We start from the raw sequence: 56,292 nt of genomic DNA, 5'->3' as shown, positions 1-56,292 counted from the left end.
GAGTGCTGTCCACCGTGTGCCGCTCCGGTCGGATAGCCCGGGTGCAGGTGCTCGAGCGCACCGTCCCGGACTCCGGATCGGGGCTGTCGCAGTGGTGGACCGAGCACGGCCGTGATGACGGGTCCTGGGTGGCGCAGACCTACGCCGAGCTCATCGAACGCGCCGGCCCCGCCGGCGAACGCCACATCACCACCCTGTCGCTCGCGCTGGACATGAAGGCCGCCGGCCGGCAGATCCGCTCCGCCGGCGGCGGCATCAAGGGCGCCGCCGAAGTGCTGCGGCAGGAGATGCACACCCTCGTCACCGCGCTGCGCGCCGCCGACCTGAAGCCCTCCGACTGGTACACCCCCGGCGACCTCGCGGTGATCCTCCGCACCGCCTACGACCCCCAAGTCGCCGCCACGCTCGATCGGGCCGGGGACATCGGCCGCGACCTTGCCGCCGCCGGCCCGGTCGCAGTCGAGGAGACCTGGACCCGGCTCCGGTCGGACTCCGCCCACCACGCGGTGCTGTGGGTCTCCCAGTGGCCCCGGTCTCAGGTCTACCCGGGATTCCTCGCCCCGATCCTGCTCTCCAGCGGTATCCGTCGGGCGGTGACGCTGCTGTACGACCCGGTGCGCTCCGACCAGGCGGCCCGCGACATCCGCAAGAAGAAGACCGAGTACGTCTCGGACGCCGCGCAGCGGCAACGGATCGGGCAGATTGAGGACGCCTCCCAGTCTGCGGAGTACCAGGACGTGTTGCAGCAGGAAGCCGACCTGACGGCGGGGCATGGAGTGCTGCGCTACACCGGATTGATCGCGATTTCCGCACCGAGCGTCGACGAGCTCGACGCCGCGGTCGCCGCGATCGAGCAGGCCGCGATCCAAGCCTCCTGCGAAACCCGGCTGCTGGTCGGCCAGCAGGCCCAGGCGTTCGTCGCCGCCGCGCTGCCGCTAGGCCGCGGCCTCTGACCCGCACCTCACCACCGCAAGCACAGGCAGCAGAAGGGAACGGTGTGCGCATGGGCACGGATGACACCCGCAGGAAGCTGTACTCGACCGTCCTGGTCGAAAACGGCAAAGGCGACCGCAAAGCACGGCGTCAGCTGCAACGAGCGGCCCGGCAAGTGCTCACGCAAGACCAGGCGACCACCCGCGCGGAGACCAGGGCCCGGTACGAGGCCGAACGCGCCGAAGCCCGCGCCACGACCTACCTGCCGCGCGGCGGTGAACCAGGACCGGCCACGCTGCGATCCCCGCGACGATTCCGGGTCCCCGCCCACCAGGACACCTCGGCCACGCTGCAGGGCGCGTACCCGTTCCTCGCCGAAGGCGGCCTGGGCGCGGACGGAGTGTTCGTCGGGCAAGACCTCTACAGCTCCGGCTCATTCGTCTACGACCCGTGGGTGCTCTACCAGCGCGGCATCATCACCGCCCCCAACATCGTGCTCGCCGGGATCGTCGGATCGGGCAAATCCAGCCTGGCCAAGAGCCTCTACACCCGATCGATCCCGTTCGGACGCCGCGTGTACGTACCTGGGGATCCCAAGGGCGAGCACACCGCGATCGCCGAAGCAGTTGGCGGCAAAGCCATCATCCTCGGGCACGGCATGGGTAACCGGCTCAACCCGCTCGACGAGGGATACCGTCCCGGCGGGCTCACCGACCACGAATGGTCAACGACCGTCGCCGCCCGCCGCCGCGATCTCATCGGCGCCCTCGCGGAGACCGTCCTTGAACGCGCGCTCACGCCTCTAGAGCACACCGCGATCGACGTCGCCCTCCGCGCCACCATCACGCAGAGCTCGGTACCGATCCTGCCGATGGTCGTCGACCGCATCCTCGCCCCCGACAAAGCCGAAGACGCCGACGGACGTCTGGCCGAGGACGGACGCATGGTCGGACACGCGCTGCGACGCCTGGTCGCCGGCGACCTGCAAGGGCTGTTCGATGGACCCTCAACGGTCCGGTTCGACCCGACCCTGCCGATGATCTCCCTGGATCTGTCCCGCGTGGTGGAGAACTCGACGTTGATCAGCGTGCTCATGACCTGCTCGTCGGCGTGGATGGAATCCGCGCTGCTCGACCCAAACGGCGGACAGCGGTGGGTCGTCTACGACGAAGCGTGGCGGCTCATGTCGCACCCGTCCCTGCTGCGCCGGATGGACGCCCACTGGCGGCTCGCCCGCCACTACGGCATCGCGAACCTGCTCATCTTCCACAAGCTCACCGACCTCGAGAACGTCGGCGACCAAGGCTCCGCCATGCGAGCCCTCGCATCCTCGCTGCTCGCCAACGCCGAGACCCGGATCATCTACCGCCAAGAATCCGACCAGCTCGGCGTCACCGCGCAGGCACTGGGCCTGACCGGCACCGAACGGAAACTGCTGCCCTCCCTGGGTACCGGACAAGGCCTCTGGCGAATCAAGGAATCCTCATACGTCGTGCAACACCAGCTACATCCCGCGGAGTTGCAGGCCTTCGACACTCGGTCTCGGATGCTCGATCCCGCCGTCCGCAGTCCCTCCGGCGCACCCCTCGGGGATCGTGCAGGGAGCGGGCTGTGATCGGTCGTGGACGCCAGCGTAGGCCGCCGGGGACGGTGCCGCCAGTGCTGCCGCAGATCATCGCCGAGGTCGTCTCCGACGAGCACGTCGTGCTCACCGTCAACGGCAAACGCCTGTCCGCGACACCGACGCGTCGTGACGAGCTCGGACAGGCGATCGCCGAGCTGGTAGCCCGGTTCGCCAGCCCGACGCGGGTCGAGGTGCGCGAACTGGACGGCAGCGTCTACGCCGACATCCTCACCCCGAACCCTGACGAGCCGGCCGCACTCGAGGACGCTCCGACGCCGACGCGGCCGGTGCTGGTCGAGTTCACCGCCGCGGGTTTCGTCCCCGGGGAGGACGTCGCGATCGCACTCGTGCTCCGCCATACCTCCGCCGCAGGCAACGGCACCGCCCGCGCCCTCCTGGACCGCGCCGAGCATGCCGTCGTGACCGGGGAGGTCGTGCTGCTGGGTCGAATCTCCGGCACCACCGCAGTGCGCCGCGTCGACTGAACGTCCGCACCTGGTTCCTGAGCTCGCCGAGCGGCGGCGGGCTCAGGAAGGACGTCACGCTCATGCCTCCCACTGCCGGACCACGGCCCGCGAACGACGCGCTCATGAACATTGCTCTCGGTGGCCTCGTGGTCGTCGTCGCGTTCGGCGGGGTCCTCGGTCTCGCCGGCAGCATCGCCGCGTTCCTCACCTGCCACCCGCAGCCCACCGCGGGCATCACCGACGGCCTCGGCGTGCTCGCCGCCCCCGCAGACCCAGGCACAGTCCTGGGCACCCCGGACCTGAATCCCTTCGCCTACTGGGCCGTGGTCGTCCTGCTCCTGGGAATCCTCGCGACTGCGGCGCTGTTCGTGTTCCGCGCGATCCGCGCCGCACGATCCACCACCAACCCGAATCACCTGGCCGGGACCGCGAGCGGCGCGGAGATCGCTCGCGTCGCGTCACCGCGAGCGCTGGTCAAGCGTGCGAACACGCTGCGGCCCTCGGTCACCGGCAAGCCTGAGCCGGGGGACGTCGGTTACCTGCTCGGCACGAGCAAGGGCGGGCAGGTCTGGGCGACCGTGGAGGACAGCATCCTGCTGGTCGGGCCTCCACGGTCGGGGAAGGGGCTGTTCGTCCTGATCAACAGCATCCTCGACGCGCCCGGCGCGGTGATCACGACGTCCACCCGACCGGACAACCTCACCGCAACCCTGCGTGCGCGTGAGCGCAAGGGGCCTGTCGCGGTCTTCGACCCGCAGCAGCTCGCCCCAGGCCTGTCTGCCGGGATGCGGTGGTCACCAGTTTGCGGCTGCCAGGACCCGCTGACCGCGATGATCCGCGCCAAGGGCCTGGCCACCGCCACCGGCTTCGGCGGCGTTCAAGATGCCGGCTTCTGGGAAGGCAAGACCACCGCCGCCATCCAAGCCTTGTTGCACGCGGCCGCGCTCGACGGCCGTGACGCGCGAACCCTCTACCAGTGGGCGCTCAACCCGACACTGGCCGGGGACGCCGTGCGCGTCCTGTCCACCCATCCGGGAGCCGCGGACGGATGGGCAGATTCCCTCGACGCGATGGTGCAGGCCGACCCCCGGACGCGGGATTCGATCTGGCAGGGCGTCTCCCTCGCCCTCGCTTCCCTGGCCGATCCGCGCGTGCTCGATGCCGTCTCCCCGGCGCCGGGTGAGGAGTTCGACCCGGAGTCGTTCCTACGTGACGGGGGCACCCTGTACCTGCTCGCCACCGGAGCGGGGGCAGGGGCGTCGGCGGCGCTGGTGGCGGCGTTCATCGAAGACCTCGTCGAAGCCGCCCGCAAGATCGCCACACGGTCGCCCGGCGCACGGATGGACCCGCCATTGCTGCTCGCGCTGGATGAGATCGGCAACCTGTCGCCGTTGCCGTCACTGCCCACGCTCATGGCCGAGGGCGGCGGCACGGGGATCACGACTCTGCCGGTGTTGCAGTCCCTGGCGCAGGCGCGGGAGAAGTGGGGCGAGAACAACGCCAACGCGATCTGGGACGCCTCCATCGTCAAGATCATCCTCGGCGGCGCCTCCAACTCCCGGGACCTGCAAGACCTCTCCACGCTCATCGGAGACCGCGACGAGACCACCGACAGCGTCACCACCGACGCCTACGGCTCCCACTCGACCCAACGATCCGTCCGGCGCCTCCCGATCCTGCCACCCGATGTCCTGCGCACCCTGCCCTTCGGCACCGGCGTCGTCATGCTCCGCACCGCCCGGCCCATCATCACCAACCTGCGTGCGTGGCCGCGCCGCCGTGACGCTGACCAGCTGCACCGCGACCGCACCGAGATCGAGCAGCGTCTCCGCGCAGGGGCCTGAACACACGGTCCGAGTTCATACCTGACCTGTGACCCCGCATGAGCGGGCGAACCGATCAGACCCTGAAGGAGGGTTAATGGCCATTCCCACCCGCGAGGCCCTATCAGGGTTCATCGCCACCGACCCGCAGCTGACCGAGACCACAGGCGGCGGGCACCGGTTCTACGCCCGCGTCGGCATCGAGCAGTTCCAGCGCAACGAGGACGGCTCATTCACGCAGCTAGAGAGCGAGTTCACCAACCTCGTCATGTTCGACAAGGCCGCCGAGCGCGCTGCGGAGAAGTTCCAGAAGGGCGACAACTTCATCGCCGAGGGCCGTAGCAACGTCCAGGAGTACCAGGGCGATCAGCGCGAGCAGTTCATCGCCTCCCGCATCGGTCACGACAACAACCGCACCACCTACACCGTCGACCGGACCCGCCAGGAACGCTCGAGCACGAACCGTGAGGCGCCGGAGCGGGCGGTCGGGGAACGCGACCCGGCCGCCGTCGCGCTCGCCCAGCGCGAGCAGGCCCTCCAGCCCGAGACAGCCGCCCCGAACGCCTCTGTCCCGGCCGATCGCGCAGCGGTCGCCCGATAGGCCGGGTGCCGCCGGCGGCCCCGCAGCCACCCGCCGGCGGCACCCTTCCCCCGTTCCCACCGTGAATGAAGGATCGCGATGCCTGACATGACTGACCCAGAGGTACCGGCTCCGGACGATCCCGGCGACGAGGTGCGCCGGATCGTTGAGGAGCAGTACGCCCAGCACATCAACGACGTCCTCGGCGAGGTGCCGCGGCCGATCAACTGGCGGAGCCTGCCGCCCGAAGATCTGGAGCACGAGCTGCTGGAGCTCAACGCCTGGGTCGACTGGCTCCGACACGAGTACGGGCTCGCGGCTCAGATCATCCCGCCGATGTGGCACCGCCATCCCGAACTGCTCTGGGAACTCTCCGCCCTTCGCCAGCACTGGCTGTTCAGCTACGACCCACAAGCCAAGGGAAACCAGGCATTAGCCTGGCACCACGACTTCGGCCTCGCCCGCGAACGGCTCCGCGACTGGGTCACCATCTCCGGCACGCGCCTCGACCGCGACCGGCCCACCCGCATTACACCGTGGCCCGGTGGTGAAGCCGAGGGCTGGGCGGAGCCCGACATCACCGAGCGGCCCGTGACCGCGCGGACCGAGGACTTCCTCGCCTTCGTGGAGGAGCAGATCCGCGACCGGCAGCAGGAGCAGGACGCGACAATCCGGGAGATCGTGAACACGGACTGGAGCGACCGGCCATGAGCGAGACGATCACCGAGCCGAACCTGGTGTCGCCGCTACTGGACAGCCGGGAAGTCGCCGCCTACCTGAAAGTCTCGGAGGCGACGTTGTCGCGGTGGCGCACCGACAAGAAGGGGCCGCCCTTCCTGCGGATGGGCGGGATCACCCGATACCGCCTCGACGCTGTCGAGGCGTGGCTGGCGTCGCTCTCCGCCGATGAGCACAGCTGAAAGCGCACCGGCGGTCCCGCCCTTCGGGGTGAAGGTCACCACCGACCTCGAACACCGCACCTCCGGCATCCGGGCACGAGCACGTTGGATCGACCCACAGACCCGACGGCGGGTCGTGCGCGCACTCGTCGTCTCCGACGAGGAGGCCGCGAAGGCGTTCTTCCGCGATCTGCTGAAATCCTCGGAGATCGGCATCGACCGCCGCATCACCTTCGCGGACTACCTGGCGACCATCGGAGATCGGTGGACGCGCGGCCTGGACCCGACATCGACCGCCGACGGCTACAAGGTCGGCCTACGTCTGCGCGTACTCCCCGCCCTCGGGCACCTGCCGCTCTCGCAAATCACCGCCGGGATGATCGACCGCACCATCGACGACTGGGAGAACGTGCACTCCGCCTCGACGATCAAGAACAGCATCGCACCGCTCGTGCGCGTGCTCGACGAGGCCGTACGCGACGACGTGCTCACCAGCAACCCGGCCCGCAACAGGTCCCGGCGCAGCCTCGGCAAATCCGCTCTCATCATCCCCGTCGAACACACCTCGCCGCGCGCTCACGCCCTGCCGGACCTGGCGACGCTGAACCGGCTCGCCGAAGCGTGTGGGCAGGTCCACCAGAGCTACTCCGACTTCGTCATGCTCAGCGCGCTCCTCGCCTCCCGAGGTTCCGAGGTCGCCGGGCTCCGCGTGGGCGACGTCAACGCGGAGACGAACATCGTGACCATCGAACGGCAGACCTACCCCGGGTCCGGCGGCCTCGTCACCAAGCAGACCAAAGGACGGGCCGCGCGCCCGGTCCCGATCCTGAACGCGCTCAAGCCGGTGCTGGAGCGTCTAGCGGCGGACCGCGAGCCCGACGAGCGGCTGCTGCGCGGCCCCCGTGGCGGCGTCCTCACCACAGCGAGCGTGCGCGACGCCACCAAATGGGACGACCTCGTCACCGAGCTCGGACTGCCCTCGCTCACCCGACACGGGCTCCGGCACACCGGCGCGACCTGGATGGCCGACGCGGGCATCCCGCTGCACGTGCTGCAACGCATCCTCGGCCACAAGTCCATCGAGACCACCCGCGGCTACCTACACCCCGACACCCGCCACCTCGCTTCCGCCGCCGAGCAGGCCAACGCATTCCTCGACGCCCAAGAACAGCGGCAGGCACCCTCCCGGACCTCCGCCGCAACGCGGACCTCACCGCACCGCTGATCTCTGTCGCGAGCGTCGAACGGGGCGCCGGTGTCCCGGCTGTGTCCCGGCGCTCGGCAACCACCCACTCCTCGACATCGTGACGCAACGGGATCCAGTCCACGAAGGTCCCCATAAACCCTCGGACGAGAACGACGAAGCCCAGGTGAGAAATACGCTCTCACCTGGGCTTTACTGTCGGGATGACAGGATTTGAACCTGCGACCCCCTGACCCCCAGGTATCCCGTTCGCCCCGATTCGTTGATTTTCTGGGCATCTCTGCCCGTCAAACCGCTTCATTTCAGAAAGATTCGAGAAGCCGATAATTGCATCGCGGTGCGTTGTTTGCTGCGCTGCCCGAGTCAGCATGATCCCGGAGTACGCCTGTTCGCCAATCCGCATCGTCGTGATGCTCTGTTTTAACAGCGCTCTGAGCGAGTCGAGTGTGTACTCGACAACGTCTTGTTCTCGCTCGCTGCCGGGCACATCGGCGATTGCCACGTTCGCAACCGTGCCTGAAGTCAGCTTCCGTGACTTGTAGCGGATCCCAAGAATGGCGTTCGGGTCAGTCGTGTTGGCTCCGAAGACCCAGAGAGAATGGACAACGGCGTTCCGTTCTGTGCGCCCGGATGAGCACCTCGCGATGAACTGCTCCACCTTTCTCACACCGTTTGTTTCAGAAAGCGGAAGATGTTCGATGCGATCTCTTAGGTACTCGATTCGTGCATGCACGCTGACAACGCGACCGAGGATCTCGAAGAACTCAGGGGGTGGAGTGCGACCGAAGGTACTGAGCGGAACTCCGAAGGGGTCTACCTCCAGACCGTGGCCCGACGGCCAAGGCAGTTGGGCAGCCTCATCGTTTCTATCCATGATCCTCAGTTTGTCTATTCCCAGCTCGAACAAGCGGAGACCACCCGGATTCTCTCCAACACCAGCTCGGTTCGATACCCCTCATACTTGAGAAGCGCCGGACGTCCCGGGGTATGGTCGGCGCATGGAGTTTGACCGGATACCGGGACCCAACGGCCTGGAGATTCGAGTACCTCGCGACGAGGGGTACCGGACCTGCGGAGAGTGCGGAGCTGACTGCGCCCCTGACCCGCATGCTGGCACCGAAAGCCTGGGGACGCGGATCGCATTCGTTTGCCCCGAGCATGGAGTGCAGTCAATAGTCGACCCTTTCGAAGACATGCGGTGACCCATGGCCGATAAGCGCTCACTGCGGGAGAAGCCTCTGATGAGATCCTTACGCCGCGGGCGATTCTGAGCCCTCTTGCTTATCGGTGATCGACGCTGGAGGTACTGGTTCCGTACCGAATGCCTGGTCCAAGAGCGAGGCCGTCTCTGGGTTCACGGTCTCGTTGCGGCGGATGTAGTGCTCTCGAGTGATCGCGGGATCGCTGTGACCGAGCAGTTCGGACGCGAGTTGGAGACCCCCGATCTCGTTGATGGCAGTGGCTGCGGTGCGGCGGAACCGGTGTGGCGTAACGTCGGGGATGCCCGCGCGTTCCATGACATCGCGAAGCTGTCTTCGGACGTTGTTCGTCGTGTGCGGGGTACCGATGCGGGTTGAGAACAGGAGTGCGTCCGGGTGGGTGAACCGGATCCGTTCCAGCCTTGCCTGGACTGCGCGGAGCGCGAAGCTCGGAAGGGCGACTCGACGCACCGAGCGGGCTGTCTTCGGGTGGTCCTGCCGATGAGTGGACTCCCCCTTCCTGCTGATGATCGTGCCGCAGATCCGCGCTGCAGGGATCGGCGCGCCGAGATCGAGATCCCCGAGACGGATCGCGAGTACCTCGCCGATACGGGCGGAAGTGCCGAGGAGCACCTCCACGATCTGACCGAGTTGCCCATCGGGACGAGGGCCGGCCGTGACCTCCCGCTGCTCCCACGTCCTGATACCGGATCGGATTGCTGCGATCTCTTCCCACGAGTAAACGTCCGGGGTTCGCGCTGGACGGCGGAGGCGCGAGACGTGATCCATCGGATTGCGCGGCAGGATCTCATGCCTGACCGCGAGAGCGAGGGCGAGGCGCAGGACGACACGCGCTTGTCGGGCACGGTTATAGCTCTGCTTCGCGAGCTGCTTGAGGAAGTAGTCACAGCGTGCGACACCGATTTCCCGGAGCGTGACGTCTTTGAAGAACGGGAGGACGAGGGTCTGCATGTTCCGCTCATACAGGAGCCTCGTTGTTCGGGAGAGTCGATCTTCGAGTTCCATGTCTTCCAGCCAATAGGAGACGAGCGCGGGGAACGGGCTGTCTGCGGTCATGCCGGAGAAGCCTGGTTGGAAGAGGTCTCGCTCGGCGAGCTTTTTCTTCAGGGCGCGTTCGGCTGCCGCGCGGGTGTCCGCGGTGACTTGGACGTGGCGGCTCTTGCCGTCCCAGTCGCGGTATCTCGTGCGGGCGACGTACCGCTTTGAGCGGTGCGGGAGGTTGCGATGACCCCGAAGGTGCCGATCGGGGTGCGAGGTCTAGCCACGAATCGCTACCTCCACGCTCAGAGCTTCCTGGAGCGGCGAAGTGGTGCTGTTGGTGTTATCAATTTGCGAAGGCTGCATCCTTCAAGTCTGACGAAGGCCGGCCCATCGCCGCGTCTCCGATCAGCCCGAGAATACCGGCGTGCGGCGTTCCCGTAGGCGTGCCCGTGCGAGGAGGTAGAGGCTGACGGGGCCGATCCCGAAGAACTTCAGTCCGTTCCAGACCAGCAGGAAGAACAGCAGGTAGAGCGCCGGGTGCCAGCCGCGGTCGATGAGCGTGATGCACATCGCGGCGGCGAAGAGGTAGACGCCGCCGAGGAGCATTGCGGGGACGCCCCATTTGAGGCCCTTGCGGGTGCGGATCTTGTCGAGGAGGATGTTCGTCGGCATCCGGCGGCGCAGGAAGATGCGGGTGCGGATGCTGGCGTTCCAGAGGTACTGGATCAGGTTCATGATGGCCTCACAATCACACGGAGGGTATGCGCTTCGGTGCGGCTGGCCCTGTGTGGTGAGTGCCCCGCAGAGGGGGCGGTCTGCTTCACCCATCCAGCGGATGGGCTCGGCGCGTGGTTTGTCCTGCCACTTCTCAGTCTACGCTCGTCGCACGCCGGGCGGAAGAGCCTCATCCTGCGGCAGCGCGGCGCCGGGCGCCTGGGCTATGCGAGTGTGCGGCCGTCGCGTCGGGGCTGCTCGCCCGGGGCCGCGGGCTCGATCGTCTCGGTGGCGTGGGTGAGGGTGGCGCGGGTGCGTTCGTAATCGAGGCGTTGCGCGTCGTCGAGCGGGATCGTTCCGAGCGGGCTCGACGCGGTGATGCCCCACCGATCCCGGTACGCGGCGACCGCCCGCACCACCACCGCCCGGGCCTCCGGCGTGAGCCCGTCCAGCCCTGCCGCCCAGGAGGGCGGCAGGGTGAGGTACTGCTGTGTGAGGGCGTCGAGGCGCTGCTCCATGAGCTCCTCCCGCTCCTGAAGCGCCTGGCGCATGTCGGGGCCGGTGATTCCGGTGGCGCGGGGCACGAGGCCGGCGATGCGTCCGGTCGCGCGGCGGGTTGAGGGCGGGTAGGTGGTGGTGATGCGGTGAAGTCGGTAGCGCAGCAGCGATCCGAGATCCTGCACATCTTCGAGGCCCCCGGCGTGGATGATGCGCGGCAGGAGGTCGTCGATGTGATGGCCGTCGGCTTCGAGCCTGCGCAGCTCGGTCGTGAGGATCCCGAACGCGTCCGTCTCCACGAGCTCATCGATCGCCTCCGGGCTGAGGCCGCCGGTTTCGAGGAGCCGGATCCACCGTTGTTGCCCGGCGGCCTGGGCGATGGTGTCGTATTCGGCGGCGAGCTGCTCGAGCGACCCCCACATGTCTTGTTCGACGGTGATGGTGTCGTGGGCGGAGAGCTCGGCGCCGGGGTGCTGGAGGATGCCGTAGAGGATACTGCGGGCGGTGTGCTGCAGATCCTGGCGGTGCTGGTGCTCTTCGAGGTGATGCTGATCGGTCGCGACATAGACACTGTTGGATTCGCGACCCCGCGTCATCGCGACATACAGCGACTCCCTCGTGACCTCGGGTGAGTGGACGATCGCGTGCGCGGTGTCGACGGTGGAGCCCTGGGCGCGGTGCGCGGTGACGGCGTACCCGAGCTCGACGTGCTCGGCGACGTAGGCGGCGGGCAGCGTGATCGTGGTGCGCCACCGAGATTTCGCCCTCCGCACCGTCAAGGATCCGTCTTCGTTCGCGCGGGCGACTTCCCACCGGTCACCGTTCTTCACCCACCCCCGCCCCAAGGTGAGGCGGCGATCGTTCCGGCGCGTGATGATGAGGTCGCCGCGGGAGGCTTCGTTGCCGTCGTGGAGGCGCACCCCGTCGAGCGCAACATGGCCGGCGAGGATGCGGTCGGTGCGGGCGCGGGTGTTGAGCTCGGAGACCGTGTCGAGGGTTTCAGCGATCAGCACCGTCGTCTTCCCGGCCTCTTGATCTGCCCGCCACGCTTGGTAGGCGGCTTCGAGGATCTCGTCATGCCCACCCGGCACCACCCGGCCGTGCCCGAGGTAGGTGTCGATGACGTCGGTGTCCCCAACCCGCAGCTGCAGGGAGGCGTGCTTCTCCCAGTCGTTGCGGAAGCGGCGCACATCCACCAGCTCGGGGGCGTCGCCGCGGTCGCGGACGAGCATCCCAAACGCCCCGCCCGCGTCCACCGCGGCCAGTTGCGCCCAATCTCCTACGAGCAGCACCTTCGCCCCGACGCTCTGGGCGTGGGTGGTGATCGCGTCGAGCGCGAACGTGCCCGCGAGCGACGCCTCGTCGATGATCACGAGCTGCCCGGCCGTGAGGTTCCAGGTTCCGCGGCGGTGCTCGTGCAACCATTTCGCCGTGTTCTCCGTACCGATCTCCAAGTCGTCGGCGAGGACGTCCGCGGCACCCGCCGACGGTGCGAGGCCGATCACCGATCCTGCCCCGTACCGGCGCTCCCATGCGCGCCGGAGCGCTCGCATCGTCGTCGTCTTCCCCGTTCCCGCAGGCCCGACGAGCACGTCGAGGGCGCGGCCGGAGACCCCGATCTTCGCGATCGCCTGCTCCTGATCCGCAGACAGGGTGTGCCCGTCCCGGTTCCGCTCCCGCGCCGCGTCCTCCACCCACGCCAGCGGCACGGTCGGCGCCGTCCTCGCGCGGGAGGCGGTGAGGAGGCGGTCTTCGGCGGCGAGCACCTGCTCCGAGGAGAACACGATCCCACCCTTCGGACGAAACACACTCGTCCCATCCAGGCGACGGAACACCGGCGGGCTTGAGGCGAGCTCGGGCGGGGTGAGGCGGAGCGAGGCGTGCTCGGCGGCGTCGACGATGCGCTGGAGGATCTGGTCGCGGTCGGCGGTGTGGGCGAAACGGAGTCCCATCGTCTGCCGTACCGCTTCTGCGTGCAGGTTCCACCGCTTCCACGTCGCCGACCGATCACCCACCTGCTCCACCACCACCGCGGCGACCTGATCGAGCACGTCGAGCGGGATATCGTCGGCGCGCAGCAACGGCTCCCCAACCGCCTCAGCAAGGAGCGCGGTCGCCCAAGTCGGAGCGTCCTCGCCCAGCAGTCGGGTGGCCCGCTCCCGCCACCCGGTCGTGAGGCCGCTCAGCGAGTAGTGCTGTTTCGGGGGCCGGGTCTCGAGGGTGGCCTGCTGCCGGAACTGCCACAGCAGCTTCCCCGACGGCTGCCTGCCGTGCTTCTCGACGTACTCGGCGACGAGGCGATCCTTGACCCGCTCGATATCCCTTGTCCGGGATGAGAACTCATCCATGAGCGCCTGCGGCACCCCAGCGATCTCCCACGCCGTCGACCGGCCCGCGCCGCGGTCGCGGGCCTCCCAGCCGACGCCGAGGATCCGGGTGAGATGGTCAGAGAGCACAGCGTTGTAGTGCTCCGAGAGCCCGGTCACCGCGGCATGCAGAGCACGGGAATCGAGGGTGCGCCACTTCCCATCCTGGACGGCCTGGACACGATTCGCGACCACGACGTGGGTGTGGAGCTGCGGGTCGGACGCCCGTGAATCGTAGTGATCGTAGGCGGTCGCGATCACACCCCGCACCTTGACCTGCGCGACCGCGCCGCGCGGCCCTTTCGCACCCGCCCGCGTCATCGCGACATCCCGCTCGAGCACCATGATCACGTCCTCGATCGCGGCGTGATGGGCCTGCGCGATCAGTGCCTGCGTGCCACCGTCGGCGACGGCCCACAGCGTCGAGACCGATTTCGGCACCGAGAACGTCAGATCGAACCCCGCCACCGGAGCGTTCGTCGGCTTCTGCGCCTCCTCTGCCTCGATCAGCGCTCGCTGCACCGCACGTTCACCCGGCGGCAGTGAGTCCGGGAGCAGCGCGATGCGGCGTTCTGCACGTTCGGTAGCGGTGGCGAACTTCCGATACGGGCGACCCAACGGCTCACCCGTGTTGGGATCCTGCCCGTGTCCCATGAGCCGTCGCAGCTGCTTCTCGCTCACTTGAGCGCCCGCGGCGATGTTCCCGGTGAGACTGGGCAGGCCGGCCCCGAGCCAGGAACCCGGCGGGGTGCCCGCCTGGAGGTAGTACCTCGTCAACGCCGACGCCGCATCCCGGTCGCCGTCACCGATCACGACAGAGTTCAGCAGGTACCGGTACCCGTCGCCGGCCGTCATCACCCTGATCGAAACCGTCACGCTAACCGCCCCGCATGTCAGCCCTTGTAGGCGAGGTCAGGATCGCTCGACGGGGCTGTGCTTCGGTGATTCGGTGACGATCGGCCGCGACTTTGCATCTGGATCAAGTTGGCGTTCCCTCCGTTCGAGGAAGCGTCGAAAGTTGCGGAGTTCTTCCTCGGCGAGCGGATCATGCACTGGCCACACCAAAGACGACGACTCGGCGTCGACCGCCATCAGCGTGCTCCGTAAAGTCAGCATCTGAGTCGAAGCCGCGGCCAACAGACCGCCAGCGAACCTCGCTCGCGCCGAGCCGCGCGCCTGATCGCCGAAGGTTGTGACCGCGGTCCCGCCGTGCTCTTGGAACGCGGCGCCAGCAGCATCCATCACCCGAGCTAGCGGCACCAACATGTTGATGAGGAGATCCACGACATCGGCAACCTGCTCGGGATGCTCACGCAACACGCCCCTCGCACGATCGAGCTTTTCAGCCTGTTCAGCAATCGCGCGCGCAATGTCGGCAAGCTCAGTTGATGTGGACATCACCGGCTCCTTCCCGAAGCGGGGCCAACGGAACGGCCGCCTCATCCGGAAGGTGCGCGCATGCTCAACCACGCGGCGCGTGTCCAGCACCTCTATCATCTGAAAGTCCTGCTGCGCCGCGACAGCTGCAGGTCACGGATCCTTCTCGATTCCCCGTCCCCGCAGGTGGATCTGCACAGCTTCGTCTGCTCCGGCAGAGCCACCACGTAGACCAGTCGCACCCAGCGAGCCGCCCCGTCGGGTCTCCGAACGCCTCGTGGCCGGCTCCGCTGCTCCCCACTCACCGAAGCTCTGAAGGGATGTCACCCGTGAGGCCGGGTATGTCGGCCCCAGCCAGAAGCCGGGCCGCGTTGCCAATTCAAGGTGGTACCTCGTGAGCGCACAGGCTGCGTCCGCTAATGTCGCCTTCACCGGCCATGACCTGCGCCTCATCTCGCAAGCCCTGCAACATGCCAAGCGCGGACGGCGATCATCAACCAGAACATCGTCCTCTCGTTCGCGATCATTCTCGCGCTGCTCCCGTTTGAGATCACCGGCATACTGGGCGTGCCGCCGTCGTCTTCGTCCGCGAGATTACCGAAGTCATCGTGTTCGGTAACGGTCTCCGTGCCGCACACGCCACACGACAATTCTCGGTGCAGCACCTACCTCGCTATCCGCCACCGCGACTGCCGAACGATTCTGAGCGCGGTTTTGGGGTGCGCTCACCATGCGACGTACGGAACAATGCACCCGCCCCATCTTTGTGTTCATGCCAGGCGCACGCAGGCGCACTGGGAGGCCGCAAGCGTGCCCTCGGCGGCTTCTGTCTCCTCACCTAGCTCACGAGGCACGTGGTCACCAGTCTCCCGTTCCGCGTCGCTAGCAACATCAATGGCCTCGGTCTTCTTCTCGCGGTGCCACAGGATCGGCGCCGCGATGGCCCCAGCGACGGCGAGCGCTGCGAGGATCGACCAGGCGAGGGTGAATCCGGACGCGGTGCCGACCCATCCCGCGATCGGGTAGGTGACGAGCCAGGCCAAGTGAGACAGCGAGAACTGCGCCGCGAAAGCCGCCGGGAGCTCGCGCTTCGCGACCGAACCTCGAATGACACGTCCGGTGGGCGTGACGATCAAGGCCATCCCGCCGCCGATGACCACCCAGATCGGTGCCGTGATCATCCAGGAAACCGCCTGGCTGGCGGTCATCGCGACGGCCGCCAGCACGCCGACAAGCAGGACCGCGGCACCCGTCATCATCACGACCCGCTCGGCGACCCGATCGAGCACGCGTGGCAGGAACAGAGCGACCAGCAGTGTGCCACCGCCGGAGGCTGCGAGCATCCATGCCACGTCGGCCTGCGTGCCGCCCAGTTGATCGCGGACGTAGTTGACCGTATTGACCACCACGATCGATCCGGCTGCGGCAACCACCAGATTCAGTGCCATGACGCCGCGCAGACGCGGAGTGCTGAAGAAGACCTTCACGCCCGAGGTGACCCGGTTCCACGCACCCGCGTGCCCACTCGGCGCCGCATTGGGGATGCGAGTCGAGAGCACCAGGACGGCCGAAATTACGAAACCCACCGAGGTGCCGACGAACAACCAGTTGAACGTCATGAACGTCAGAGCGACCGCCGCGAGCACCGGACTGAGCAGGCTCTCCATCGTGTAGGCCACCTGCGACGCGGACAGCGCCCGCGTGTAATCGGACTCCTCGGCCACGATATCGGGGATGACCGCCTGGAACGTCGGCGTGAACGCCGCAGAAGCCGCCTGCAGCACCCCGATGAGAACGTAGATCTGCCAGATCTCCGTGACGAACGGCAGAGCGAGCACCACGGCTGCGCGCACCACGTCGAGCAGGGTCAGGAACATCCGCCTCGGGAGCCGGTCGGCATAGGCCGCCGCCAGAGGCGCGATCAAGACGTACATGACCATCTTGATCGTCAGCGCCGTCGCAAGCACCGCCCCCGCGCTCGGGCCGGCGAGCTCGTAAGCGAGCAGACCGAGGGCGACGGTCGCCAACCCCGTCCCGAACAGGGCGATGATCTGCGCGCTGAACAAGTGACGGAAGTCGCGGATCTCGAACAAACGCATGGGGTTCTCCTGACCTTCGTGGAAACTCTCCACCATCAACCATATACCCCCTAGGGGTATTCCCGTCAGTCTGCGCATGGCGGAGCACGGAGCTGCTCGGCGGGATACGGAGCCAGTCGGCCTCGGCCGTGCCGATCACTCCCGCCGTCGGCGGATGCACATCGGGGGCCGGTAAACTCCGGAGTATGGCGGTGACGGCGGCAACGCGATCCAGGAAGGGCCTTCAGGGCCTCCTCCGGCGCGTCGTGCTCGGAGGGCTGCTGGTGGCAGCGGTTGTCCTCGGCCTGCTGGCCATGCACACGCTGAACCTGCACGGCACCGCGGTCGCCCACGCGCCCGCGGCGATCTCGGTCTCCGCCAGCGACGCCGTGGGCGCTCATCACGGCACGGCGGGCGCCCATGAGTCCAGCGGCACTGCCAGTGATGTCGGTGGTACGTGTGCGGACTGCGGGGGTGGCGACCATCTGGGCATGGCGATGGCATGCGTGCTCGCATTACTGCTCGTCCTTCTCATCCTGGTGCCGCCTCGGCTTCTGCCTGGATGGATGCACACCGCACCCCGGCCGCCCCTCGTGGCGCGTTTCATCGACCGGCTGTTGCCTCGGGCGCCGTCGCTGCACGTTCTCTGTATCAGTCGCACGTGATGGAGCGGTGAACCCGGCGCACACCAGCGCCGACGGTTCCCCTCTCTCATTCACGCGGTGCCCGCCCGGGTGCCGCGCCACTGAAGCGACTGTTGATATTGGATAACACTCATGAAGTTTCGCACCGCGGCGACCGCCGCACTCGCCCTCACCGCCGCGCTGGTCCTGGCCGGATGCTCGGCCGGAAGCGACGACGAGGACTCGATGCCGGGCATGGACCACGGCTCGTCCGAGCAGGCAGCCGACGCCAACGACGCGGACGTGATGTTCGCCTCGATGATGATCGTCCACCACGAGCAGGCCATCGAGATGAGCGACATCGTCCTCGCCAAGCAGGATGTCAACCCCGAGGTGGTCGAACTGGCCGAAGCGATCAAGGCCGCCCAGGGGCCCGAGATCGAACAGCTCCAGGGGTGGCTGGACGACTGGGGCGTCGACCCCGAGGAACAGCAGATGGACGGGATGGACCACAGCGACGGCATGATGACTGAGGACGACATGGCCGCCCTCGAATCGGCCGACGGACCCGAGGCCTCGCGACTGTTCCTGGAGCAGATGATCGTCCATCACGAGGGAGCGGTCGAGATGGCCCAGACGCAGGTCGATGACGGCAGTAACCCCGATGCCGTCGAGCTCGCGCAGACCATCATCGACGCGCAGACCACCGAGATCCAGCAGATGCAGGACCTCCTGGCCACCCTCTGATCGACCATCAGGGTCGGTGCCGCGGCGAGATCGCCCGGCACCGACCCATCCGACACTCTTGAAGGATCACACCATGCCCCATCCCACCACGCCCCGGTGGCGGAAACTGATCGTTGTCACCACCGCGATGCTTGCCGCCACCCTTGTGCTCGCCGGATGTGCCACCGCGTCCTCGCCCGAACCCGCGTCGCCCTCGACCAACAGTCGGGCCGTCGACACCGACTTCCTGGCGGACCACGACCTGGAGGGCCTCGACGCCGCGCAGGTCATCGAACGGCTCGACACGATGCCCGTCGCTGACCGACCCGCCGATCTGATCGCATCTGTACAGCCGTATGCGCTCGTGCTCACCGACGACCAGGAGCGCGAGACACAGCTGCCGATGCCCGAAGACGAGGTGTACATCTCGGTCGCTCCCTACCGGGAACAGACCCATGACTGCTACTTCCACAGCCTGACCACCTGCCTCGGCGAACTCGCCAACACCGAGGTCCAGGTCACCCTCACCGGCGATGGGGGCGACGTGCTCCTCGACGAGGTACGGCAGACCTACGACAACGGCTTCATCGGCATCTGGGTGCCTCGCGGCATCAAAGCAACTCTCAGTATCGAACACGAAGGGCAGGTGGGAACCACGACCATCTCTACGATGAACGAAGACGACCCGACCTGTATCACCGCGGTGCAACTGACCTGATCGCACAGCATCAATGCTGCTATTTCGCACGCATAAAACGATGCCTCGGTCGACCATTCCATGCCGCGAGCGACAGGGAAGGCCGACCGAGGCGGTGGCATCGAATCGGTTGACGTTGAGTATCGTGCCCGGCAACCGCTGACGAGCTCAGCTTGGACGGGCTGCAGCCCGTTGTGCGTAGCGTGCCTGGGCCACAGAATCCGACGGAATTACGAGAGTCGGAAGCGTGGCGTGATGGAGCACGTTCGCTGAGGTGCTCCCAAGCACAGTGGCCTTGAGACCGCGTAGCCCTCGAGAGCCGATCACGATGAGCTCGACGTTCAGCCGATCGGCGGCATCGAGGATCGCTTCGGAGGCGGTAGCAACCGTTGAGGATACGAGCGACTCGGCCTTGAGCCCCTTCGACTGAGCCAGTTCCGCCCCTTCGGCGGCGATCTTTTCGGAGGCGTCGAGTGCGGCCCTGTCGAGTGCGTCGAGCTTCTCCAGTGCCGGGTGGCCCTGGAGGTGCGCGGCGAATCCTTCCATGGGCTGCCGTGCGTAGAACACGACGGCTTCCGTGCCCGGGAAAAGAGAGGAGGCGGATTCGATGGCGTACTTCGCGTTGGGTGAGCCATCGTAGGCGATCAGCAATCTCGGTACAGACATGGTGCTCTTCTTTCGTTCAGTAGTTAGATGTGACGCGATGCAGAGTTATGAGACTGGCAGTGCGCGAGTAGGTCGCTTGGTGCGGAAGAACATCGGGACGAGGATCGCACCGGCGAGGGCAATGATCCCGGCCGCAATGAACGCCGCCGAGTACCCCTGAGTGAGCGCTTCGGTGTCACCGAGCTGTCCCGCGCCGAAGCCTGCAGCGACGGCAGACACGACGGCGAGACCGATCGCGGACCCGACCTGGTAGCTGGTATTCACGATGCCCGAGGCGAGACCGCCTTCCTCGGGCGGGGCTGCAGAGATGGCAACTTGCAGCGAGGGGATGAAGGCAAGTGCTTGCCCGAAGGCCACGATGAGCGAGGGTCCGAATGCGTCGACCCAGTAATTGCCGTCGGGTCGAATGAAAGCCATCCACCCGAGGCCCACCGCGAGGATGACGAGGCCGAGCACGATGGGGACCTTCGGTCCGACTGCCGCGATGATCCGAGGAGCGAGCACGATCATGCCGAGCATGATCAAAATCGTCATCGGAAGAAGAGCTGCTCCTGCCGGGAACGCGGAGAAGCCGAGAACCTGCTGCAGGTACAGGTTCAAGAAGAACCACATGGGCACCCACGCCCCGCCGAGCAGCACCTGCGCAAGGTTTGCGGCGCCCAGATTGGGAGAACGGAAGATCGACAGCCGCATCAGAGGCTCGCGCTTGACGCGCTGGATGATGACGAACAACACGAGGAGGATGACGCCGAGTCCGATCGCGATCCACGTCTCTGGCGATGCCCACCCGGCGACTTCAGCGCGCACGATTCCGTAGACCAGCGCCGCGAGGCCCACAGTTACCGTGAGCGCACCGATTACGTCAACCGACCCGCGCGCGCCGAGCTTACCGCCAGGCAGCGCCTTCCACATGACCAGCAGCACGAGCACCGCGATAGGCACATTAATGAGGAACACCCACGGCCAGGAGGCGAACTCTGTGATCACACCGCCGAGGAAGACACCGGCGGTGCCGCCGGCAGGAGCGGCCGCCCCGTAGAATGCCATCGCCTTCGTGAGCTCCTTTGGGTTTGCACCGAACAGCATCATCAACAGCGTCAGCGCGGCCGGCGCGATGAGCGCAGACCCCGCCCCTTGGAGCACCCGGCCGAGCAGCTCGACCGGCACGTTACCCGCGAGACCTGCAACGAGAGACCCGATCGCGAGGATCACCCAGCCGGTCGCGAACATCCTGCGCGGCCCGAACAGATCGGAGAGGCGCCCGCCGAGGAGCAGGAGTCCGCCGAGCGCGATCACGTAGGCGTTGAACACCCAGGAGAGATCGTGCGGGGTGAAGCCGAGATCGACTTGCATACGGGGCAGGGCGACTCCGATGATCGAGGCGTCCATGATGACCATGAACTGGGCCAGCGCGATGAGGAAGAGGCCCCACCACCGGGCGCTGCTTGTTGGAGGGGACGAGGACATATTTGGGCTCCATTCGAGTTGGGCGGCAAAAGGTCGTATGACGCCTTCAAATATATACCCTAGGGGGGTACGGTAACAACACGGCGATGCCGGTGCGCTCAGTTGCCCGAACCTGCGCGAGGTCCACTCCCCGGGATTACCCGAGTCCGACCGGTCCCCCGCACGTTTGCAGCGCTCAGTTCTCCGTCATGAGCGGCGGCGATACAGGCGCGGCCTGCCCACGCCGCGGAGCGACAGCTTGCAGCGACGTTGCTGGGGCGGCAAACAAGGTTAGTGAGGCAACTTGATTGACGCGATGCGTCGCGCCGGGGAGGTCGCGGCGGTCATGCGCTCGCAGCCGTCCGCCACGGTTCGCATTCGACGGCTAGTCTCGGCTGCCCTCGCCGCCTCAGTCAACGGCCCACCCGTTGCATGTCACGCGTTGGATTCTGAACGCCATCCTGCGTGGTGAAGCCGTTCAAATCCTTCGAGAAGGATGTCGAGCGCAAATATGAACTCGGCCTCCTCGTCGCAGTCTGCCCCCGCATGTGACGCTGTGGAGGCCATGCGGACGATGGCCGGGTACGCATCGGCGTACGCCACGAGGGCCGCTGACCGCGTCGAGGCATCGGCGGGCAGTGAGGGCGTGGGCATGACATCCCGAGTGAAGCCCCACATACGCGTGCTGAGCGCATGCATAGCGTGGTGCACGAGGTCCGCGGAGAGGCCCCCGCGAAACATGGCGTCCATCAGCGCATCCATATGAGAGAGCACGGCATCGCCCGCCATCCTCCGAGTCTCAATCGCCGGGCGCACCCACCCGTGGCGCGTCGTCGCTGCTCGCGCCGCGAGGATGCGTGCTCGGAGCTCGTGCCGCCAGTCGTCATCCTGGATCGGGACGTCGAACCCCGCGACGACCCGCTCGACCATCGCGTCGATCAGTTCCTCGCGATTCGCCACGTGCTTATAAAGCGCCATCGGCGTCACGCCGAGGGCTTGCCCCAGACGCCGCATGCTCAGACCGTCCACGCCGACCTCATCTGCCAGCGCGATGGCGGCATTCAGCACGGAGTCGCGGTCGAGAGGAGGTCTGACGCTTGACATATATACAGCGTATACCTAAACTGGCCACTACGGGTATACGCCGTACACCACGAGAGGTCTTGCATGAGTCAGCAGAACCGCATCTACGCGCGCAGCGCAGGCATCGTCTACCTCGTCACGCACGTGACCTCTGTGACTGCCGTGGCCGCGTACGCAGCTTCGGCCGTGCCGTTGGGGGTGGCGCTCGAGTTCATCCTCGCGCTCGGCTGCCTGCTCACGGGCCTGCTGCTCCTCCCCCTGCTGCGCCCGGCCGGCGAGGTGCGAGCACTCACGTTCGCGTTCCTACGTACGCTCGAGGCTGCCGTTATCGCCGCCGGAACACTCCCGATGCTCGCGCTCCTGTGGACCGATGCCGCGGGTACGGTGGCGGGTGAATCGCTTGAGGCGCTGCACACCGCCGCGTTCCTCGTCGGCCAGGGTCTGGTGATCAGCGTCAACACGATCGTCCTGGGGTGGTTGCTCCTGGAGTCGGGCCTCGTTCCCCGTGCTCTCGCCGTCCTGGGCCTGATGGGCGGCGTCTTGGTACTGGGCAGCAACGCGGCGCAGCTGTTCGGGCTCGTGCCCCTGAACGGCGCGGTCGCGGGCGCGTGCGCCGTACCCGTCTTCGCCTTCGAGCTCTGGTTCGCGTTCCACCTGATCATTGTTGGGCTCCGGCCACGCACCGACCCGAGCGCGGCAGCAATCCCGGACGCCATCCCGGCCGCGTGAAGAATCCACCGCTCATCAACCGGAGAGCGCGACTTCGCGCCTCCACCTAGCCCCCGCCAACAGAGCGCCGGCGATGGTCGGCGCCCTGAACGATCGCTGTCGGTCGCGGATTGAGCCGATTTTTGCAACTGCTAAAACTGCCTTTGCCCTCGGCCGGTCCCGTTCACGAACCAAGTGCCCCGTCGGGTTCCCGCTCGGTGTTATCGATCCGGCATGCTTGGTGCGTGCCGACTACCTCATTAGTCGACCCCCGTGCGGACAAGCGACTGTGATACGCGCAGGTACCGACCGAGGCTTTGGGCCTAGTGGAGGTGCCTACGGGATTCGAACCCGTGTGAACGGCTTTGCAGGCCGCTGCCTATCCTCTCGGCCAAGGCACCAGGAGTTCAGTCGCCGGGGGTGAGTCCGGCGACAAGGTTGAAGGCTCCGGTGAGGACGTTCAGTGCCACCACGCCGACGACGTCGGCGATCTCTCGGTCGCTGTACCCGAAGCCGCGCAGTTCCTCCACCTGCGCGTCGGTGATGGACGCGGGCTCCCGGTAAACCCGTGTGCCCAATTGGATCATGGCTGCGATGGAGGGATCGTGCGAGGTGCTTTGCTGCGCCCGGGAGATCTCGTTCTCCGAAAGCCCCAGGGAGCGGGCGGCGTCGATATGAGAACGCAGGCACATACCGCAGCCCTGTTGGGTCTGCACGGCGATCGAGACGAGCTCGCTGACCTTGCGGTCGAGCTTCGCCCTGCGCATCGCCTTGCTCAACTGCAGGTAGCCGCCGAGCACGGCGGGCGAGTGAGCCATGGTCGCCACCATGTCACCGACGGTGCCATGTCGCTCGACGAGCTCGCCCAGGAGATCACGGGAGGCCCCCACAGCAGAGGCCGGGGTGAGTTGGGAGAATCGCGGCATGATGCTCTCCTTCATCGGATCGAGGCGGGTGGAACGTTGCGAGCGACGGCAGCAGGAGGAGGATTGCGTCTCAGGAGCGCACCAGGCGGTTGATCGCGTCCGTGGCTTCCTGGATCTTCGCTTTGCCTGCATCGTCGCTGAGCTTCGCGGCGTCGAGCACGCAGTGTTTGAGGTGATCGTCGAGCAGCCCGGTGGCGACGCCTTGGAGGGCGCGAGTGAGCGCACTCACTTGGGTGAGGATGTCGATGCAGTACTTCTCCTCGTCGATCATCTTCGCTATCCCGCGTGCTTGCCCTTCGATGCGCTTCATGCGCTGCAAGTACTGAGTCTTGTCGTCGATGTAGCCGTGATGACCGGCGGCGACGTCATTCTCCGATGTCATGGGAATCCTTACTGTTGGCGTTCCAGAACAGAACGGGTACTGGCTGAGGGTGTGAGGTCGATGCTGCGCAGCAACTGCGCGTTCAGCGCGACCACGACGGTCGACAGCGACATTAGGATCGCGCCGACGGACATCGGGAGTACGAAGCCGACCGGTGCCAGGATACCGGCCGCTAGCGGCACCGAGATGAGGTTATAGCCGGCTGCCCACCAGAGGTTCTGCTTCATCTTGCGGTACGCAGCGCGGGAGAGCTCGATCACGGAGAGCACGGAGCGGGGATCGGAGCTAGCTGTACTGCCCAGGGACGTTGTTTGATCTGGCTTCCCTGATGTGACGAGAACCTCCCGGCAGAGTGAAGCTGCTACCGCATCCGCTCTGAACCAGGGAGGTTCTCGTGTCTCACGCTAACGCGGCGCTGACCCCGCGCCAAAGGCTCCGTCTCGCCCAGAAGGTCATCGACGAGGACTGGACGATCGCGGCAGCAGCGGACTACTTCCGGGTGTCCTGGCCAACCGCGAAGAAGTGGGCGCTGCGCTACCTTGAGCTCGGCGAGGAGGGCATGGCCGACCGATCGTCCCGGCCGCACACTCATCCGAACCGGACTCCGCAGCGGCTGGTGAAGAAGATCGTGCATCTGCGGATCCGCAAGCGCCTCGGCCCAGTTGAGCTCGCGGGTCGGTTGGAGATGGCGTCCTCGACCGTTCATGCCGTACTGAAACGTTGCCGGTTGAACCGGCTCTCGCATATCGACGTGAAGACCGGTGAGCCCGCTCGTCGCTACGAGCACGAGGCTCCGGGGGCTCTGATCCATGTCGACGTGAAGAAGCTCGGCAACATCCCCGACGGCGGCGGCTGGCGCTACGTCGGACGGTTCCAGGGCGACCGCAACCGAGCCGTCACAGCCAAGCGCACCGGGAAGCGCGGCATCGCCGGCGACATGGTCACCGGCACCGCCTACGTCCACACCGTCATCGACGACCACTCCCGCGTCGCTTACGCCGAGATCCACGACGATGAACGCGCCGAGACCGCGATTGGCGTCCTGCAGCGGGCAGTGTCCTGGTTCGCCGACCGCGGAGTCCGCGTCGAGCGAGTCCTTTCCGACAACGGCTCCGCCTACCGCTCCCACGCCTGGCGGCACGCCTGCGCCGAGCTCGGCATCACGCCCAAGCGGACCCGTCCTTACCGCCCCCAGACGAACGGGAAGATCGAGCGATTCCATCGCACCATGGCCGACGGTTGGGCCTACGTGAAGCACTACAACAGCGAATCAGCCCGCCGAGCAGCCCTGCCGGCCTGGCTGCACTTCTACAATCACCACAGGCCCCACACCGCGATCGGGAAGCTCCCGCCCATCAGCCGGATCTCAAACAACCTGGCTGGGCAGTACAGCTAGCGAGGATGACGCCGGCTGAGGCGATCGCCACGTCCGTGCCAGCTCCGATCGCGATGCCGACGTCGGCCTGCGCGAGCGCAGGGGCATCGTTGACGCCGTCGCCGACCATCGCGACCTTCTTGCCCTCGTGCTGCAGAGCGGCAACCTTGCCAGCCTTGTCCTCGGGGCGCACGCCGGCGATCACGCGGTCGATGCCGAGCTCGCGGCCGACTTCACCTGCCACTGCTTCGGCGTCGCCGGTGATCATGACGACCTCGACACCGAGCCTGTGCAGCGCGTCGACGGCGTCGCGGGATTCCGGCCGGATCTCGTCTGCGAGTCGGAGCCCGCCGACCACCTGACCGTCGCGGATCACGTGCAGGATGATCGCGCCCTCTTCCCGCCATGCGTCAGCATCGCCGACTTCCGGCTGGCCGGTCTCCTCGAGCAGTCGCGGTCCGCCGACCCGGATCACGCGTCCGCCGACGGTGGCGGTGACACCGACCGCCGGCGACGACGAGAACCCGCTCGCGGACTCGAGGGTGAGTCCGCGATCTTTCGCCGAGGCGACGATCGCTCTCGCGAGCGGATGCTCGCTATCGGCCTCGGCCGCGGCGGCAAGCGCAAGCACCTGGTCGGCGTCGAGATCCCCTGCCGGCGCGACCGCGGTGACCGTGGGCTCCCCCTTGGTGAGGGTGCCGGTCTTGTCGAAGAGTACCGCGTCGACCTGGCGCATGGATTCCAGCGCCAGGCGATCCTTGATAAGCACCCCGCCGCGCGCGGCGCGCTCGGTTGCGATCGACACGACGAGCGGGATCGCGAGGCCGAGCGCATGCGGGCAGGCGATCACGAGCACCGTGATGCTGCGCACCACTGCGGAGTCCGGGTCGCCCGTGAGCGTCCATGCGATCGCGGTTACCACTGCGGCGCCGAGCGCGAACCAGAACAGCAGTGCGGCGGCGCGGTCGGCGACGCGCTGAGCGCGCGAGGACGAGTTCTGCGCCTCGGCGACCAGACGATTGATCCCGGCGAGAGCGGTGTCGTCGCCGGTGGCCGTTATCTCCACACGCACACCGGAGTCCGTAGCGACCGTGCCGGCGATCACCGCCTCACCTACGCCTCGCGTCACGGTGCGCGATTCTCCTGTGATCATGGATTCGTCCATTGCCGCCCGACCGTCGACGATGCGACCATCCGCCGGAACGCTCCCGCCGGGACGGACGATGACGATGTCGCCCACGCGCAGGTCAGTTGGATCGACGGTGAAGACCTGATCGCCGTCCACGCGCTCCGCTTCATCGGGCAGCAGCGCGGCCAGCGAATCAAGCGCGGATGTGGTCTGCGCGAGAGATCGCATCTCGATCCAATGGCCAAGCAGCATGATAACAACCAGCAGCGCGAGTTCCCACCAGAACTCGAGCTCGTGGTGCACGAGGCCCAGGGTCGCTCCCCAGGATGCGAAGAACGCTACGGTGATCGCCAGGGCGATCAGCAGCATCATCCCAGGCTTGCGGGACCTCAGTTCACTCCACGCCCCCGTGAGGAACGGCCAGCCACCCCAGCCGTACATGACAGTGCCGAGCACTGGCGCGATCCACATTGCCCACTCGGGCACTTCGTAGCCGAGCAGCATTGCGAACATGGGAGAGAACGCCACCACGGGGACAGCGATCAGGAGGTTGATCCAGAACAGGCGGCGGAACTGCCCGACATGGTCGCCATGCCCACCATGCCCACCATGCCCACCATGCCCACCATGCCCACCATGCCCACGTGTGACGGCGCGAGGGGTCGTCAGGGAGGGCGGCGACGATGTCTTCGGTGCTGATCCCTGCGAGGCTGGTGCGCTCGTCTTCGACCCAGCGAGTGATCGCGGGAAGAATGCCATACATCTGGCCTTTGACGGTCATCGTGTCGCGGGGCTGACGGCGCGGCGGGGTCTTGGAACCGTCGACCATGATGTCGCGCCAGAGCTCGAGCTGGGATCGCATCGGCTCAGGAAGGGCGTGAGTCTTGCGTTCGAAGAGCGTGGTGAACGAGGGCCCCCGATCGTCGATGAGCAGCCCCGCGTCTTCGAGGACTTCGATGGTGGAGCGCATGTTGCTTCCGCCGTCGTAGCTGCGCATCGCGAGGATGTCAGAGGCGCGAAAGCGCAGATTCGCGCCGGGGAACACCAACTGCAGGACCTTCAGGGTGCGCCTGACCTGGTTGGTCTGTCGCTTGCTCCATGCGTACTCGCGGGCGCGGGCGTAGAGGAAGTGGTCGGTGCGGCTGGTGATGTCGCGCAGCCTGATCTCATTGGAGCGCTGACGGAGGCGTTCGGGGTCGGGGTCGATAGGAAACAGCACCGGCTGGTAGCTGGCGGGAACCGGCGGCGGCGTGTTGATGACTTTGAGCGCTTCGCGGATGCTCATCGCCATCGGCAGGCGGAGTTCTGCGGGCCGGCGGGAGTCGTTCATCGAGGCGAGGAAGAGCTGCTGGCCGTACTTGCGGGCCGCGTCGAGGTCGAGCGGTTCGCCGGGCGTCTGGTGGTAGCGGGCGGTTTCCAGGCAGAGGCGGCAGTAGCCCTGCTCACCGATGGTGACCTCGCGGTGGCAGGAGACACACTCGCCCTGCGGGTAGTGCGTGAACCACCAGCGGCACTTCCAGCACCGCCAGTTGCGTTGCCGGTAGACGCCCCAGGCGAGGCAGTCGCGGCAGGAGCCGATGAAGCCGGGGCTGCCGGGGTGACAGTGGGCGCAGAGCCCTTGGCTGTAATACTCGGCCGATCCGCACTTGCTGCACGCCGGCGGTGCGAACGGGCCGCCGGGGATGCAGTCGTAGCAGAAGTCGATTCGGGGCGTGAGCCACGCGGCCGGCTTCACCCCGCACGCAGTCCAGGGCAGCGGCGGACTCAAGGGTCCGTTCGGGCCGCGTGCCGGACTCATAGCGGTGGCGCCGGCCGATCGTTCTTCGGGCCGAACCGGGGCGCGACCATATTCGTGCTCCCACTCGCTTCTACCCGCCGACGGGCGCCGGGCTTGCGGGGTCGGACCTTCTCGGGCTCGGGCACGAGAAGATCAGTCGGCTCGCAACCGAGGACATGGCAGATGACGTCGAGATCGTCCAGCCGGATCGTGGTCGGGGTGCCCGTCCACAGCCCGTCAGGATTCTCGACAAGCGGTAAGTCCGTTACAGCGGGCGGGCGGAGCGCACCTGAGAGACATGAACCTCGGTCAAGAAGATGCGGCTATAGAGACAGCCAAAAATCCGCGGAAACACGCCAATCCCAGCGAGGCGGGAGGGGCGTCATGAGTCTCTCTCGGGAGGAGCTGGTGCGGAACATGATGGCTCTCGATGACGGGCTGCGGGAGATTGGCCGCAGGTTCGGGAAGCACGTGTTCTTGGCGGATGCGGATCCGGTCACGTTCGGGGCCGGGCACTACGTGTTCACCCCGATGGCCGGCTCCTCGCCCCGGCTGGCGATCACCGAGCAGTACACCGGCACCGACTGGTCTGATGATGAGCGCGTCCCCACCTCCTGGACGTGGGAGTCCGAAGCCTGCCTTGCCGAGCCTCGCGGCCGGTATCCGTGGGTGACGTTCGCCGAGGGCGAGATCGCGTCGGCCGGCTACGAGCGCCTGATCGTGATCGCGGAAGGCTGGGCCGGCGCGATCTCCGAGCTCGCCGAACGCGAAGCGACCCTCATCGTCGAAGTGACCGAGCGGCCAGAGCCGGGACGGCCGGGCGCGGGTCGCACCTTCATGGCATGAGCCTTCCACGTCGCCGCCGTACGCAGCCCCAGCCGACCACCCCAGCCGACACGCCACGGACAGTGGTGGTGCCTGCGGTGTTGCCGCAGATTCTGCTCGAGGCGGTGAGCGCGGACACGCTGATCGTGACGGTCAACGGCGACAAGCTCGCCGCGACCCCGATCCGCCGGGACGCGATCGCGCAGACCGTCACCGAGCTCGTCGCCAGGCTCGCGTCCCCGACGCGGGTGGAGGTGCGAGAGCTCGATGGCAGCATCCAGGCCGATGTCCTCACCCCGCCCGCACCGCCTTCCCCGTTCGCCCCACCCGAGAGTCCGTCGCAGGGGATGCCACTGTCGAGCTTGGTGGAGTTCACTGCGGACGGGTTCATCGCCGGGGAGGATGTCGCGGTCGCGGTGATCCTGCGGCACGCCTCCGCCGACCACACCGGAGGTGTGCGGGCGCTCCTGGATCGGGGCGAGGCGCCGAAGCCTGCCGGGGAGGTGCTGCTGTTCGGCCGGATCTCCGGCACCGCCTCCGTGCAACGCATCGACTAACCCAGCAACCCGCTTCGACCAGACCCCGCTGTCTGCCGCCGCACCTGCCTCCTGACCCCACCCACCGTTCAACCCCTGGGGTCGGGAGGCAGGTGCCGTATGTCTGGGCCGGTGCAGGCGAGGCCTGCCAACGACGTCTTCATCAATCTCGCACTCGGCGCCCTCGTCGCTGCCGCCGCGTTCACCGGGCTGCTCCGCCTCGCAGGCACCGTGGCCGCGTTCCTCACCGGCCTCCCCGAGCCGTCGGGCGGGTTCACCTCCGGACTCGGCGTGCTCGCCACCCCGCTCGACCCGGGTGCGGCGCTCGGCGCGGACGGGCTGAACCCGATCCTGTACTGGGCGGTCGTCGCCGCCTTCCTCCTCACCCTGGCCGGGGCGATCCTGCTCGTGGTGCGGGCGATCCTCCGCGCAAGGTCGACGGTAGATCCGCACCGGCTCGCGGGAACGGCGACCGCGGCCGAGGTCGTGAAGGTCGCCTCCCGGAAAGCGCTGCTGCGGAAGGCGTCGACGCTGCGCCCGTCACTGAACGGGACGGTGACGCCGGAGCAGGTCGGGTATTTCCTCGGGCACGGCAAGGGCGGGCAGGTGTGGGCGACCGTGGAGGACTCGATCCTCCTCATCGGGCCGCCGCGTGCGGGTAAAGGGTTCTTCGTTGCCGTGAACGCGATCCTCGACGCCCCGGGCGCGGTGATCACGACGTCGACGCGGCCGGACAATCTCACCGCGACGATGCAGGCCCGTGCCCGGAAAGGGAAGGTCGCGGTGTTCGATCCGCAACAGCTCGCGCCGGGGCTTCCGGCGGGGATGCGGTGGTCGCCGGTGCGCGGCTGTCAGGATCCGCTCACGGCGATGATCCGCGCGAAAGGCCTCGCCACAGCGACCGGGTTCGGCGGCGTGCAGGACGCGGGCTTCTGGGAAGGGAAAACGACCGCCGCGATCCAGTGCCTCCTCCACGCCGCCGCCCTCGACGGCCGGGACGCGCGCACCCTGTACCAGTGGGCGCTGAACCCCACGCTCGCCGCCGACGCGGTCAGGATCCTCTCCTCCCACCCCGCAGCGGCCGACGGGTGGGCCGACTCGCTGGACGCGATGGTGCAAGCCGACCCCCGCACCCGCGACTCGATTTGGCAGGGCGTGTCCCTCGCGTTCGCCGCGCTCGCCGACCCGCGCGTACTGGACGCGGTCACCCCGGCGGGTGGGGAGGAGTTCGACCCCGAAGAGTTCCTCACCGGCAACGGCACCCTCTACTTGCTTGCGACCGGGGCGGGGGCGGGGGCGTCGGCGGCGCTCGTGGCCGCGTTCATCGAAGACCTCGTCGAGACTGCGAGGAAGATCGCGGCCCGCTCACCCGGGGCGCGCCTCGACCCGCCCCTGCTGCTCATGCTGGACGAGATCGGAAACTTGAGCCCCTTGCCGTCGCTGCCGACGCTGATGGCCGAAGGCGGGGGTACCGGGATCACTCCGGTGCCGGTGCTGCAGTCGCTCGCGCAGGCGCGGGAGAAGTGGGGTGAGAACCAGGCGTCGGCGATCTGGGATGCGGCGATCGTGAAGATCATCCTCGGCGGCGCCTCCAACTCCCGCGACCTGCAAGACCTCTCCACGTTGATCGGGGAACGGGACGAGACCACCGACGCGATCACGACCGACGCCTACGGCGCGCACTCCAACCAGCGATCCATCCGCAGGGTGCCGATCCTCCCGCCCGACATCCTGCGAACCCTGCCGTTCGGCACCGGGGTCGTGATGCTCCGCACCGCACGCCCGATCATCACCCGGCTGCGCCCCTGGACGGCCCGCCCCGGTGCGAAACAGCTCCGCACCGACCGCGCCGAGATCGAGCAGACCCTCCAGCACGGTTCCACCCCCAGCCCGGAGGCCACGGACGGTGCTGACGGTGACGAGGAGGCGTAAGTCTCTGGTGGGGGTCGTACCTGCCTGGTGACCCCGCACCACGGCTGCGGGGCGCGAGGCAAGGAGTGAAGCTGATGGCCGACGAACCGCAGGATCAAGCCGAGGAGCAGCAGCGGCAGAAGAAGCCGCTGTGGGGGTTCATCGCTTCCGACCCGGAGCTGACGTTCACGAGCAAAGGCGATGCGCGGTTCTATGCCCGGATCGGTGAGCCGCAGTCCCGACGCGAGGAGGACGGCTCGTTCACCGAGCTCGAGCCCGACTTCGGTGATCTGGTGATGTACCGCAAGTCCGCCGAACGCGCGTACGAGAAGTTCCGCAAGGGCGACAACTTCATCGCCGTGGCCGAGAAGCGCGAGTACACCAACAGTGAGGGCCAGGAGCGCGAGCAGTACGTCGCGTCCCGGATCGGGCACGACAACAACACCACGAACTACACCGTCGATCGTCGCCGCCCCGACCGCGACAGCCCGCAGCACGACACCCCCGCCCGGGAGATGCAGCAGGCGCTCGCCGAACGCGAAGCGCAGCTCGACCCCGACACGCCCCAGGCCGCCACGACCCCGGCCGTGCAGCGGGAAGCGGTCGCCCGCTGACCCGGGTGCGGCAGCCCGCCCCGCGACTCGGCCGGCTGCCGCACCCGCCCCTCATTGCAGCGCCACGCGCTGCCCTTCTTTCTCGTTCACGCGTTTGGAGTACCTCTGATGAATACCGACCCCACCCCGCCTGCCGGGGGCGACGCCCCGCCTGCTGGGGGCGACGCCCCGGCTGATGGTGCCGACGAGGGGCTGCCGCCGGATGTCGCGGCGACAGCCCGAGAGGTCGCGAGGCAGGCGTACGCGAACGACATCGCGAAGACTCTCGGCGCTGTCCCCAGGCCGATCAACTGGCGCACGCTGCCGCCCGGCGATGTCGAGCATGAGCTCCTCGAGCTGAACGCCTGGGTCGACTGGCTCCGCCACACCTACGGGCTGCCCGCCCAGGTCGTGCCGCCGATGTGGCACCGGCACCCCGAACTCCTGTGGGAGCTGTCGGCGCTCAGGCAGCACTGGCTGTTCTGCTTCGACCCGCAGGCCAAAGGCAACCAGGCCCTCGCCTGGCACCACGACTTCGCGATCGCGCGCGAGCGCCTCCGCGACTGGGTCACGATCTCCGGCACCCGCCTCGACCGCGACCGCGCCACCCGCATCACCGAGTGGCCCGGCGGTGAAGCCGAAGACTGGGAGGCTCCCGACACGACCGAGCGCACGGTCACGAACCGCACCGAGGACTTCCTCGCGTTCGTGGAAGAGCAAGTACTTGCACGTCGGGCGGAGCAGAACGCCACGATCCGAGAGATCACGAACCTCGAGTGGCGGGAGCAGCCATGAGCGACGAGCCAGCCCTGACCTCGCCGCTCCTCGATAGTCACGAGGTGGCCGTGCTCCTCAAGGTATCGGAGTCAACGCTGTCGCGGTGGCGGGCAGATGAGAAGGGGCCGCCGTTCCTCAAGTTGGGAGGCATCACCCGGTATCGGCTCGACGCAGTCGAAGCCTGGTTGGAGTCGCTGAGCCATGAGCGGCCCTGATAACGGCCTGCCGCCCATTCCACCGATCGGGGTGAAGGTCGCCACCGACCTGGAGTACCGACGATCAGGCATCCGCGCTCGGGCGAGATGGACAGACCCCGAGACGAAGAAGCGGATGGTTCGTGCACTCGTCGTTCCGGACGAAGAAGCGGCCGAGGAGTTCTTCCGAGGCTTGCAGGCCTCGGCAGAGACCGGAATCGACCGGCGTATCTCGCTGTCGGAGTACGTCACCTTTATCGGCGACCGTTGGATGCGGGGCTTGGATCCCACCTCCACCGTGGACGGATACAAAGTCGGCCTTCGCTTGCGCGTCCTGCCGTCCCTGGGCCATCTCCCGATCTCGCAGATTACGGCAGGCATGATCGATCGCACGATCGATGACTGGGAAACGCGCTGCTCCGCGTCGACGATCAAGAACACAATCGCACCGCTCGTGCGCGTGCTCGATGAAGCAGTCCGCGACGATGTCATCCAGAGCAACCCCGCCCGCCAGCGTTCGCGTCGCAGCCTAGGCAAGACCGCCCTCACCGTCGTCGAGAACGACACGTCACCGCGAGTACATGCCCTCAAAGATCTTGCGACGCTCACTACCTTGGCGAATGCCTGCGGCAAGGTTCACCAAAGCTACTCAGACTTCGTCATGCTCTGCGCTCTCCTTGCTTCCCGAGGATCCGAAGTTGCAGGGCTACAGGTCGGCGACGTGGACTGGGATCAGCGGATCGTGACGATCCGGCGCCAGACTTTCCCCGGCTCCGGTGGGCTGGTCACGAAGCAGACCAAAGGGCGCGAGATTCGACACGTCCCGATCCTGCAGCCCCTCGAGCCTGTCCTCCGACGTCTTACCGCTGGTCGCGCGCCGGATGAGCGACTCCTCACCGGGCCGCGCGGAGGCGTCCTCACGACCGCTACCGTTCGCGACGCCACGAAGTGGGATGCGGTGGTCACGGAACTCGGTTTGCCGAACCTCACTCGGCACGGCCTGCGGCACACCGGAGCAACCTGGCTCGCCGATGCGGGCATCCCTCTGCATGTGCTGCAGGGGATCCTCGGGCACAAGTCTTTGGAAACCACGCGAGGGTATCTGCACCCCGACACCCGGCACCTGGCGGACGCCGCCGCACAGGCCAACGCCTTCCTCAGCAGCCAAGGTTCCACGGGTGTTCAACATCCGGTGCGGGACTCCCGTGCGCCCTCGATCAGCTGAAGAAGGGGACGGGATCATGCCCTCTGGTCCCGGTTTGGTCCCGGCTCGTCGTAGACGGCGTTCTCGGGCCGGCCGCTGGACGACCGTCACGGAGCGAGCAGAGGTCTACATAAACCCCTCCAGCGAGACGACGAAGCCCTGGTGAGATTTACCATCTCACCAGGGCTTTTCTGTCGGGATGACAGGATTTGAACCTGCGACCCCCTGACCCCCAGTCAGGTGCGCTACCAAGCTGCGCCACATCCCGTTGTTCACTTTTCAGACCGAAACAGCCCACTAACCCACTTGACCCCCAGTCAAGTGCGCTACCAAGCTGCGCCACAGCCCGTTGTTCTGCACTCTCGCGCAGGCAACTCCCCTATCTTAGCCGCACCAGAGGCCCTCTCGCGAACCGAGCCGTTGCGGGGTGTCGGAAGCTGCTTGTACCGTCGCCTGCATGTCGACGATCACGACCGCGCTGGCGACGACCGCCCGCTGGGATGACGTGCAGCACGCGCTCACCGGCGGGGGCGATGGGGCGAGCTGCCAGTGCATCTGGCCGGTGCTGCCGAACAAGGACTGGAATCAGACCACCACGCCTCAGCGCACCGATATGTTCCGCGCCGAGATCGACGAGGGTCCCCCTCCGGGACTGGTCGCGTACGTCGACGGCGAGGCCGCGGGCTGGATCCGTATCGGACCGCGCACCCGGCAAGCCCGGATCCCCCGCACCCGCATGATCGCCGCCTCGAGCACCGAGCCGTTCGACGACGAGTCCGTGTGGGCCGTCACCTGCTTCGTCGTCCGCAGGGAGCATCGGGGAACCGGGCTCAACACCGAACTGCTCGACGCCGCGATCGCCTTCGCGCGGGAGTCGGGTGCCCGTCTCATCGAGGGGTATCCCGTCGACACCCGCGGCGAGAAGCAGCGCGCGAACGATCTGTACCACGGCACGATCAGGACGTTCCTCCGCGCGGGTTTCACGGAGAAGGCGGTGATGAAGCCGGGGCGCGTGCTGGTCGCCCTGGAAATCGCACCGAACGGGAGCGATAGCGTGAAGGCATGAGCGCCGCGAACTCCTCCCTCGACGATCCCGACCTCGGACCGCTCCACCGGGCGACCTCCGAGCTCGACGACGGCTCCGTCCTCACCCACGACTGGTTCGTCGGCAGCGTCGAGGTCGACGGCAGCACCTACGAGCTGATGGTCGAGGGCGCGTCGCCAGACGAGGTCGCGCCGCTGCTCCCCCGGCTGCGCACGGTCATCGCCGGCCTCCCGGGCCTCCGCCGCGTCGCCTCGGATGCCGTGGTGACAACGTTCAGCACCGGAGACCCAGACCCCAGCGACCTGGACGAGGCGGCGGACGACCTGGACCTCGAGACCATCGAGGCCTCCGGCGACGGCACCGTCGTCCTCCACTTCACAGACTCCTGCGGCGAGCACTTCCCGGAGGGCTACTGGCCCGCCGTGCACCTCGATGCCGAGGGTGCCGTCGCGACGGTCACCGTCGAGTCCTGACGCGGGCCGGTCCGATCGACCGCCTTCGGGACGACATGCCCCTCCGGTCATACGATGGAGGGATGCAGCGCCGCACCCTCCCGCCCGCGATCGTGTGGGCGTTCGTCCCCTACGCCGTACTCTCCGCCTTGCACGTCGCGCTTCTCGCACTGGACCACGATCTCGCGGCTCCGACGAAGCTGCTGCTGATGCCACTGCTCGCGGTACCGGTCCTGGTGGCGGCGCGGCGAATCCACCCACCCGTGACGGTGGCCCTGCTCCTCGTCGCCGTGCTCTTCTCCTGGCTGGGCGACGGCGCGGGCGCGCTGTTCCCCGCGGCACCCGAGCTTCCGCTCATGCTCGCCTTCTTCGGCCTCGCGCACATCGCCTACATCGTCCTCTTCGCCCGCCACCTCGCGCGCCGTCGCCTGCCGTGGTGGACCGCGATCTACGCCGTCTGGTGGCTCGCGATGATCCTCGTCCTCGGCCCGCACACGGGCCCGCTCCTCGTCGGCGTCGCGCTGTATGGCCTGCTCCTCGCGGGCACCGCGGCGTTCGCTGCGCGATGCCATCCGCTCGTCGCGACGGGCGGGGCGTTCTTCCTGGCAAGCGACACGATCCTCGCTTTCCGACTCTTCCTGCCCGACGCGCTCCCGGCCTGGAGCAGCCCCGCCGTGATGCTCACCTATACGCTCGGCCAGGGCCTGATCGTCGCCGGCGCCCTCGTCTCCCTGCAGCGGAGGGCCGCCTGATGGTCGACAGCGCGCGGGTGGACAGCTGGCTCTGGGCGGTGCGCGTCTACAAGACCCGGTCAGCGGCGACCACCGCATGCCGTGCGGGGCATGTGCGCGTCAACGGCGACAAGGCGAAGGCTGCACAGGCGGTTCGCGTGGGCGACGAGCTCCGCATCCGCATCGCGGGTTTTGACCGGATCCTGATCGTGCGCCAGATCCTCGTCAAGCGCGTCGGCGCGCCGCTCGCCGCCCTCGCCTACGAGGACCGGACGCCGGAACGCGAGCCGCAGGCAGCCCTCGGCGTCCGGGACCGGGGCGCCGGACGACCGACGAAGCGGGAGCGTCGGGACATCGATCGCCTCCGCGGACGAGGCGATATACAACACGTCTGAACCCTTCCGCGATTCGAACATACGTTCTAAAATCGAGGTATGACGAACCAGCCGACCGATCCCCTCAGCCTGGAGGAGCGGCGGCGCGTGCGAGACGCCTGGGCTGAGACTCGTCGACGCATCGCGGCGCTGGAGGCAGAGGCTGCCGAGCTGCTGGTGGCGCAGATCGCTTTCCATGACGAAGACGTGGCCGCGGCCCCGCACCACCGCGATGCCATCCACCGCTCGATGGTCGCCGAGTACGCCACGGCGGCGCGTCTTTCCACCGGCACCATGGAGTTCGCGTTCGCTGATGCTCTCGCCCTGAGCACGGCACTCCCCCGCGTGCGAGAGGCCTTCCACACGGGGGCTCTGAGCTCCGCACACGTCCGGGAGGTCGCACGAGCGAGCGCCGTGGTGGCCGAGGCCATCCGCAACCGTGTCGTCGCGCCAGAGACGATGGCACTGTTCGAGACGGCGGTGCTCGTCGTCGCCGAAGCCGAGACCGCGGCGCGCACGCGGGGGCATGCCCGCCGCGTCGCCTCCGCGCTCGTCGGCGAGACGATCACGGAGCGACACCGCCGCGCCGCAGACGAGCGCTGCGTCACGGTGCGATCGGTCGACGACGGCCTCGCGGTCCTGACGGCCATACTCCCGGAATGGGCGGCGGTGGCGATCGCCGACCGGTTGAGCCAGCTCACCCGCACGGTGATCCAGGCCCGCGATGCGGGTCCCGCGCGTGATGCGGGGACTGCGCGTGATGCGGAAACTGCGCGCGATGCGGCATCGGGGTCGGATGAAGCGACGCCGCGTCTGGCACCTGCGCACCACGAAGTGCTGACCGCCGACCGCTTCGCGACGGATCGCCCGTGCGGCGAGACTCGGTCGGACACAAAGATCTCCAGCGTCGACGGCGACACCTTCGCCCTCGATCCCGAGGCGGAATCGCTCCCCGCAGACACCCGCACCTGGAGCCAGGTGCAGGCCGACCTTCTGACCGATCTGCTCCTCACCGCCGATCCGAGCGCCGTCGAGGGCGACGGTCTCATCGGGGTGCGCGGCCGCCTGCAGGTGACCGTGGCGGCGACGACCCTCGCAGGGCTCGACAACCGTCCAGCCGAACTGGACGGACACGGCGCTCTGCACCCGGACATCGCGCGAGCTCTGGCCGGTCGCGACGGGGGCTGGACGCGGTTGTTCCTCGATCCGCACGGGCAGGTCATCGAAACGGACGCCTACAGCCCGACCGAGAACATGCGCCGGTTGCTCCGGGCTCGCGATCAGCACTGCCGGTTCCCCGGATGCCGCCAGCCGGTACACCGCTGCGACATCGACCACACCTGGGATCACGCGAAAGGCGGCCCGACCCGCGTCGACAACCTCGCGCATCTCTGCCGCGGGCATCACGTGCTGAAACACCCCGATATCCCGGAGGCTCACCGCTGGACGGTACGGCAGCACCCCGGCGGGGTCCTGGAATGGCGAAGTCCCCTCGGCGCGGTCCACACCGATCACGGCCCGCGTCGGGTCGCCTTCGTCTGAAACGCGCCGCCATCACGACGACGGGTCCTTCGAGCGCAGTGGCGCAGGCCACGTCGATCCGCGCCAGGCCAGACCACGTCGTGCCGCGCCACGTCAGACCACGCCGTACCGCGCGAAGTCAGACCACGCCACCGTACGAGTACCGGGATCCGCGGAGCGTGGCGCCCGCGTCTCGCTCTAGGCGTCGAGAAGACGAAGGAGCCAGCCGCTCGAGCGCACCTGTGCCCCGGCGGCCTCGACGCGGGACTGCAGCTCGCGGTCACTGGTCACCGCGAGAACCGGCGACGCGCTCGCGACCCGGCGTTCGACCTCGGCCACGATCGCGTCGTCACCGGCGCCCTCCGCACGCACGACGTCCAGGGCCGAGCCCGCGACTCCCGCTTCTGCGGCCGCCGCATCTGCCGGCGATCCCCCCGCAGCGGCCTGCGCGATGTCCCGCGCACGACCTTCCACGACGAGCGAGACCTCCGGGAACCAGGCGTCCCCCGCGAGCCGGAGGTCGTCCGCGGGCACCGACAGCCCGGTCAGACGATCGCGCAGTCGTGCCGCAGCTCCGGCGCGATCCTTCCACCAGCCGTCCGGCACCGAGCCCACGACATTGGCGGCGTCGACCACGACCGCCGGGTGCGCCGAGAGCTGAGCCCGCAGCATCGGCCACGCCGCACCGAAGCCGGGGTGCAGGGGCAGTCCGTCCACGTCCTCGACGGGCACCCACGACAGCGCGACGCTCTCGGGGTCGCTGATCACGGGATCGAACGGCGTCCGCACATCGGCGACGACGGTGGTGTAGGACCAGATGCCGAGGTCGAGCACGCTCGTGAAGCGCGGCCGCACCGCGCCATCCGGCACTCCCGCCTCCTCCTGCGCCTCCCGCACGGCGCCCACGATGGCCGCCTCGCCCTCGTGCAGCGCGCCGCCGGGCAGGCCCCAGGTGCCGCCGAAGTGACTCCACGCCACGCGATGCTGCAGCAGGATGCCGCGCTCCGGGTCGACGGCGAGGAGACCGGCGGCACCGAAGCGCCCCCAGTACCGCTCACCGGTGTCCGCGACCACCCAGGCATCGCCCGGATCGCGAGGCCCCTCGGGGCGACGCGGTTCACCGGCGGCGGGAGGTACGACAGTCACCCCCTCAGCTTTTCACAGCATCGGGGCTCCGGCGCCACCGCCGCGACATGCGCGGCAACGAGTCAGCGCTGGCGACGCTCCCGCACACGCATGTTGATGACGATCGGCGTGCCCTCGAAGGGGTAGAGCTCGCGCAGGCGGCGCTGGATGAACCGGCGGTAGCCCGGGTCGAGGAAACCGGTCGTGAACAGCACGAACGTCGGCGGACGGGTCGAGGCCTGCGTCCCGAAGAGGATGCGCGGCTGCTTCCCGCCGCGCACCGGGTGCGGGTGCTCGGCGACGAGTTCGGCGAGGAACGCGTTGAACTTGCCGGTCGGGATGCGGCGGTCCCAGTTCTCCAGCGCCATCTCGAGCGCAGGGACGAGCTTGTCGAGGTGACGACCCGTCTTCGCCGAGATGTTGACCCGCGGGGCCCAGGCCACGTGGGCGAGGTCCTGCTCGATCTCGCGCTCCAGGTAGCGGCGGCGGTCGGCGTTCTCCAGGTCGTCGTCGTTGAGGCGATCCCACTTGTTGAACGCCAGGACGAGCGCGCGACCGGACTCGAGCACGAGGTCGATGATCCGCACGTCCTGCTCGCTGATCGACTCCGACACGTCGAGGACGACGATGGCGACCTCGGCCTTCTCCAGCGCGGCCGACGTGCGCAGCGACGCATAGAAGTCGGCGCCCTGCGCCATGTGCACGCGGCGACGGATACCGGCCGTGTCGACGAGGCGCCACATCTTGCCGCCGAGTTCGACGACCTCGTCCACGGGGTCGCGGGTCGTGCCGGCGAGGTCGTTGACGACAACGCGCTCCTCCCCCGCGGCCTTGTTCAGCAGCGAGGACTTGCCGACGTTCGGGCGTCCGAGGATCGCGACGCGGCGCGGACCGCCGATCTCCTGCTTCGCCACCGCGGAGATCTCCGGCAGCTTCGTCAGCACGGCGTCGAGGAGGTCGGCGACACCACGACCGTGGATCGCGGAGACCGGGTGCGGCTCGCCGAGACCCAGGTTCCACAGGGCGGCCGCCTCCGGCTCCTGACGCGCGTCGTCGATCTTGTTGGCGACGAGGAAGACCGGCTTGCCGCTCTTGCGCAGCAGCTTCACGACGTGCTCGTCCGTCGAGGTGGCGCCCACCATGGCGTCCACGACGAACAGCACGACATCGGAGAGGTCGATCGCGACCTCGGCCTGAGCCGCGACCGAACGGTCGATGCCGCGGGCGTCGGGCTCCCAGCCGCCGGTATCGACGACCGTGAAGCGGCGGTCGTTCCACTCGGCCTTGTACGTGACGCGGTCGCGGGTGACGCCGGGGGTGTCCTCCACGACCGCCTCGCGACGGCCGAGGATCCGGTTCACGAGCGCGGACTTGCCCACGTTCGGCCGCCCGACGATCGCCACCACGGGGAGCGCAGGCAGGAACTCGATACCGTCCTCGCCCAGCGCCACGCCGGCGAGGAGCGCGGCGTCCTCGTCGTCGAGCTCGTAGTCGGCGAGCCCGGCACGCAGGGTCTCCGCGCGCTGCTCCGCCAGCTGGTCATCGATCTGCTCGAGCTTCTCGGCGAGCTGGTCGGGACCGCCTTCGTATTCGTCGTCAGCCACGGTCTGCTCCTCGGAGTCGTTCGATCACCGAGAGGACGGCGTCGATGGTCTGGGGGAAATCGAGTGCGGTCGAGTCGACGACCTCCACGCCCTCCGCGGCGTTGAGGAAGTCGACGACGGCACTGTCGGAGGCGTCGCGCTTGTGCAGGGCGTCCGCCACGGCGGCGGCGTTCTCGCCGGCGAGCTCGCCCGCGCGACGTGCGGCCCGCACCTCCGGTGCCGCGGTCAGCAGGATGCGCACGGGGGCATCCGGTGCCACGACGGTCGTGATGTCGCGTCCTTCGACGACGACGGCCGGGTACGGCGCCTCGGCGACCAGCGCTCGGAAGAGCTCGTTGACCTGGGCGCGCACCTCCGGCACGCGGGCCACGCCGCTCACGGCACCGGAGACACGCGGTTCGCGGATCGCGTCCGTCACGTCGACGTCGCCGACGCGTACCGTGCGGTCGTCGGGGTCGAGCCCGAGACGGACGGGGAAGTCGGCGGCCGCGGCGCGCACCGCCTCAGCGTCGTCGGTGTCTGCGCCGCGATCGAGCACATGCCAGGCGAGTGCCCGGTAGGCCGACCCGGTGTCGAGGTAGCCGAAGCCCTCGCGACGCGCGATCGCCTTGGAGACGCTCGACTTCCCGGACCCGGCGGGCCCGTCGATCGCGATGAACTTCGTGGCGGAGATGGTGGAGGTGTCAGTCATTGGTGTTCCCTGCGATGCGCCAGCCGCGTTCCTGGAGCCCGGTGATCGCGCCGTGCAGCGCCGCGGGGTCGACACTGATCTCGGCGAGGCCGAACTGCGCGCCCGGAGAGTGCTCCAGTCGCAGATCCTCGACGTTGACGCCGAGCTCGCCGAGCTCGCCGAACAGGCGACCCAGCTGACCGGCGGTGTCGTCGACCATGACGACCAGTGTCTCGAAGCGTCGGTTCTGCCCGTGCTTGCCGGGCAGGCGCTCGACGCCGTCGTTGCCCTGGCGGATGGTCTCCGCGAGCACGCGTCGGGCGCCCGGGGCCCCGGGAGCGCGCAGCGCGTCGGCGACCTCGCTCAGGTCGGTCGCGAGCGCGTCGAGGATCTCGACGACGGGACCGGCGTTGGCCCCGAGGATCTGCACCCACAGTTCCGGAGCGGACGCGGCGATGCGCGTGGTGTCCCGCACGCCCTGCCCGGCCAGGCGGAGGGCGCCCTCCTCGGCCCCGGCCAGACGACCGGCGAGGAGGCTCGCGACGACCTGCGGCACATGCGAGGTGAGGGCGACGGAGCGGTCGTGCTCCTCGGGGGTCATCTCCAGCGGCATCGCGCCGACGTCGAGGGCCAGTGCCTCGACCAGCGCGAGGTCGCGCGCGGTGGTGTCCTCGTCGCGGCACACGACCCACGGCCGACCGATGAAGAGATCGGCCCTGGCCGAGATCGCCCCGCCGCGCTCGCGACCGGCGAGCGGGTGGGAGCCGATGTATCGGGTGAGGTTCACGCCGCGCTCCCGGAGCGTGCGGAACGGCTCGAGCTTCACGCTCGCGACATCGGTCACGACGGCGTCGGGGTACCGCTCGAGCTCGGCCTGGATCACGTCGGCGGTCACGTCCGGCGGCACGGCCACGACGACGAGCACCGGGGCGTCGTCATCCTGCGGAAGGCGTCCGGCGCCGTAGTCGACGGCGAGGCGCAGCTGCGCAGGGGACGCGTCGGTGAGGACGACGTCGATGCCCTTCGCACGGAGGGCGTGGCCGACGCTGGCACCGAGCAGCCCGGCGCCGACGATGCGCACGGTGCCGGACAGACGCGGCGCCACGGCCCCGGTCTTCCGCGCCGCGGGCGCACTCGTCGTCTGGGTCATTCGCTCTCCTGCTCGCCTGGCGCCTCGGCGACACCGGATTCCCGGCGCGCGAGAGTCAGCAGCGCGCCGAGTTCGATTTTACTCAGTTCCCGCGTCCGGCCCGCCGGGAGGGTTCCCAGGTGCAACGGACCGAACTGCCGCCGCACGAGTTCCGTGACCGGATGGCCGACCGCGGCCATCATCCGGCGCACGATCCGGTTGCGGCCGGAGTGCAGCGTGAGTTCCACGAGGCTCGAGCCGCGCGACGTGTCCAGCAGCCGGGCCTTGTCCGCGGCGATGGGGCCGTCCTCCAGCTCGATGCCCTTCGTGAGCTTCGAGATGGTCTGCGCCGTCACGCTGCCCTCGACCTTCGCGATGTAGACCTTGGTGACACCGAAGGAGGGATGCGCGAGCACGTGCGCGAGCTCGCCGTCGTTGGTGAGCAGCAGCAGTCCGCTGGTCTCGGCGTCCAGACGCCCGACGTTGTACAGCCGCTCCTCGTAGTCCTTCGTGAAGCGTCGGAGATCGGGGCGTCCGCTCTCGTCGCGCATGCTGCTGACCACACCCGTCGGCTTGTTCAGCATCACGTAGCGCATGGACACGTCGAGCTGCACCGCGGTGCCGTCCACGTCCACGAGGTCCCGCTCCGGATCGATGCGGCGGCCGAGCTCGGTGACCACCTGGCCGTTCACGCGGATGCGTCCCTCGACGATGTACTGCTCGACGACCCGACGGGAGGCGACGCCGGCCGCGGCGAGCACCTTCTGCAGTCGCACGCCCTCGGGGGCGCTGGAATCGTGGGCGTCGGTGGTCATCGGACCGTCCCTTCGTCGAAGCCGTCGGCGCCGTCGTCGAGGAGCGGCGAGATCGGCGGAAGCTCATCCAGAGAGTTGATGCCGAGATGCTGGAGGAGCGCATCGGTGGTGCCGTAGTTGATCGCGCCGGTCTCGGAGTCGGCGAACAGTTCGGTGATCAGCCCCCGCGCGAGGAGGGTGCGGACCACGGAGTCGACGTTGACCGCGCGGATCGAGGCCACCTGACTCCGGGTCACCGGCTGCTTATACGCGATCACCGCGAGCGTCTCCAGCGCCGCCTGGGAGAGCCGGGCCGGCGCCTGACCGCCGACGAACTCCGCCACGACCGGATCGAGGTCCTCGCGGACGTAGAGCCGCCATCCACCGCCGACCTCCCGCAGCTCGAAGCCGCGCCGCGGACCCGCGCCTCGACCGTCGTAGTCCTCGACCAGCGACTCGACCGTCTGCCGGACGGCGGGCACCGGCGCGCCGACCGCGGCGGCGAGGGCCACCAGGCCGATCGGCTCGTCGACGATGAAGAGGATCGCCTCCACACGCTCGCTGAGCGGGAGCTCGGCACCCGTCACGGCGTCGGGCTCCTCGGGGAGCTCGGTCTCTGCCGCGGTCACGTCATCGGTCATAGTCGGCCCCCAGGGTCGCGAGTGTCTCGTCCGACCAGGAGTCGGCGGCCCAGCGGAGGGTGAGCTCCCCGAGCGGTTCCAGTTGTTCGAAGGAGAGCGCCGCGTGGCGGTACAGCTCCAGCACCGAGATGAAGCGGGCCACGACGATACCCGGCTCCGAGACGCCCGCGACCAGCTCGCGGAAGCTCAGCGACTCGGTGCCGCGCAGCAGCGTGACGACGATCGCGGCCTGCTCGCGGATGCTGACCAGGGGCGCATGCAGGTGGTCGAGTCCGACGTGCGGGATCTCCTTCGGCGCGAAGGCCAGCAGCGCCAGCGCCGCGAAGTCGTCGGGCGTGAGCGACCAGACGAGCTCGGGCGTCTGCTTCCGGTGCTTCTCCTCCAGCGGTACCGCACGCACATGACGGCGGTCCTCCCGCTGCAGGCACCGCGAGAACCATGCGGAGACCTCTTTGAACGCGCGGTACTGCAGGAGACGGGCGAAGAGCAGGTCGCGCGCTTCGAGCAGGGCGACGGCCTCGGCGTCGACGAGCTCGCCCTGCGGCAGCAGGCCCGCCACCTTCATGTCGAGCAGGGTCGCGGCGACGACGAGGAACTCCGACGCCTGGTCGAGCTCCTCCTCGTCCTCCAGGTCGGCGAGGTACGCGATGAACTCGTTGGTGACGGCGCTCAGCGACACCTCGGTGATGTCCATCTCGTGCTTCGAGATGAGGTTCAGCAGGAGGTCGAAGGGGCCGTCGAAGTTCGACAGCGAGACGCGGAACCCAGCGGCGTCGTCGGCGGAGGACGGCTCCGCGGTGTCGATCGCCTCGGCGGGTGCCGGGACCTCAGCGGTACCGAGCTCGTCAGGCGACGGCGCCACGGGCGACCAGCTCCCTGGCCAGCCGCAGGTATGCCTGTGCGGCCGCGTGCTCCGGAGCGAACTCGGTGATCGGGACCCCCGAGACCGACGCGTCCGGGAACTTCACGGTGCGGCCGATCACGGTCTCCAGCACGTCGTCGCCGAACGCCTCCACGACGCGCTCCAGCACCTCGCGCGAGTGCAGCGTGCGCGGGTCGTACATCGTCGCCAGCAGCCCGTCCATCTCGATGGAGGGGTTCAGCCGGTCGCGGACCTTGTCGATGGTCTCGATGAGGAGCGCGACACCGCGGAGCGCGAAGAACTCGCACTCGAGCGGGATGATGACGCCGTGCGCCGCCGTCAGCGCGTTCACGGTCAGCAGACCGAGCGACGGCTGGCAGTCGATGAGGATGACGTCGTACTCCCCCGCCACCTGGCGCAGCACGCGGGCGAGGATCGTCTCGCGGGCGACCTCGTTGACGAGGTGCACCTCCGCGGCGGAGAGGTCGATGTTCGCGGGGAGGACGTCGAGACCGGGCACGTTCGAGTGCACGATCGCGTCGTGCGCATCGCGCTTCGTGTCGAGCAGGAGGTCGTAGACCGTCGGGACGTCGTGCGTCTGGATGCCGAGACCGGCGGACAGCGCGCCCTGCGGGTCGAAGTCCACGGCGAGCACCTTGCGGCCGTACTCCGCGAGCGCGGCGGCGAGGTTGATGGAGGTCGTCGTCTTGCCGACGCCGCCCTTCTGGTTGCAGAGCGCGATGATGCGGGCCGGGCCGTGCGACTTCAGAGGCGCCGGGATCGGGAAGCCCTGGTACGGACGGCCGGTGGGTCCCATGGGGGTGTCGTCGGCCTTCTGCGCCTTCGCCCTGGACTTCGCCACTTTCTCAGCCACCGGTTCTCCTGCTCCTTCGTGCTTGCTCGATTGTAGCCGCCCAGCGTTCCCCAGCCGGCTCGGCGCGCGGCGGTCCCGGTACCGGCCTGCGCGGTCAGCGCGCCCGGGGATGAGAGGTCGCGTAGATGTCACGGAGAGCATCCACCGACACATGCGTGTAGATCTGCGTCGTCGCGACCGAGGAGTGCCCTAGCAGCTCCTGCACCACCCGCACGTCGGCGCCGCCCTGCAGGAGGTGCGTCGCGAACGAATGGCGCAGCGTGTGCGGGGAGATCTCGGTCGTGAGCTGTGCGCGCTCCGCGGCGGAACGGATCACCAGCCAAGCGCTCTGTCGCGAGAGCGGGGCACCGCGCGCGCCGAGGAAGAGCCGAGCCGATGCGCGGCCCTTCGCGGCGAGCTCCGGGCGGACCCGGGTGAGGTAGGCGTCGACGGCGGCACGGGCGTACGACCCCACCGGGACGATGCGCTCCTTCGAGCCCTTGCCCCGCAGGCGCAGCACCTCGCCGTGCGCCATGTCGTCGACGTCGAGCCCGACCGCCTCCGACACCCGGGCGCCCGTGGCGTAGAGGAGCTCCAGGAGCGCCCGGTCGCGGATGCCGAGCGGCTCCTCGGCCGACGGCGCGGCGAGCAGCCGCTCCACCTGGTCGATCGTGAGCGCTTTCGGCAGCCGGCGCGGGGTCTTCGGCGGGCGGAGCCGTCCGGTCGGATCGTCCGCCTCGATGCCCTCACGGGCGAGGAACCGGTGCCAGCCGCGCACCGAGGACTGCAGGCGCGCCAGACTCGTCGCGGCCGGCAGCGGCTCCGCCGAGGCGCGGTCGGCGATGAAGCGGTCGACGACGGCGGGCGTGATGTCCGCCGTGTCGTCGATCCCCTCCGCCGTGAGCCAGTCCCGGTAGCCCTCGAGGTCCCGCCGGTAGGCGCCGACCGTGTGCGCGCTCAGGCCGCGCTCGATCGTGACGTGACGCAGATACGCGTCGAGGGCGCGATCGAGCTGCATGCTCAGCTCCGGTCGCGCAGCCTCTGCGCGGTCGCCAGCACGCCGAGCGCGAGGATGCCGTTGCGCAGGCGTCCCGCCAGGACTCCGGCGACCGCCGCCTCGAGGGGAAGCCAGGCGAGGCGGATGTCCGCCTCCTCGTCTTCGCGGGCGTGCGCGGCCGCGGCGGCGGTGAGCCCCGTCGCGAGGAACACCTGGATGAGCTCGTCGTTGCCTCCCGGCGTCGTCCACGACGAGACCAGGGGCTCCCAGTGCGCGGCGACGAGGTCGGCCTCCTCCGCGAGCTCGCGACGGGCGGCCGCCAAGGGCTCCTCCCCCGCGATGTCGAGGAGGCCGGCCGGCAGCTCCCAGTCGCGGTGGCGGATCGGGTGACGGTACTGCTGGATGAGCAGCACCCGTCCCTCGTCGTCCAGCGCGAGGATCGCGACGGCGCCGGGGTGGGCGACGTACTGTCGCACGATCTCGCCCTCGCCGTAGTGGACCCGGTCGGAGCGCACGTCCCAGACGCGCCCCTCGTAGACGAGGTCGCTGCTCACGACCTCCGGCTCGAAGGGCTCGTCGCGCAGCGGCTCCGCGACGGCCGGCGCCTCCGACTCACTCATCGACGGGCACGTCGAACAGCTCGCTCGCGCGGTGGCGGGCGATGGCCGCGCCGACGAGCCCGCGGAACAGCGGGTGCGGGTCGGTCGGACGCGAGCGCAGCTCCGGGTGCGCCTGGGTGGCGATGTAGTACGGGTGCACGTCACGCGGCAGCTCGACGTACTCGACGAGGTCGAGTTCCGGGTTGAGGCCCGAGAACACCAGGCCGGCCTCGGACAGGCGATCGCGGTACGCGTTGTTCACCTCGTAGCGGTGGCGGTGACGCTCGGACACCTCGGCGGCGCCGTAGACCTCGCGCGCCAGCGAGCCCTCCGCGAGAGCCGCCTGGTAGAGGCCGAGGCGCATGGTGCCGCCCAGGTCGCCGCCGTCGAGGATCTCGATCTGCTCGGCCATGGTCGCGATGACGGGCTCCGCGGTGTCCGGGTCGAACTCGCTGGACGAGGCTCCGGCGATCCCGGCCACGTCGCGGGCGTACTCGATGACCATGCACTGCAGACCCAGGCAGAGGCCGAGGGTCGGGATGCCCTGCTCGCGGGCGAACTTCAGCGCACCCAGCTTGCCCTCGATGCCGCGGATGCCGAAGCCTCCGGGGACGCAGATGCCGTCCAGCTCGGCCAGCTGCTCCTGCGCGCCCTCGGGGGTCTCGCAGAGGTCGGACGGGATCCAGCGGATGTTGACCTTGGTCTCCTGCGCGAAGCCGCCCGCCTTGAGGGCCTCCGTCACGGAGAGGTAGGCGTCCGGAAGGTCGATGTACTTGCCGACGAGACCGATCGTGACCTCGTGCTTCGGGTTGTGCACCGCGTGCAGAACCTTGTTCCAGCGCGTCCAGTCGACGTCGTCCGCCTTCTGGTCGAGCCCGAGGCGGCGCACGATGTAGGAGTCGAGGCCCTGCTCGTTGAGGGTCGACGGGATGTCGTAGATGCTCGGCAGGTCGACGGTGTTGATGACGCCTTCGACGTCGACGTCGCACATCAGGGCGATCTTGTTGCGGTTGCTCGCGCTCACCGGGCGATCGCTGCGGAGCACGAGGGCGTCGGGCTGGATGCCGACCTGGCGGAGCGCGGCAACCGAGTGCTGGGTCGGCTTGGTCTTCTGCTCGCCGGACGCTCCCATGAACGGCACGAGCGAGACGTGCACGAAGAACACGCTGTCGCGGCCGAGCTCGTGACGCAGCTGGCGGGCCGACTCGAGGAACGGCTGCGACTCGATGTCGCCGACGGTGCCGCCGACCTCGGTGATGATCACGTCGGGACGCGGGTCCTCGGTGGCCTGCAGCCGCATGCGGCGCTTGATCTCGTCGGTGATGTGCGGGATGACCTGCACGGTGTCGCCGAGGTACTCGCCGCGACGCTCACGGGCGATCACCTGCGAGTAGATCTGACCGGTCGTGACGTTGGCCGCCTCGGACAGGTTGATGTCGAGGAAGCGCTCGTAGTGCCCGATGTCGAGGTCGGTCTCCGCACCGTCGTCGGTGACGAACACCTCGCCGTGCTGGAACGGGTTCATGGTGCCCGGATCGACGTTCAGATACGGGTCGAGCTTCTGCATGACCACGCGGAGTCCGCGAGCGGTCAGGAGGTTGCCCAGGCTGGCCGCGGTGAGCCCCTTGCCCAAAGACGAAACGACACCACCAGTCACGAAGATGTGCTTGGTCGTGTCGTTCTTGGGCCCCGCAGAAGAAGAGTTCATCACGGGCTTCTATCCTAACAGTTCATTCAGACGCCGAGGCTGAGAAGCTCGCGGGCGTGGGTGAGTGCGGCATCGGAATCCGCGAGTCCGGAGAGCAGACGGGCCATCTCGGCCTCGCGCTCCTCCCCGTCGAGCCGCCGCACGCTGGACGCGGTGACGGCGCCGTCGTGCGATTTCACGACGGTGAGATGGTTGTTCGCGAAGGCGGCGACCTGCGCGAGATGGGTGACGGCGATCACCTGAGACTTTTCGGCGAGTCGGGCGAGTCGCCGACCCACCTCGATCGCCGCCGCGCCGCCGATGCCCGCGTCGACCTCGTCGAACACGAAGGTGGGCACGGGATCGGTCGCCGCGATGACGACCTCGATCGCGAGCATCACCCGCGACAGCTCGCCGCCGGAGGCGCCCTTGGCGACCGAGCGGGGTTCGGCGCCGGGATGCGGGGCGAGCAGGATGGCGACGTCGTCGCGGCCGTGGGTGCTCTCGGCCCCCGGGGCCACAGAGACCTCCAGGCGCGCGTCCGGCATCGCCAGCGCGTGCAGCTCGGCGGTCACGGCCTCGCCGAGTCGGCCGGCCGCCTCGCTCCGGGCCGCGGTGAGAGCGTCGGCCCGGGCGTCGAGCTCTGTCCTGGCCGCGTCGCGCTCGGCGGTGAGGCGTTCCAGGCGCTCTCCGTCGTCGTCGAGTTCGGCCAGTCGCGCGGATCCGGTCTGCCACAGCGCCAGGGCCTCCGCCAGCGAGCCGTGCTGACGGATGAGGACGCCGAGCGCGGCCCGGCGCTCCTCGACGGCGGCCAGCTCGTGCGGACCGGACTCATCGAGGTCGGCGAGGAAGCCGGAGAGCACACCGGCGGCGTCGGCAATGCGGTAGCCGATGTCGGCCAGGGTCTCCGCGACCTCCGCGAGCTTCGGGTCGGACACGCGCTCGATCGCTCGGCGCGCTTCCGCGACCAGCGCCGAGGCATCGGGCTCGCCCTCCTCGTTCGAGAGGGCTCCGTGGGCCAGGGCGGCGGCGACGCGGAGTTCCTCCGCGTTCGCGAGGCGCTCGGCACGAGCCGTCAGCTCCTCGTCCTCGCCCTCCTCGGGGGCGGTCGCCTCGATCAGGGCGAGGTCCTCCCGCAGCCGGGCGGCCTCCTCGGCACGCCGGTCACGGTTCGCGGTGATGTCGATGATCTGGGCGTCGAGCGTTCGCCAGCGCTCGAACGCGGCCTGGTACTCCTCCAGCGCCCGGGCGATCGGTTCGCCGCCGAAGCGGTCGAGGGCGTCGCGCTGCGCGGCGGCCGAGCGCAGTCGCAGCTGCTCGGACTGTCCGTGCACGACGATGAGCTCGTCGGCGAGGGAGGACAGCACACCTGCCGGCGCGGCCCGCCCGCCGACGCTCGCGCGGCTGCGGCCCTCGGCGCTGAGGGTGCGCGAGACATAGAGCTCAGCGGTGCCGGCACCGGCCGGCTCCAGCTCTCCCCCGGCCTCGGCCACGATGTCGGCGACCTCGCCCTTCTCGGGCACGATCCACACCCCGGCCACCGAGGCCTGCGCGGCTCCCTTGCGCACGGCGCCCGAGTCGGCGCGCTGGCCGAGGAGCAGCCCGAGCCCGGTGACGACCATGGTCTTCCCCGCGCCCGTCTCTCCGGTGATGGCCGTGAAGCCGGGCCCGAGCGGCAGGACGGCGTCGGCGATCACGCCGAGCCCCTGCATGCGCATCTCCTCGATCATGCGTCGCTCCTCCGCTCCTGTCCGCGCCATCCTTCGACGGGCAGCTGGAACTTCCGCACGAGACGGTTCGTGAACGCCGTGGGGTGCAGACGCGCGAGGCGGACCGGGCGCGACGAGCGGCGCACCACGACGCGGGCTCCCGGCGGAAGGTCGTGGGAACGACGGCCGTCGCACCAGAGGATGCCGGAGCCATCCGTCCGCTCCAGCATCTCGATGGCCACGGCCGCCTCGGGGCTCACCACGAGCGGCTTCGCGAAGAGCGCGTGCGCCGACAGCGGGACCACCGCGATGGCCTCGACCGTCGGCCAGATCACCGGGCCGCCGGCGGAGAAGTTGTAGGCGGTCGAGCCGGTCGGCGTGGAGATGACCATGCCGTCGCAGCCGAAGCTCGACAGCGGCCGCCCGTCGATCTCGAGCACCACCTCGATCATGCGCTCGCGGCTCGCCTTCTCGACGGTCGCCTCGTTCAGGGCCCAGGTCTCGAAGACGACGTCGCCCGAGGCGTCCTTCACGCGCACCGACAGTGCCAGGCGCTCCTCGACCTCGTAGTCGCGGGCGATGACGCGGCGCATCGCGTCGTCCATGTCGTCCCGGTCGATCTCCGCGAGGAAGCCGACGTGACCCATGTTGATGCCGAGCACCGGAGCGCCGCTGTCACGGACGAGCTCTGCCGCGCGGAGGATCGTGCCATCGCCCCCGAGGACGATCGCGAGCTCGAGCGTCGCCGGTCCGGAGGCGTCCAGCACCTCGACGTCCGCGAAGAACGCATCGACTGCGGCGAGCTCGGCATGGTCGTCGGCTGCCAGGACGGGACGGACCCCCGCACCGCGGAGGGCGTCGATCACCCGACGGGCGGCCGCGACGGTGTCGACGCGACCCGCGTGGGCGACGACCAGGATCCTGCGCTCGTTCATCGTCCCCCTGCCAGCCGGTTGATGGTGTCCATCCATTCTGTCGGATTGCTGCCGCCGCCCGGCACGAGGTGCACGAGATACTCCGCATTGCCGTGTGTCCCGAGGATCGGGGAGGAGACGATCCCCGCCATCCCCATCCCGGCATCCCACGCGCTCCACACCACGCGGGCGACGGCATCGGCCCGGGTGGCGGGGTCGGTGACGAGGCCGCCGCGCACCGCGGTCCTCCCGACCTCGAACTGCGGCTTGACCAGCAGCAGCACGTCGGCGCCCGGCGCGGCCACGGCGACCACCGCGGGCAGCACGAGCTCGAGCGAGATGAAGGAGAGGTCGCCCACCACCAGGTCGGGCGACGTGGACTCCCCCGTCGCTGCGGTGAGGCTGTCACGCGTCATGTGCCGCACGTTGAAGCCCTCGACGGCGATGACGCCGGGGTCGGCGGCGACCGCGGGGGCGAGCTGACCGTGGCCGACATCCACGGCGAGGACACGGCGCGCGCCGCGTTCCCGCAGCACCTGCGTGAAACCGCCGGTCGAGGCCCCCATGTCGAGCGCGAGGCGTCCCTGCACCGGGATGCCGAAGCCGTCGAGCCCGGCGACGAGCTTGTGCGCCGCGCGGCTGACGTAGTGGTCGGCGCCGGCGACCGTGATGGTGTTGTCGTCGCTGACCGCGGTCGAGGCCTTCACGACCGGACGGCCGTCGACGCTCACGAGGCCGTCGGCGATGAGGGTGGCGGCATGCGTGCGCGAACGGGCGAGTCCTCGGGCGGCGAGGGCGGCGTCGAGTCGCGTCATCGTGGTCCCGGGGTCTCCCGCAGGTCGTGCCGGGATCCGCTCTCGAGTCGTCGCGAGAGGTCGTCGTGCAGGGCCGAGTACGCGTCCGCGCGTGCGGCGAGCGGCTGCCCTTCGATCAGGCGCAGACGACTCCACAGGCCGTCCGTCGGCGCGCTGGTCGTCATCTCATCGCTCACGCTTCCACTGTACGCGGCACCGCCGACGGGCGGCGGCGCCACGCGTGGCTCAGGGGCGGTGGAACGGGTCCGCGTACAGCCGTTCCGGAACCCGGAGGACGAACACCGGCGTCCCGGACGCCCAGATCGCGGCGGCGCCCGCACGGAGCAGGTCGAGCTGGTCGCCGGACTCGGCGACGATCTCGACGTCTGCGCCCCGGACGCGGACGGCGGCGCCGTTCACGTCGAACACGCCGTCGGTCACGGTGGGCTCGGGGTACGGCTCGTGCAGACCGCGCAGGTCGCCGAGGATATAGGTCGGGCGCGATCCTTCGGGCGCGGCGAGGACGTGCTTGGGACGGTCGATACCGGTCAGCACCAGGGCGGACTCGATGCCCGCACGGCTGGCACCCATGATGTCGGTGTCGAGGCGGTCACCGATGAAGAGCGCTTTCGCCGCGCCGAAACGGGCGAGCGCCTCCTCGAAGATCGGGGTCTCCGGCTTGCCCGCCACCGTCGCCAGGCGACCGATCGCGGTGTGCACGGCGGACACGAGAGTGCCGTTCCCCGGGGCGACGCCCCGCTCGCGCGGGATCGTCCAGTCGGTGTTCGTGGCGATCCACGGGATGCCGCCCTCGTCCTCGGGGACCTTGAGGGCGAACGCCGCCTCGGCGAGGTCGGTCCAGGCGACCTCGGGCGCGAAGCCCTGGACCACGGCCTGCGGCGCGTCCTCGGCGCTGCGCGTGACCGTGTACCCGGCCTTCTGCACCTCGTCGACGAGGCCGTCGCCGCCCACCACGAGGATCGTCGCCGGCGCCGGCACGATCCCGGACAGCAGACGCATCGCCGCCTGCGGGCTCGTGACGACGTCCTGCGGAGCCACGTCGAGCCCGAGACTCGTGAGGTGCGCGGCCACCGAGGCGTCGGTGCGCGAGGCGTTGTTCGTGATGTAGCCGAGGCGCACCGCGTGCGCCGCCGCGTTCAGGCTCTCCACCGCATGCGGCAGAGCGCCGGGACCGGCATAGACCACGCCGTCGAGGTCGGCGAGGACGGTGTCCACGCCTTCGAGCGGCGTGCGACCCGCCGAGCGCTTCCGCGCCTTCGCAGTGAAGAGCCCCACTACGCCTCCGGCTTCTCGGACGCGGAGGGCGAGTCGTCCTCCGCCTCGTCGTCATCCGTCTCGTCGTCCTCGCCGAGCAGCTCGCGCACCTCGTCCTCGATGGACGGCTCCGCGGGCTCAGGGGCCTCGGTCGTGTCGGGAGCTTCGGTCGCGTCGTCGGCTTCGGTCGCGTCGTCGGCTTCGGTCGCGTCGTCGGCTTCGGTCGCGTCGTCGGCTTCGGTCGCGTCCTCGTCCTCGACAGAAGCGACGTCAGCGTCGGAGAACTCGTCGTCAGAGAACCCGTCCTCGATGAGGCCGTCCTCCACGTAGAGCTCCTCATCGCCGGCCTCGTCGACACCGAGAGCCTCGGCGGCGACCTCGGCACGGCGCGCCCAGAACTCGGCTTCGTCCGTACGCCCGAGGTCCTCCAGGACGGCGGCGCGCGCGGCGAACAGCGCGGGGCTCCACTCGAATGCGCGGTCCGGGTCCAGCTCCGGGATCTCGAGCTCTCCGAGCGCCAGCTCGAGGTCTCCCTGGTCGAGCCGGGCACCCGACATCGCGATAGCCAGGGCGACTCGCACGGGCGTGGTCAGAGCTGATCGGTCCACCGCCCGACCGGTCTCGAGGGCGCGGTCGGGGCGCCCGATACCGCGCTCGCTGTCGACCATGAGGGCGATCTGGTCATCCTTACCGGAGATCCGGCGGTAGGTACGCAGCTCGCGCAGCGCCAAGGCGAAGTCGCCGGTCGCATAGGCGGTGATGCCGAGGGTCTCGCGGACGATCGCGATCCGGCCGGCACGACGCGACGCCGCCAGCGCATGCTCGTGCGCCAGAGCGGGGTCCTCGTCGATCAGCCGGGAGGCCATCGCCAGGTGACGAGCGACGAACTCGGCGTTCTCTTTGCTCAGCGTCTTCAGCTCGTTGCGCGCGGACGGGTGCAGGTCGCGCGCGGTGACCTCGTCCGGGACGCGGGGCTCGTCGAAGCGCGGACGCTCGTTCGCCGCGTTGGCCGGACGCTCCCGCCCAGCCCCGCCGCGCTGCGGGAAGGGCCGCGACCGGTCACTCCCCCGCTCACGCTCGAACCCGCCCTCGCGACGCGGAGCGGAGTCACGGTTGTAGCCGCCCTCGCGACGAGGACCGGAGTCACGGTTGTAGCCGCCTTCGCGACGCGGAGCGCTGTCCCGGTTGTAGCCGCTCTCGCGACGGGGCGCACCACCGTCGCGGTTGTAACCACCCTCGCGACGAGGCGCACCACCGTCACGGTTGTAACCACCCTCACGACGAGGCGCACCACCGTCACGGTTATAGCCACCCTCACGACGGGGCGCACCATCGCGGTTGTAACCACCCTCGCGACGCGGAGCGCTGTCACGGTTGTTGTAGCCACCCTCACGACGCGGAGCACCATCGCGGTTGTAACCACCCTCACGACGCGGAGCACCGTCACGGTTGTTGTAGCCACCCTCACGACGGGGCGCACCATCGCGGTTGTAACCACCCTCGCGACGCGGAGCGCTGTCACGGTTGTTGTAGCCACCCTCACGACGCGGAGCACCATCGCGGTTGTAACCACCCTCACGACGCGGAGCACCGTCACGGTTGTTGTAGCCACCCTCACGACGCGGAGCACCGTCACGGTTGTTGTAGCCACCCTCACGACGCGGAGCACCGTCACGGTTGTTGTAACCGCCCTCACGACGCGGAGCACCATCACGGTTGTAGCCGCCTTCACGGCGGGGGGCAGCACCGTCACGGTTGTTGTAGCCGCCCTCGCGACGAGGCGCACCACCATTACGGTCGTAGCCGCCCTCGCGACGCGGAGCGCTGTCGCGGTTGTAACCACCCTCGCGACGCGGGGCACCGCTGTCACGGTTGTAGCTGCCCTCACGACGCGGGCCGCGGTCGCCGGAGCGAGATGCGCCGTCGCGGTAGACGGGGCGACCTCCGGAAGGACGATCGTTGCGCTGGTTCCTGTCGTCGTTGCGACGTGGACGGCGCTCTTCCTCTTCCGGCATGGTGCTCCCTGTTCTCTTCGTGCTGTAAACGCAAAATGGCCACCCAACGATGGGTGGCCATTTCGACTAAAAGGAGTCCGGCGGTGTCCTACTCTCCCACAGGGTCCCCCCTGCAGTACCATCGGCGCTGTGAGGCTTAGCTTCCGGGTTCGGAATGTG

General features: G+C 68.7%; 54 protein-coding genes, 2 tRNA genes, 1 rRNA gene and 3 pseudogenes (1 of these 60 only partly in view). 26 read left to right on the top strand and 34 right to left on the bottom strand.

The features are described 5' to 3' along the window. The 8 genes from AB0300_RS16450 to AB0300_RS16415 form a co-directional block, all read left to right on the top strand. On the top strand, window positions 1-953 hold the 3' portion of the coding sequence (locus AB0300_RS16450) for an SCO6880 family protein (protein ID WP_366216463.1). Its footprint begins 496 nt before the window's first position; the window shows 953 of its 1,449 coding nt (coding positions 497-1,449); its start codon lies off the left edge, out of view; its stop codon occupies window positions 951-953. Window positions 954-1,003: 50 nt separating this feature from the next. After that, a complete protein-coding gene (locus AB0300_RS16445; RefSeq protein ID WP_366216462.1) occupies window positions 1,004-2,548 on the top strand; it encodes an ATP-binding protein in 1,545 nt (514 codons plus the stop codon). 44 nt (window positions 2,549-2,592) lie between these two features. After that, window positions 2,593-3,042, top strand: coding sequence for a hypothetical protein (locus AB0300_RS16440; RefSeq protein ID WP_366216461.1), 450 nt, complete (start codon window positions 2,593-2,595; stop codon window positions 3,040-3,042). Window positions 3,043-3,146: 104 nt separating this feature from the next. Next, window positions 3,147-4,868, top strand: a complete 1,722-nt coding sequence (locus tag AB0300_RS16435; protein WP_366216460.1) for a TraM recognition domain-containing protein — start codon at window positions 3,147-3,149, stop codon at window positions 4,866-4,868. Between the two features lie 76 nt (window positions 4,869-4,944). After that, window positions 4,945-5,448 (top strand): single-stranded DNA-binding protein, encoded by a 504-nt coding sequence (locus AB0300_RS16430; RefSeq protein WP_366216459.1) that lies wholly within the window; start codon window positions 4,945-4,947, stop codon window positions 5,446-5,448. Window positions 5,449-5,526: 78 nt separating this feature from the next. Beyond that, a complete protein-coding gene (locus AB0300_RS16425; RefSeq protein ID WP_366216458.1) occupies window positions 5,527-6,138 on the top strand; it encodes a hypothetical protein in 612 nt (203 codons plus the stop codon). Further along, window positions 6,135-6,347 (top strand): helix-turn-helix domain-containing protein, encoded by a 213-nt coding sequence (locus AB0300_RS16420; RefSeq protein ID WP_366216457.1) that lies wholly within the window; start codon window positions 6,135-6,137, stop codon window positions 6,345-6,347. Before AB0300_RS16425 ends, AB0300_RS16420 begins: the two co-directional genes overlap by 4 nt. Beyond that, on the top strand, window positions 6,334-7,551 hold the full coding sequence (locus AB0300_RS16415) for a tyrosine-type recombinase/integrase (RefSeq protein WP_366216456.1): 1,218 nt from the start codon (window positions 6,334-6,336) through the stop codon (window positions 7,549-7,551). Before AB0300_RS16420 ends, AB0300_RS16415 begins: the two co-directional genes overlap by 14 nt. Before the next feature lie 160 nt (window positions 7,552-7,711). Here AB0300_RS16415 and AB0300_RS16410 read toward each other — a convergent pair whose 3' ends face one another. The 5 genes from AB0300_RS16410 to AB0300_RS16390 all read right to left on the bottom strand — a co-directional run bounded on the left by AB0300_RS16410 (window position 7,712) and on the right by AB0300_RS16390 (window position 14,806). Next, the gene (locus AB0300_RS16410) at window positions 7,712-8,404 is read right to left on the bottom strand and encodes a hypothetical protein (protein ID WP_366216455.1); all 693 of its coding nucleotides are present in this window, start codon (window positions 8,402-8,404) and stop codon (window positions 7,712-7,714) included. 376 nt (window positions 8,405-8,780) lie between these two features. Beyond that, window positions 8,781-9,806 (bottom strand): tyrosine-type recombinase/integrase, encoded by a 1,026-nt coding sequence (locus AB0300_RS16405; RefSeq protein ID WP_366216454.1) that lies wholly within the window; start codon window positions 9,804-9,806, stop codon window positions 8,781-8,783. 330 nt (window positions 9,807-10,136) lie between these two features. Further along, window positions 10,137-10,466: a sulfate permease gene (locus tag AB0300_RS16400; protein ID WP_366216453.1), complete on the bottom strand. Its 330-nt coding sequence runs from the start codon at window positions 10,464-10,466 to the stop codon at window positions 10,137-10,139. 203 nt (window positions 10,467-10,669) lie between these two features. Beyond that, a complete protein-coding gene (gene mobF, locus AB0300_RS16395) occupies window positions 10,670-14,164 on the bottom strand; it encodes a MobF family relaxase (RefSeq protein WP_366216452.1) in 3,495 nt (1,164 codons plus the stop codon). Between the two features lie 57 nt (window positions 14,165-14,221). Next, window positions 14,222-14,806, bottom strand: coding sequence for a hypothetical protein (locus AB0300_RS16390; protein WP_366216451.1), 585 nt, complete (start codon window positions 14,804-14,806; stop codon window positions 14,222-14,224). Between the two features lie 218 nt (window positions 14,807-15,024). Between AB0300_RS16390 and AB0300_RS16385 the strand changes: the two are divergent. Next, window positions 15,025-15,333, top strand: a pseudogene (locus AB0300_RS16385) (cation-transporting P-type ATPase); the annotation flags it as partial. 123 nt (window positions 15,334-15,456) lie between these two features. Here the strand turns inward: AB0300_RS16385 and AB0300_RS16380 are convergent. Next, window positions 15,457-16,863: an MFS transporter gene (locus AB0300_RS16380; protein ID WP_366216450.1), complete on the bottom strand. Its 1,407-nt coding sequence runs from the start codon at window positions 16,861-16,863 to the stop codon at window positions 15,457-15,459. A 107-nt stretch (window positions 16,864-16,970) separates the two neighbouring features. Between AB0300_RS16380 and AB0300_RS16375 the strand changes: the two genes are divergently transcribed. The 3 genes from AB0300_RS16375 (at window position 16,971) to AB0300_RS16365 (ending at window position 18,831) form a co-directional block, all read left to right on the top strand. Further along, window positions 16,971-17,429 (top strand): DUF6153 family protein, encoded by a 459-nt coding sequence (locus tag AB0300_RS16375; RefSeq protein ID WP_366216449.1) that lies wholly within the window; start codon window positions 16,971-16,973, stop codon window positions 17,427-17,429. Window positions 17,430-17,540: 111 nt separating this feature from the next. Next, complete coding sequence (locus AB0300_RS16370) at window positions 17,541-18,134, top strand: DUF305 domain-containing protein (protein WP_366216448.1); 594 nt, start codon at window positions 17,541-17,543, stop codon at window positions 18,132-18,134. Window positions 18,135-18,207: 73 nt separating this feature from the next. Further along, on the top strand, window positions 18,208-18,831 hold the full coding sequence (locus AB0300_RS16365) for a CueP family metal-binding protein (protein WP_366216447.1): 624 nt from the start codon (window positions 18,208-18,210) through the stop codon (window positions 18,829-18,831). Between the two features lie 147 nt (window positions 18,832-18,978). Here the strand turns inward: AB0300_RS16365 and AB0300_RS16360 are convergent, their stop codons facing one another. The 3 genes from AB0300_RS16360 to AB0300_RS16350 form a co-directional block, all read right to left on the bottom strand. Next, window positions 18,979-19,476 (bottom strand): universal stress protein, encoded by a 498-nt coding sequence (locus AB0300_RS16360; RefSeq protein WP_366216446.1) that lies wholly within the window; start codon window positions 19,474-19,476, stop codon window positions 18,979-18,981. Between the two features lie 45 nt (window positions 19,477-19,521). Beyond that, window positions 19,522-20,943, bottom strand: coding sequence for a DHA2 family efflux MFS transporter permease subunit (locus AB0300_RS16355; protein ID WP_366216445.1), 1,422 nt, complete (start codon window positions 20,941-20,943; stop codon window positions 19,522-19,524). 414 nt (window positions 20,944-21,357) lie between these two features. Then, a complete protein-coding gene (locus tag AB0300_RS16350) occupies window positions 21,358-21,990 on the bottom strand; it encodes a TetR/AcrR family transcriptional regulator C-terminal domain-containing protein (RefSeq protein ID WP_366216444.1) in 633 nt (210 codons plus the stop codon). Window positions 21,991-22,089: 99 nt separating this feature from the next. Here AB0300_RS16350 and AB0300_RS16345 point away from each other — a divergent pair, with 99 nt between their 5' ends. Further along, window positions 22,090-22,734 carry a DUF4386 domain-containing protein gene (locus AB0300_RS16345; protein WP_366216443.1) on the top strand — a complete coding sequence of 215 codons (645 nt, stop codon included), beginning with the start codon at window positions 22,090-22,092 and terminating at the stop codon, window positions 22,732-22,734. 306 nt (window positions 22,735-23,040) lie between these two features. Here AB0300_RS16345 and AB0300_RS16340 read toward each other — a convergent pair. The 4 genes and pseudogenes from AB0300_RS16340 to AB0300_RS16325 form a co-directional block, all read right to left on the bottom strand. Beyond that, a tRNA-Cys gene (locus AB0300_RS16340) sits at window positions 23,041-23,114 on the bottom strand. 6 nt (window positions 23,115-23,120) lie between these two features. Beyond that, window positions 23,121-23,654 carry a carboxymuconolactone decarboxylase family protein gene (locus AB0300_RS16335; protein ID WP_366216442.1) on the bottom strand — a complete coding sequence of 178 codons (534 nt, stop codon included), beginning with the start codon at window positions 23,652-23,654 and terminating at the stop codon, window positions 23,121-23,123. Between the two features lie 55 nt (window positions 23,655-23,709). After that, entirely contained in the window at window positions 23,710-24,021 is a 312-nt protein-coding gene (locus tag AB0300_RS16330) for a metal-sensitive transcriptional regulator (protein ID WP_054683621.1), read from the bottom strand. Between the two features lie 8 nt (window positions 24,022-24,029). Next, window positions 24,030-24,311, bottom strand: a pseudogene (locus tag AB0300_RS16325) (heavy metal translocating P-type ATPase); the annotation flags it as partial. Between the two features lie 104 nt (window positions 24,312-24,415). Between AB0300_RS16325 and AB0300_RS16320 the strand changes: the two are divergent. After that, window positions 24,416-25,417, top strand: a complete 1,002-nt coding sequence (locus tag AB0300_RS16320; protein ID WP_134746365.1) for an IS481 family transposase — start codon at window positions 24,416-24,418, stop codon at window positions 25,415-25,417. Here AB0300_RS16320 and AB0300_RS16315 read toward each other — a convergent pair. Further along, window positions 25,413-27,284: pseudogene (locus AB0300_RS16315) on the bottom strand (heavy metal translocating P-type ATPase); the annotation flags it as partial. The gene AB0300_RS16320 and the pseudogene AB0300_RS16315 sit on opposite strands and share 5 nt — an antisense overlap. Before the next feature lie 1,035 nt (window positions 27,285-28,319). Then, window positions 28,320-28,535 (bottom strand): helix-turn-helix transcriptional regulator, encoded by a 216-nt coding sequence (locus AB0300_RS16310; protein WP_366216488.1) that lies wholly within the window; start codon window positions 28,533-28,535, stop codon window positions 28,320-28,322. 151 nt (window positions 28,536-28,686) lie between these two features. Here AB0300_RS16310 and AB0300_RS16305 point away from each other — a divergent pair, with 151 nt between their 5' ends. The 7 genes from AB0300_RS16305 (at window position 28,687) to AB0300_RS16275 (ending at window position 34,363) form a co-directional block, all read left to right on the top strand. Continuing rightward, a complete protein-coding gene (locus tag AB0300_RS16305) occupies window positions 28,687-29,148 on the top strand; it encodes a hypothetical protein (protein ID WP_054683731.1) in 462 nt (153 codons plus the stop codon). Then, complete coding sequence (locus AB0300_RS16300; protein WP_156366505.1) at window positions 29,145-29,684, top strand: hypothetical protein; 540 nt, start codon at window positions 29,145-29,147, stop codon at window positions 29,682-29,684. The genes AB0300_RS16305 and AB0300_RS16300 overlap by 4 nt, the downstream gene beginning before the upstream one ends. 99 nt (window positions 29,685-29,783) lie before the next feature. Next, complete coding sequence (locus AB0300_RS16295; protein WP_082406263.1) at window positions 29,784-31,595, top strand: TraM recognition domain-containing protein; 1,812 nt, start codon at window positions 29,784-29,786, stop codon at window positions 31,593-31,595. Between the two features lie 74 nt (window positions 31,596-31,669). Next, window positions 31,670-32,188, top strand: a complete 519-nt coding sequence (locus AB0300_RS16290; RefSeq protein WP_082406264.1) for a single-stranded DNA-binding protein — start codon at window positions 31,670-31,672, stop codon at window positions 32,186-32,188. Between the two features lie 108 nt (window positions 32,189-32,296). Continuing rightward, on the top strand, window positions 32,297-32,962 hold the full coding sequence (locus AB0300_RS16285) for a hypothetical protein (protein ID WP_082406265.1): 666 nt from the start codon (window positions 32,297-32,299) through the stop codon (window positions 32,960-32,962). Then, window positions 32,959-33,159 carry a helix-turn-helix domain-containing protein gene (locus tag AB0300_RS16280; protein ID WP_054683737.1) on the top strand — a complete coding sequence of 67 codons (201 nt, stop codon included), beginning with the start codon at window positions 32,959-32,961 and terminating at the stop codon, window positions 33,157-33,159. Before AB0300_RS16285 ends, AB0300_RS16280 begins: the two co-directional genes overlap by 4 nt. Then, on the top strand, window positions 33,146-34,363 hold the full coding sequence (locus AB0300_RS16275; RefSeq protein ID WP_200113635.1) for a site-specific integrase: 1,218 nt from the start codon (window positions 33,146-33,148) through the stop codon (window positions 34,361-34,363). Before AB0300_RS16280 ends, AB0300_RS16275 begins: the two co-directional genes overlap by 14 nt. 173 nt (window positions 34,364-34,536) lie before the next feature. Here the strand turns inward: AB0300_RS16275 and AB0300_RS16270 are convergent. Beyond that, window positions 34,537-34,610 (bottom strand) — tRNA-Pro (locus AB0300_RS16270). A gap of 189 nt (window positions 34,611-34,799) precedes the next feature. Here AB0300_RS16270 and AB0300_RS16265 point away from each other — a divergent pair. From AB0300_RS16265 to AB0300_RS16245, 5 genes are all read left to right on the top strand, one after another. After that, window positions 34,800-35,408, top strand: a complete 609-nt coding sequence (locus AB0300_RS16265; RefSeq protein ID WP_025105133.1) for a GNAT family N-acetyltransferase — start codon at window positions 34,800-34,802, stop codon at window positions 35,406-35,408. Continuing rightward, window positions 35,405-35,860 (top strand): hypothetical protein, encoded by a 456-nt coding sequence (locus tag AB0300_RS16260; protein WP_085606532.1) that lies wholly within the window; start codon window positions 35,405-35,407, stop codon window positions 35,858-35,860. Before AB0300_RS16265 ends, AB0300_RS16260 begins: the two co-directional genes overlap by 4 nt. Window positions 35,861-35,922: 62 nt before the next feature. Next, window positions 35,923-36,591 (top strand): lysoplasmalogenase family protein, encoded by a 669-nt coding sequence (locus tag AB0300_RS16255; RefSeq protein ID WP_085606534.1) that lies wholly within the window; start codon window positions 35,923-35,925, stop codon window positions 36,589-36,591. After that, window positions 36,591-36,965 (top strand): RNA-binding S4 domain-containing protein, encoded by a 375-nt coding sequence (locus AB0300_RS16250; RefSeq protein WP_366216441.1) that lies wholly within the window; start codon window positions 36,591-36,593, stop codon window positions 36,963-36,965. The genes AB0300_RS16255 and AB0300_RS16250 overlap by 1 nt, the downstream gene beginning before the upstream one ends. Before the next feature lie 39 nt (window positions 36,966-37,004). Continuing rightward, the gene (locus tag AB0300_RS16245; RefSeq protein WP_217316414.1) at window positions 37,005-38,486 is read left to right on the top strand and encodes an HNH endonuclease signature motif containing protein; all 1,482 of its coding nucleotides are present in this window, start codon (window positions 37,005-37,007) and stop codon (window positions 38,484-38,486) included. A 177-nt stretch (window positions 38,487-38,663) separates the two neighbouring features. Here AB0300_RS16245 and AB0300_RS16240 read toward each other — a convergent pair whose 3' ends face one another. The 18 genes from AB0300_RS16240 to rrf all read right to left on the bottom strand — a co-directional run. Further along, window positions 38,664-39,611: an NUDIX hydrolase gene (locus AB0300_RS16240; protein WP_366216440.1), complete on the bottom strand. Its 948-nt coding sequence runs from the start codon at window positions 39,609-39,611 to the stop codon at window positions 38,664-38,666. Between the two features lie 62 nt (window positions 39,612-39,673). Beyond that, window positions 39,674-41,194: a ribosome biogenesis GTPase Der gene (gene der / locus AB0300_RS16235; RefSeq protein ID WP_025105139.1), complete on the bottom strand. Its 1,521-nt coding sequence runs from the start codon at window positions 41,192-41,194 to the stop codon at window positions 39,674-39,676. Beyond that, window positions 41,187-41,885: a (d)CMP kinase gene (cmk, locus tag AB0300_RS16230; RefSeq protein ID WP_025105140.1), complete on the bottom strand. Its 699-nt coding sequence runs from the start codon at window positions 41,883-41,885 to the stop codon at window positions 41,187-41,189. The genes der and cmk overlap by 8 nt, the downstream gene beginning before the upstream one ends. Continuing rightward, complete coding sequence (locus AB0300_RS16225; RefSeq protein ID WP_366216439.1) at window positions 41,878-43,014, bottom strand: prephenate dehydrogenase; 1,137 nt, start codon at window positions 43,012-43,014, stop codon at window positions 41,878-41,880. The genes cmk and AB0300_RS16225 overlap by 8 nt, the downstream gene beginning before the upstream one ends. Continuing rightward, window positions 43,011-43,808, bottom strand: coding sequence for a pseudouridine synthase (locus tag AB0300_RS16220; RefSeq protein ID WP_366216438.1), 798 nt, complete (start codon window positions 43,806-43,808; stop codon window positions 43,011-43,013). The genes AB0300_RS16225 and AB0300_RS16220 overlap by 4 nt, the downstream gene beginning before the upstream one ends. Continuing rightward, a complete protein-coding gene (gene scpB / locus AB0300_RS16215) occupies window positions 43,805-44,428 on the bottom strand; it encodes an SMC-Scp complex subunit ScpB (protein ID WP_366216437.1) in 624 nt (207 codons plus the stop codon). Before scpB ends, AB0300_RS16220 begins: the two co-directional genes overlap by 4 nt. Beyond that, window positions 44,418-45,290: a ScpA family protein gene (locus AB0300_RS16210; RefSeq protein ID WP_025105144.1), complete on the bottom strand. Its 873-nt coding sequence runs from the start codon at window positions 45,288-45,290 to the stop codon at window positions 44,418-44,420. Before AB0300_RS16210 ends, scpB begins: the two co-directional genes overlap by 11 nt. Further along, entirely contained in the window at window positions 45,274-46,107 is an 834-nt protein-coding gene (locus AB0300_RS16205; protein WP_164498181.1) for a ParA family protein, read from the bottom strand. Before AB0300_RS16205 ends, AB0300_RS16210 begins: the two co-directional genes overlap by 17 nt. 151 nt (window positions 46,108-46,258) lie before the next feature. Then, window positions 46,259-47,161, bottom strand: a complete 903-nt coding sequence (xerD, locus tag AB0300_RS16200) for a site-specific tyrosine recombinase XerD (RefSeq protein ID WP_366216436.1) — start codon at window positions 47,159-47,161, stop codon at window positions 46,259-46,261. 2 nt (window positions 47,162-47,163) lie between these two features. After that, window positions 47,164-47,760, bottom strand: coding sequence for an NUDIX hydrolase (locus AB0300_RS16195; RefSeq protein ID WP_366216435.1), 597 nt, complete (start codon window positions 47,758-47,760; stop codon window positions 47,164-47,166). After that, complete coding sequence (locus AB0300_RS16190) at window positions 47,753-49,447, bottom strand: CTP synthase (RefSeq protein WP_029989884.1); 1,695 nt, start codon at window positions 49,445-49,447, stop codon at window positions 47,753-47,755. The genes AB0300_RS16195 and AB0300_RS16190 overlap by 8 nt, the downstream gene beginning before the upstream one ends. 26 nt (window positions 49,448-49,473) lie before the next feature. Next, window positions 49,474-51,156, bottom strand: coding sequence for a DNA repair protein RecN (gene recN / locus AB0300_RS16185; protein ID WP_085606550.1), 1,683 nt, complete (start codon window positions 51,154-51,156; stop codon window positions 49,474-49,476). Next, on the bottom strand, window positions 51,153-52,070 hold the full coding sequence (locus AB0300_RS16180) for an NAD kinase (protein WP_025105150.1): 918 nt from the start codon (window positions 52,068-52,070) through the stop codon (window positions 51,153-51,155). The genes recN and AB0300_RS16180 overlap by 4 nt, the downstream gene beginning before the upstream one ends. Then, window positions 52,067-52,864: a TlyA family RNA methyltransferase gene (locus AB0300_RS16175; RefSeq protein ID WP_062633877.1), complete on the bottom strand. Its 798-nt coding sequence runs from the start codon at window positions 52,862-52,864 to the stop codon at window positions 52,067-52,069. Before AB0300_RS16175 ends, AB0300_RS16180 begins: the two co-directional genes overlap by 4 nt. Further along, window positions 52,861-53,040, bottom strand: coding sequence for a hypothetical protein (locus AB0300_RS16170; protein WP_085606553.1), 180 nt, complete (start codon window positions 53,038-53,040; stop codon window positions 52,861-52,863). The genes AB0300_RS16175 and AB0300_RS16170 overlap by 4 nt, the downstream gene beginning before the upstream one ends. Before the next feature lie 49 nt (window positions 53,041-53,089). Continuing rightward, window positions 53,090-54,139, bottom strand: a complete 1,050-nt coding sequence (locus tag AB0300_RS16165) for an HAD-IIA family hydrolase (protein WP_085606555.1) — start codon at window positions 54,137-54,139, stop codon at window positions 53,090-53,092. Beyond that, window positions 54,139-56,133, bottom strand: coding sequence for a primosomal protein (locus AB0300_RS16160; RefSeq protein WP_366216434.1), 1,995 nt, complete (start codon window positions 56,131-56,133; stop codon window positions 54,139-54,141). Before AB0300_RS16160 ends, AB0300_RS16165 begins: the two co-directional genes overlap by 1 nt. 75 nt (window positions 56,134-56,208) lie before the next feature. Then, window positions 56,209-56,292 (bottom strand): 5S ribosomal RNA (gene rrf / locus AB0300_RS16155); the annotation flags it as partial.

The organism is Microbacterium sp. NPDC078814 (assembly GCF_040702645.1).
Classification (GTDB): Bacteria; Actinomycetota; Actinomycetes; order Actinomycetales; family Microbacteriaceae; genus Microbacterium.
Note: the sequence above shows the minus strand (reverse complement) of the source record. Positions and strands in the feature narration are given on the sequence as shown.

Coding starts and splice junctions, on each gene's coding strand:
- AB0300_RS16445 (WP_366216462.1), top strand. CDS start 1,004: ATGGGCACGGATGACACCCGCAGGAAGCTGTACTCGACCGTCCTGGTC.
- AB0300_RS16435 (WP_366216460.1), top strand. CDS start 3,147: ATGAACATTGCTCTCGGTGGCCTCGTGGTCGTCGTCGCGTTCGGCGGG.
- AB0300_RS16430 (WP_366216459.1), top strand. CDS start 4,945: ATGGCCATTCCCACCCGCGAGGCCCTATCAGGGTTCATCGCCACCGAC.
- AB0300_RS16425 (WP_366216458.1), top strand. CDS start 5,527: ATGCCTGACATGACTGACCCAGAGGTACCGGCTCCGGACGATCCCGGC.
- AB0300_RS16420 (WP_366216457.1), top strand. CDS start 6,135: ATGAGCGAGACGATCACCGAGCCGAACCTGGTGTCGCCGCTACTGGAC.
- AB0300_RS16415 (WP_366216456.1), top strand. CDS start 6,334: ATGAGCACAGCTGAAAGCGCACCGGCGGTCCCGCCCTTCGGGGTGAAG.
- AB0300_RS16410 (WP_366216455.1), bottom strand. CDS start 8,404: ATGGATAGAAACGATGAGGCTGCCCAACTGCCTTGGCCGTCGGGCCAC.
- AB0300_RS16405 (WP_366216454.1), bottom strand. CDS start 9,806: ATGACCGCAGACAGCCCGTTCCCCGCGCTCGTCTCCTATTGGCTGGAA.
- AB0300_RS16400 (WP_366216453.1), bottom strand. CDS start 10,466: ATGAACCTGATCCAGTACCTCTGGAACGCCAGCATCCGCACCCGCATC.
- mobF (WP_366216452.1), bottom strand. CDS start 14,164: ATGACGGCCGGCGACGGGTACCGGTACCTGCTGAACTCTGTCGTGATC.
- AB0300_RS16390 (WP_366216451.1), bottom strand. CDS start 14,806: ATGATAGAGGTGCTGGACACGCGCCGCGTGGTTGAGCATGCGCGCACC.
- AB0300_RS16380 (WP_366216450.1), bottom strand. CDS start 16,863: ATGCGCAGACTGACGGGAATACCCCTAGGGGGTATATGGTTGATGGTG.
- AB0300_RS16375 (WP_366216449.1), top strand. CDS start 16,971: ATGGCGGTGACGGCGGCAACGCGATCCAGGAAGGGCCTTCAGGGCCTC.
- AB0300_RS16370 (WP_366216448.1), top strand. CDS start 17,541: ATGAAGTTTCGCACCGCGGCGACCGCCGCACTCGCCCTCACCGCCGCG.
- AB0300_RS16365 (WP_366216447.1), top strand. CDS start 18,208: ATGCCCCATCCCACCACGCCCCGGTGGCGGAAACTGATCGTTGTCACC.
- AB0300_RS16360 (WP_366216446.1), bottom strand. CDS start 19,476: ATGTCTGTACCGAGATTGCTGATCGCCTACGATGGCTCACCCAACGCG.
- AB0300_RS16355 (WP_366216445.1), bottom strand. CDS start 20,943: ATGTCCTCGTCCCCTCCAACAAGCAGCGCCCGGTGGTGGGGCCTCTTC.
- AB0300_RS16345 (WP_366216443.1), top strand. CDS start 22,090: ATGAGTCAGCAGAACCGCATCTACGCGCGCAGCGCAGGCATCGTCTAC.
- AB0300_RS16335 (WP_366216442.1), bottom strand. CDS start 23,654: ATGAAGGAGAGCATCATGCCGCGATTCTCCCAACTCACCCCGGCCTCT.
- AB0300_RS16330 (WP_054683621.1), bottom strand. CDS start 24,021: ATGACATCGGAGAATGACGTCGCCGCCGGTCATCACGGCTACATCGAC.
- AB0300_RS16305 (WP_054683731.1), top strand. CDS start 28,687: ATGAGTCTCTCTCGGGAGGAGCTGGTGCGGAACATGATGGCTCTCGAT.
- AB0300_RS16300 (WP_156366505.1), top strand. CDS start 29,145: ATGAGCCTTCCACGTCGCCGCCGTACGCAGCCCCAGCCGACCACCCCA.
- AB0300_RS16295 (WP_082406263.1), top strand. CDS start 29,784: ATGTCTGGGCCGGTGCAGGCGAGGCCTGCCAACGACGTCTTCATCAAT.
- AB0300_RS16290 (WP_082406264.1), top strand. CDS start 31,670: ATGGCCGACGAACCGCAGGATCAAGCCGAGGAGCAGCAGCGGCAGAAG.
- AB0300_RS16285 (WP_082406265.1), top strand. CDS start 32,297: ATGAATACCGACCCCACCCCGCCTGCCGGGGGCGACGCCCCGCCTGCT.
- AB0300_RS16280 (WP_054683737.1), top strand. CDS start 32,959: ATGAGCGACGAGCCAGCCCTGACCTCGCCGCTCCTCGATAGTCACGAG.
- AB0300_RS16275 (WP_200113635.1), top strand. CDS start 33,146: ATGAGCGGCCCTGATAACGGCCTGCCGCCCATTCCACCGATCGGGGTG.
- AB0300_RS16265 (WP_025105133.1), top strand. CDS start 34,800: ATGTCGACGATCACGACCGCGCTGGCGACGACCGCCCGCTGGGATGAC.
- AB0300_RS16260 (WP_085606532.1), top strand. CDS start 35,405: ATGAGCGCCGCGAACTCCTCCCTCGACGATCCCGACCTCGGACCGCTC.
- AB0300_RS16255 (WP_085606534.1), top strand. CDS start 35,923: ATGCAGCGCCGCACCCTCCCGCCCGCGATCGTGTGGGCGTTCGTCCCC.
- AB0300_RS16250 (WP_366216441.1), top strand. CDS start 36,591: ATGGTCGACAGCGCGCGGGTGGACAGCTGGCTCTGGGCGGTGCGCGTC.
- AB0300_RS16245 (WP_217316414.1), top strand. CDS start 37,005: ATGACGAACCAGCCGACCGATCCCCTCAGCCTGGAGGAGCGGCGGCGC.
- cmk (WP_025105140.1), bottom strand. CDS start 41,885: ATGACTGACACCTCCACCATCTCCGCCACGAAGTTCATCGCGATCGAC.
- AB0300_RS16225 (WP_366216439.1), bottom strand. CDS start 43,014: ATGACCCAGACGACGAGTGCGCCCGCGGCGCGGAAGACCGGGGCCGTG.
- AB0300_RS16220 (WP_366216438.1), bottom strand. CDS start 43,808: ATGACCACCGACGCCCACGATTCCAGCGCCCCCGAGGGCGTGCGACTG.
- scpB (WP_366216437.1), bottom strand. CDS start 44,428: ATGACCGATGACGTGACCGCGGCAGAGACCGAGCTCCCCGAGGAGCCC.
- AB0300_RS16205 (WP_164498181.1), bottom strand. CDS start 46,107: ATGGGACCCACCGGCCGTCCGTACCAGGGCTTCCCGATCCCGGCGCCT.
- xerD (WP_366216436.1), bottom strand. CDS start 47,161: ATGCAGCTCGATCGCGCCCTCGACGCGTATCTGCGTCACGTCACGATC.
- AB0300_RS16195 (WP_366216435.1), bottom strand. CDS start 47,760: ATGAGTGAGTCGGAGGCGCCGGCCGTCGCGGAGCCGCTGCGCGACGAG.
- AB0300_RS16190 (WP_029989884.1), bottom strand. CDS start 49,447: ATGAACTCTTCTTCTGCGGGGCCCAAGAACGACACGACCAAGCACATC.
- recN (WP_085606550.1), bottom strand. CDS start 51,156: ATGATCGAGGAGATGCGCATGCAGGGGCTCGGCGTGATCGCCGACGCC.
- AB0300_RS16180 (WP_025105150.1), bottom strand. CDS start 52,070: ATGAACGAGCGCAGGATCCTGGTCGTCGCCCACGCGGGTCGCGTCGAC.
- AB0300_RS16175 (WP_062633877.1), bottom strand. CDS start 52,864: ATGACGCGACTCGACGCCGCCCTCGCCGCCCGAGGACTCGCCCGTTCG.
- AB0300_RS16160 (WP_366216434.1), bottom strand. CDS start 56,133: ATGCCGGAAGAGGAAGAGCGCCGTCCACGTCGCAACGACGACAGGAAC.